Source organism: Bacillus sp. RAR_M1_44 (assembly GCF_020165935.1).
Lineage (GTDB): Bacteria > Bacillota > Bacilli > Bacillales > Bacillaceae > Bacillus > Bacillus altitudinis.
The window spans coordinates 1-57,671 of record NZ_JAIUKX010000001.1; the positions used below are offsets into that span (position 1 = coordinate 1).

A 57,671-nucleotide genomic window follows, 5' to 3' on the forward strand; every position below is an offset into this window, starting at 1 on the left:
GGCAAGTAGTGACCTTTAATGGCAGTACGTATGTAGTAAATACTGCACCACCGACAGGTACACCAGATACTTCCCCAGACTACACATTACTGGCTGCAGCAGGATCAACTGGAGATACCGGACCTACCGGTGCTACTGGTGTAACTGGTGATACCGGGCCTACCGGTGTAGGATTAACAGGAATTGAAGCGTTTGATCCGGTAGTAAGTCCTACTTACCCGGTAGGGCAAGTAGTGACCTTTAATGGCAGTACGTATGTAGTAAATACTGCACCACCGACAGGTACACCAGATACTTCCCCAGACTACACATTACTGGCTGCAGCAGGATCAACTGGAGATACCGGACCTACCGGTGCTACTGGAGTAACTGGTGATACCGGGCCTACTGGTGCTACTGGAGTTACTGGTGCTACTGGGCCTACCGGTGCTACTGGTGTAACTGGAGATACCGGGCCTACCGGTGCTACTGGGCCTACTGGTGCCACTGGAGTAACTGGAGATACTGGGCCTACCGGAGCCACTGGTGTAACTGGTGCTACTGGGCCTACCGGTGCCACCGGAGTTACTGGATCCACTGGAGATACCGGACCTACTGGTCCAACCGGTGATACTGGTGTAACTGGTGATACCGGGCCTACTGGTGCCACTGGAGTTACTGGTGATACTGGTCCAACCGGTGCCACCGGAGTTACTGGAGATACCGGACCTACTGGTCCAACCGGTGATACTGGAGCCACTGGTGCTACTGGAGATACCGGGCCTACTGGTGCCACCGGAGTTACTGGTGATACTGGTGTAACTGGAGATACTGGTCCTACTGGTGCGACTGGAGATACTGGCCCTACGGGTGCCACTGGTGTAACTGGAGATACTGGTCCTACGGGTGATACTGGTGTAACTGGTGATACCGGGCCTACTGGTGATACTGGAGTTACTGGAGATACTGGTCCAACCGGTGATACTGGTGTAACTGGTGATACCGGGCCTACTGGTGCCACCGGAGTTACTGGAGATACCGGGCCTACCGGTGCCACCGGAGTTACTGGTGATACTGGTGTAACTGGAGATACTGGGCCTACCGGTGCTACTGGTCCAACCGGTGATACTGGTGATACCGGACCTACCGGTGCTACTGGAGTAACTGGAGATACTGGCCCTACGGGTGCCACTGGTGTAACTGGTGATACTGGGCCTACTGGTGCCACTGGTGTAACTGGTGATACTGGGCCTACTGGTGCCACTGGTGTAACTGGTGATACCGGACCTACCGGTGCTACTGGTGCAACTGGTAATACCGGACCTACCGGTGCTACTGGAGTAACTGGTGATACTGGAGCTACTGGCCCTACCGGAGATACCGGACCTACTGGTCCAACCGGTGCGACTGGAGTAACTGGAGCTACTGGCCCTACCGGAGCCACTGGTGTAACTGGTGATACTGGGCCTACTGGTGCGACTGGTGTAACTGGTGATACCGGCCCTACTGGTGCCACTGGTGTAACTGGTGATACTGGGCCTACTGGTGCCACTGGTGTAACAGGAGATACCGGACCTACCGGTGCTACTGGTGCAACTGGTAATACCGGACCTACCGGTGATACTGGAGTAACTGGTGATACTGGAGCTACTGGCCCTACCGGAGATACCGGACCTACTGGTCCAACCGGTGCGACTGGAGTAACTGGAGCTACTGGCCCTACCGGAGCCACTGGTGTAACTGGAGATACTGGGCCTACTGGTGCCACTGGTGTAACTGGTGATACCGGACCTACTGGTGCCACTGGTGTAACTGGTGATACCGGACCTACTGGTGCCACTGGTGTAACTGGTGATACCGGGCCTACCGGTGATACTGGTGATACCGGACCTACTGGTGCCACTGGTGTAACTGGAGATACTGGACCTACCGGTGCCACTGGTGTAACTGGAGATACGGGTTCTACCGGTGCCACTGGTGTAACTGGAGATACCGGACCTACCGGTGCCACTGGTGTAACTGGAGATACTGGGCCTACCGGTGCCACTGGTGTAACTGGAGATACTGGGCCTACCGGTGCCACTGGTGTAACTGGTGATACGGGTCCAACCGGTGATACTGGTGTAACTGGAGTTACTGGTGATACGGGGCCTACTGGAGCCACTGGTGCAACCGGAGATACTGGAGTAACTGGAGTAACTGGAGTAACTGGAGATACTGGACCTACTGGTGCGACTGGTGATACTGGCCCTACCGGTGCAACTGGTGTAACTGGTGATACTGGTCCTACCGGTGCAACTGGTGTAACTGGAGATACTGGACCTACCGGTGTAACTGGTGTAACTGGAGATACTGGACCTACCGGTGCTACTGGTGCAACCGGAGATACTGGACCTACCGGTGCGACTGGAGTAACTGGAGATACTGGACCTACCGGTGCTACTGGTGCAACCGGAGATACTGGACCTACCGGTGCGACTGGAGTAACTGGTGATACTGGGCCTACCGGTGCAACTGGAGTAACTGGAGATACTGGACCAACCGGTGCAACTGGTGTAACTGGAATCACTGGTCCAACTGGAGCTACCGGAAGCACCGGTCCAACTGGAGCTACCGGAAGCACCGGTCCAACTGGAGCTACTGGAAGCACCGGTCCAACTGGAGCTACTGGAAGCACCGGTCCAACTGGAGCTACTGGAATCACTGGTGCCACTGGAGCTACTGGAAGCACCGGTCCAACTGGAGCTACTGGAATCACTGGTGCCACTGGAGCTACTGGAATCACTGGTGCCACTGGAGCTAGCGGTCCAACTGATACGGCACTTTATGCTGGAAATACAACAGGTCCTACAATCATTACTATTGCTGGTGGTACGAACATTGCTTTACCAAGTAATCAAAATATTAATGGATTTACGCCGAATGGTTCAAATGATACATTCACAGTCCAGCAAACAGGTAAATACTATATCACATATCAAGTAAATACCACTACTGCACTTTTAGTGAGCACAAGGCTATGGTTGAATGGATCAACTGCTATTCCAGGTTCAATTCAGTCCTCTGCCGTATCCACAACTTTTATGAGCAATACAGTTATTGTCAATTTAACAGCAGGAAATACAATTTCATTACAATTTTTCGGAGCGGTTGTAACAGCCATTCTAATAGGTGGTGGTGCAACCGGTGCATCGCTTACCATCATTAGACTCAGCTAAGTGAGACGAAGATAAAAAAAGAAAGGCTCTGTCAGCCTTTCTTTTTTCTATCTTCAATTACGCTTATACAATGGTCAATATCAGGAGATTGCAAAAGGTGAAAAATAGACTGTATGAAAGAAAACTCTAAATTCCACCATTCTAATAACTGAAGTTTTTCAATGATATCCGAAGAAAACCGATATTTCATGAGCCGCTGCGGGTTCCCTGCGACAATCGCATATGGAGGCACATCTTTTGTAATCAGACTATTTGCTCCAATGACTGCCCCGTTTCCTATCTGTACTCCTGACATGATTGTTGCTCCATATCCAATCCAAACATCGTGCCCTATACACACATCCCCTTTTGATCGTGGATGTCCTTTAATATGGGCAGCATCTGTGAAAATTTGATTGAAGGGATATGTGGTGACCCAATCTGTTCGGTGTTCACCACCAAGAAAAACTTTTACTTCGTTTGCGATGGAACAAAACTTCCCTACATTCAGCGTTGTTCCTTCTCCCCACGTCAAGACTTGAAAATCTGGTCCGGCATAAGTGAAGTCACCGATATCATACGAACTGAGCTCACTTCTTTGATTTAAAAACATAGAAGATCAGACCCCCTACAAAGTAATCGATCTTCGTATGTATATGCCAGATGATAGGCTCACATTATGATTGGACAAGTGCAACGATCTGCTTTTTCTTCCATACCAGTCGATAATAGCCGTATTGGAGCAATAAGTTTACAAAAAAGGCTGCAGGATATCCTATCCATATTCCTTTGATCCCAAGCGATGTATGGTGTGATAGCACATAAGCCACTGGTACTTCAACAAGCCAAATGGAACAAATACTAAAGATGGTCGGCCATAGAACTGTGCCACTTGCTCTCATTGTGGCTGCAACGATTTGTGCTGTTCCAAAAATGAGATAGCTCCATAGGGTGATCACGACCAAACTATATGCAACATCAATTGTTGCAGGATCTGTTAAAAAGATAGATAAAATTTGTGGTGCGAAAATATAGACGAAAATAATAATCAATCCGCCTATCGCAAAGTTTAGCCCCAGCCCAATTTTAATGACATCTTTCAAACGATTCATGTTTCCTGCGCCAATGAATTGTGCGGCGAAGATAGAAACAGCAATACCAAGGCTCACTGCGGGCATCTGTACATAACTTACGACTTGGTTAACAACGCCATAAGCTGCGGTCGCCTGTGATCCATAATCGTTGACAAAAGAAATGACAGCAATTTCTGATAAAGAAATGAGAATCATATTAATACTAGAAGGGATACTTAACTTTAATAGCGTTTTTAATAAATCCCCTTTCATCAATAGATGCTTTCTAACCGACGCATCAATGCGCAGCGGGTGCTTTGTTTTATAAAGGTAGATATGAAGAATGATAAACGTAACGATTGTAGAAATCACAGAAGAATACGCAGCACCATATAAACCAAATGCCGGTAAACCAAGCCAGCCGAATAATAAAATCGGTAGCAGTAAAATATTTGTTCCTGTACTAATCATTAAGAAATAAAATGGAGTTTTTGAATCTCCTGTTCCTCGTAAAAAAGTTGTATAGACAAAATAAAGAAATAAGATGGGCATGGAGATGAATAGGATTCTGGCATATGCCGCACTTTCCTCCACAATATTTGCAGGTGTCCCCATCAGGTGTAAAATATCTGTGGCAAAAAAACCTCCAATGACAGCTAAAGAAAGTCCGATTAAAAAGGTGAACGAAAGCGTTGTACCGATAATTTCCTTTAACCTCTGCTCATTTTTTGCTCCGTATGCTTGTCCAATCAGGATCGAGCTCCCTGATCCAATCCCAATGGAAAAAGAAACAAGTAAAAAGAAAAGTGGAAAGAATGCAGAAATCGCAGCTACTGCATCCTCTCCAATCCATCTACCGACAAGCACAATGGAAACAAGCTGTCCAATTGATTGCAAAATATTGCTTAATAAAAGTGGAATTAGAAAGATCGACATGGTTTTTACTAAAGATTGATTATTATCTAACGTCATGATGGTTCTCCTTCTCTGTCTAAAGATCCTCAGCTAATATGCTGACAATGCGGTCTTCTATCTCTTTTCCTTTTTCGTCATCAACGAGATGATTCAATAAGATGGAAAAAGCAAGTGTTTTTCCACTCTGCGTTTCAATATATCCAGATAGTGTGCTGACCGTTGATAGCGTACCTGTTTTTGCACGCACTTTTTCTAGTGTAGCTGGTTCTTTCAATCTGTTTCTTAATGTACCTCCCACCATACGCTCACTTGCCCCAGCTAACGGAAGTGCATGGACATAGGTGTTAAACCATTTTTCCTTTTGAATGTTTGTCAAAAATAACGTGAATTGGTTTGCAGATACAAGGTTAATGGGTGATATGCCTGATCCGTCTCTCAACACAGTCATAGATGCATCGATGCCATAGGCAGGAAGACGTTCATTCAGCACGTCAAGCCCTTTGTCAAAACTTCCTTTGTTCTTTACCCGCTTCCCAAGTTCTTTTAACAGAATTTCTGCATGTGTATTGTTGCTTAATTTCATCATCGGAACAAGAAGATCGGACAAAGGCATTGATGAATGGGAAGCGATTTTTTTCGCTTTTTTAGGAACTTGTTTTGTTTTGAGTGGTCCTTTCAGCTGAATCCCCTCAGCCTTTAGTGCTCGTTTCATTAAGTCTAAAGCATACGTTGTCGGTTCCCATAATGCGACCCATTGTTTAGACGAGGATGCTTTTAGCGGAATCGTCCCAGTCAGTGTAATTTTGTTTGTACCGTGAGAGCGTTTAAAAGATATTTTCTTCTTTCCGCCTTCTGGCACAGTTTTCACTTGATTGATAACTAGAGCGATGTCAGTCTTCGGGATCATCTCATAGCTGGCCTTCTGCCCTGCTTTCTTTCCCGGCTTAACTTCGAGAATGATCGTTCCTGCATCATAATCCTCATTCGGTGAAGCAGTAAGAGCAGATATTTGAGCGCCGTAATATTGATCTTCATCACTCCACGGCAGATCGATGGAATACCTTGTGTCATCAAACCAAGTATCATCAGCCGCAAGCTGTCCACGAATCGTATGTATTCCGGCCTTTTTGACTTGTTTGGCTAATGCGGCAAAATCGCTTTCTAACAATGTCGGGTCTCCAGTGCCTCGGAGATAAAGATTGCCGTGCAATGTTTTCTTTTGGATTAAACCATCCATCCAAACGTCTGTTGGAAAAGTGTGTGTTTCACCCAGTAGATCGAGTGCGATAGCAGATGTGAGTAGTTTCATATTAGAAGCAGGAGTCAGACGGATGTCCGCTTGATGTTCATAAAGAAGGGAAGTGTCAGAAGTATCGCGTACGCTGATGCCAGCAATCGCGCCCTCTAGATCAGGTGCTGTTCGAATGAATTCGTCTAAGGATTTGATCCAATTTGATTGATCATCATGAGCCGTTAGTTGTTCATCTTTCACTGAAAAAGGGAGAAATAACATCGACAAAATACATAGTTGTAAAAATATGACCTGTGAGAAACGTTTCACGCAATCCCTCCTTTTTAAAAAAGCAGCCAAATTTAGCAGATTATGTTCATTATACACAAAAGAACGTTTGTTCTCAAAGGTTTTTTAAACAGAAAAGTCAGCTTTCTTTGACGAAAACTGACAGGCCTCTTTTACCTTTTTTCAGGATTCCAGCCATCGCTTCCGCTAACCACGGCTTGAACGGTGATTTGACTTGCTTCGTTTTTTGTTAATATCGTTGACCACTTCACCCGGTTTGCCACATGACTCCCTGCGCCCGTTGATCCATATTCTTTATATCTAGCCGTTTTTTCGTTGTCTTTATTATCCCAGTTATGCCATCCCTCAGCTTTAATATGTTCATCCATTTTTGTTTGGAGGAACGTGACAGCCGAATGAGGTCTCCACGGACGGCCTAAGTACACAGATTTAGACGCGGCCGTTCCTTTATTTAATGTGGAATCAATAAAAACGTAGCCATACTTTTGCGCTTCTGTTGTGGATGCCGCTGTAATATACCCATTTCCAAGACTTTTTATTTCAGCTCTTTTAAATACAGCCGTTGCTGAACCAAAGATGAAGTCAACCGTGCCCTCGATATAACAATCTTCATAATATTGTCTCCCTGTGCCAGTGGCATAAAGTGTATCTTGATACCCGAGAACACGTACGTGTTTAAACACAGCCCGGTCCCCGGATACATAAAGGGCAACCGCCTGCCCTGCGTTTCGGCCAGCTGTATTTTGAAACGTGATATTTTCTGCATAAAAATGATTTGCCCGAATCATTGTACTAGAGCTATTGGTTGTGCTCCCGCTGCTTGCATTTGTATCATCATACGTCAGAATCGTCTGATACTGATTTTCTCCAATAAAGGACACATACGGCTTATTTTGCGGAAGAAGAATCTTTTCTTTATACACACCATTTTTAATATATATCGTCGTTTGCTGTTGATTGTTCACTGGTATCGCATCAATGGCAGATTGAACTGTTCGAAATGTCCCATTTCCTTTTTGATCGACAATAAGCACACGGTTTGTTTGATGGTTGTGTCCAGCTGCTTGCGCATAAGCTGAGTCAAAAAGCAGTAAGGCCAATACCATCATCAGCAGTCGTTTTCCGTACTTCACCACACATCTCCCCCTTATATTGTGAACGTTTTCATTGACGTATTCTTTTTGATCCTATTCAGTTATAAAACAAAAAAACACAAAAAAACATCCACTGTGTTAGGTTGTGGATGTTTTTTCATATTTCATCGCATAAATTCCTTCATTTTCAATCCATTCACAAAATAGGACGTCTTTATAGGAGGATATGTGCTGCTTTTTCAATTGCTCTCTCAGCCACGCTTCATCAAATCCAGCTTCCTTTAAATCTTTTTTTAAAATCTCTCCGTCGATAATAAACGTTCTAGGCAATGTGACTTCTTTTCCTTTCACGTTCACATCTTCGGCTGTAGCTGGTGCATATTTCATTTTCGGAAGCACACTCACAGACCCATCCGTTTCCAAAATGGCAAATTCAATTTCATTAAGAGCAAAATGCCCTTTCGCCCGAATCAGTGTCTGCAGCTGATTTAAATCGAGCATATTTTTCTTTAATCGATTGTAGTGAATCTTTCCTTTATCAATCACAAGAGTCGGTCTTCCTTCTAAAAAGGCGCGAATGGATTTGAATTTTTGTGAAAGCCATTCAACTGTGTAGATTAAAACGCCCCAGACTGCAACTGCAAAAAGGATATGTAGCACGCTGACTTCTGGATCAAAAATGGCGTTACCGACCATCTCCCCTAAAATCAGTGCAGAAATAAAATCAAACGGCGTGATTTGTGCAAATTGTGTTTTCCCTAATAGCTTTGTAATGGAAAATAAAGCAAAAAATCCGATAAAGAGTTCAATCAAAATATTAAAAAATGGCACACATATACCTTCCTTTCTCACTGCATGTACTTACAGCATGTACAGGAAAGGAAGGTTCTAAACCATTTATGAAGGCAGTAAAATAAAGACGTCGTCTCCCTCAACCAATGCTTCATATGTTTTCACGCATCCATGATCTGGTTCTTGAACATTTCCTGATGAAAGATTGATTTTCCAATCATGCATTGGACAGAAGACATGATCTCCGCTCACCATTCCTTCAGCTAGTACACCGCCTTTATGAGGACAGCGATTTTCAATGGCTTTGAACTGCTTGTTAGAGGTTTGAAAAACAGCTAATTCAAGTGGACCGGCTGCGACTGTTTTCCCTAGCTGCAACGGGAAATCTGATATTGTACCAATATGAACTTTTACAATTGAAACTGTCATCTGATCTCATCCCTTCAATTGATTTAGACGGAAGCAGTTGCCTTTTGAAATAATTGTCTTGTTTCTGTTTCGTTCTCTCGAATCTCTTGCCACGGCTCTTCATAAGTTGAAAGTGCGATGTCCATTCTTTCGATGAGTGCTGCACGTTTCTTGTCATCTAGCAGGACCGTTTGGATATGATTCAATCCAAGCCGTTCAACCCAAGCGGATGTTCTCTCTAAATAATTTGCGGTTTCTCTGTAATATTGAAGGTAGGCTGCGGCCATTTGTTCTACTTCTTCTGCTGTACTTACTTTCATTAATAAGTCTCCAGCTCGTAAATGTGTCCCTCCATTCCCGCCAGCATACAATTCAAATCCCCCATCGATACCTACGATGCCAAGATCTTTAATCCCAGATTCAGCACAGTTTCTTGGACAGGCTGATACGGCCATTTTGACTTTGTGCGGTGTGGCAAGTCCTTCAAATTTCTTTTCAAGTGCGATCCCAAGAGAAATGGAATCCTGCGTTCCGAATCTGCAAAATTGTTCTCCAACACAAGTTTTGACGGTTCTTAATGATTTTCCGTAAGCATAACCAGACGGCATATCTAAATCAGCCCATACTTTTGGTAAATCTTCTTTTTTGACACCTAAAAGGTCGATTCGCTGACCTCCAGTCATTTTTACTAGCGGGATCTCATATTTATCTACGACATCAGCTATTTTTCTCAAGTCGTTTGCATTTGTAACACCCCCGTACATACGTGGAACGACCGAATAGGTACCATCGTTTTGGATGTTGGCATGCATTCGTTCATTCACAAATCGCGAGCTTTTTTCATCTTTGTAGTCAAGCGGATACATCATCCCTAAATAGTAATTCAGTGCAGGCCGGCACTTTGAACAGCCTTCTTCTGTTTCCCAGTCAAGTACACTCATCACTTCTTTGACATGCTGCAAGCCTTTCTCTTTGATTTCATGTATGACTTCATCTCTTGATAAGGTGGTGCAGGCGCAGATGGTTTCTTTTTGCGCAGTGCGGTTTGCATCATCGCCTAAAGTGTGCCATAAAATCTCTTCCACAACAGGTTGGCAGCCTCCGCATGACCGAGAAGCACTTGTACATTGCTTGACCTCTTGTATAGTCGTTAGGCCTTCTTTTTGAATAGCTGCCACTATTTGACCTTTTGAGACACCATTACAGCCACAAACGATATGGTCGTTTGCCATTTGTTCAATCGTGTTTTCTTGCGCCAGCTCATTTGATGTTAAGACAGATACTTTTTCCATATCTGACATATCAACACCTTCTCTAATGTACGAGAATAAACGTGGTCCATCGCTTGTTTCTCCAAACATGACGGCGCCGACTAATCGGTTTTGCTGGAAGACTAGTTTTTGATAAATACCTTGCTGTTCATCAAAAATTTTAATCGCTTTTTTCTCATCGTTTTCGATAAAATCTCCAGCTGAAAATACATCAACCCCTGATACTTTTAGCTGTGTCGATAGTACAGATCCTTCATAAGGCGTCGGGGCCATATCACAAACATGCTTCGCAAGCACGTTTGCTTGATCGTATAATGGCGCAACAAGACCGTACGTTTGTCCTCTATGTTCAACACATTCTCCGACTGCGTAAATCCGCGGGACACTTGTTTCCATGAAATCATTGACGATAATCCCCCGGTTCACTTCAATGCCGCTCGTTTCGGCAAGCTTGTGATTCGGTTTAATTCCTGCTGCCATGACCACCATATCTGTCTCTAATGTAGAACCATCTGAAAATGTTAGCCCTTCTACCCTTGTATCTCCTAAAATCTCATTTGTCTGTTTTCCTAATAGAAAGCTCATGCCTTGTTTTTCTAAAGCTGCTTGCAGAAGCTGACCTGCCACCGGATCGAGCTGCCGGTCCATTAGATGAGAGCCAAGATGAATGACGGTCACTTCCATTCCTAAGTTTAGTAGACCACGCGCGGCTTCAAGTCCAAGGAGCCCGCCTCCAATGACGGCTGCTTTTTTGTACATCATAGATGCTTTGACCATTTCCTCTGTGTCTTGTAATGTACGAAAAGCTGTTACCCCTTTTTTATCGCTCCCTGGAATGGGCGGGATGAACGGGAGGGACCCTGTCGCTAAAATTAAACGGTCATAATGCACGGTCCGTCCTTGATCACTCATAACGGTTTGATTGTCTGGATCGATCTTCACAATGGTCTCATTTGTAAACAGCTGAATATGATGTTCTTTGTACCAATTCCAATCGTTTAACGTAATATCCTCTGTCTTTGTATCCCCTTGGAGAACTTTCGATAAAAGAATCCGATTATAGTTAGGATACGGCTCAGTTCCAAATACAGTCATGTCGAATCGTTCATTGTCTGTTTTTAAAATGTTTTCGAGCGTTCGGATACCAGCCATACCATTCCCTACTAATACGAGTTTTTCTTTCATGAAAAACACCCCTCATGTGATCGTTTTTTAGAAAGTACCATAATCTAAACAAAGATGGAAAATACATGTTAAAATTTCTCACATAGTTTTCAATTCTCGTAGGCTGACAGCTGTACAGGACAATATTTAAAACCTGGCATTTTACTGTGTGGATCTAACTGTTTACCAATTAATAGGTTAATTGATTGATGTTTATTCCAGTGAAACGGAACAAACACAGTATCTTTTCGGATGCTATCTGTTATGTGGCACCTCATGATGACACTACCTCGTTTTGACTGGATGGTGACGAGCTCCCCGTGCTGAAGTCCATAAGCTTCGGCTGTGTCAGGATGAAGCCCTACATAAGCTTCAAACTGCCGGGCAACAAGAGAGGTGCTTTTTCTTGTTTGAACGCCCGTTTGGTAATGAGCCATCACCCTGCCGGTCGTTAAATAGAGTGGATATTCTGGACTGACTGGTTCTTTTGCACCCTGTTGTCCATGTGCAACGACTGCAAATTTTGCTAATTTATCAGGATGTGAGAATTGATGCTCAAATAGTCTTTCTGTTCCTCGGTCTTCCAAATGAGAGCAGGGCCATAATATGCCTTGCGTCTTCCTTAACCTGTCATAGGTCATACCGGAATAATCGGCTTTGGCTCCTTTCGTTGCTGTTCTCAATTCCTCAAAGATGTCTTCTGCAGATGAAAAAGAAAAAGAGCCGCCTTTGCCTAATACTGCTGCTATTTCACAAATGATTTGCCAATCGTGCTTTCTTTGGTGTTTGAGTGGATAGGTTGCTTCTCTCAGCGTAACGCGTCCTTCTATGTTCGTCATGGTCCCTTCGTCCTCTAAATATGACGAAGCTGGTAAAATAACATCTGCGAGTGCAGCCGTCTCAGAGATAAATAAATCAATTGCGACAAAAAAGGACAGCTGCTCGATGGCTTTTTTGATAAAGCTTGCATGCGGACCTGATTGAACAGGATTAGAACACATTAAAAAGAGCGCTTTTATCTCTCCTTTCTGCATTTTTTCAAACATTTCAAAAGCAGATACACCTTTTCCAGGCAGTTCTTTTTCATCGATCTTCCATATTTCGGCCATTTCTTTTCTATGTACTGGGTTTGTGATATCACGGTAACCAGGAAGCTGATCTGCTTTTTGTCCATGCTCTCTTGCACCCTGTCCATTTCCTTGCCCAGTAATGGCACCATATCCACACCCAATCCGGCCAATTTTCCCAGTAACAAGCAGAATATTCAGGAAATTACGAACGGATGCTGTCCCGTCTATTTGCTGCTCAATGCCTCTTGCAGTCAGAATCATTCCTGTTTTTTCGCGGGCGAATTTTCTCGCTATTTTTTGAATGACTTTCATCGATACACCGGTTTGCTGCGTAATGTCTTGCAGGGACATGTGTGAAATATGCTGTTTCATTTCTTGAAAACCTGATGTTCGTTTTTTAATAAATTCTTCGTCTAGTAACTGTTCATGAAGCATGACGTGTAAGATTCCATTTGCGAGTGCAGCATCTGACCCAGGCCTTAAGCTGACATGTAAGTCAGCTAGTTTGGCTGTTGCTGTTTTTCGCGGATCGATCACGATGAGAAATGCCCCGTTCTTTTTAGCTTCTTCCAAATACGGTATGAGGGTCGGCTGACATTCCGCTATATTGGTTCCAACCAATAGTAAAACCCGGGCATGCTTGATGTCACGAAGCGGAAAGGTTAGACCCCGATCAAGTCCAAATGTTTGGTTAGCTGCTGTTGCTGCTGAAGACATACACAGTCTTCCATTGTAATCAATGTATTTCGTTTTAAGGGCGACCCTTGCAAATTTTCCGAGTAAATAAGCTTCTTCATTTGTAATCGATGCACTACCATACACACTGATAGCATCGTTCCCATGTTCCGTCTGAAGGGTTTGAGTGCGTGCTTTGATTTCGTCAAGTGCCTCTTGCCAAGTCACTTTGACAAATTGACCGTTTCTTTTGATGAGGGGGTGATTCAATCGTTCCTTGTGCAGTGCGTGCTGGTGGGCATGCTGCCCTTTCATACAGATCCTGCCGAACGTGGTTGGATTATGAATACCTATCGTCTGGTAGCGTGTTCGCCCTTCTGCGTGCTGCTCGACTAATTGCATTTTGCACTGCATACTGCAAAACGGACATTGAGATGGGAACACCCTTTTTCGCTCTTGCTGCTCTGATGTTTGCTGCACATATTGTAAAAAAGATTGATTCATACATTCACACCCTTTTGTCTACTTTGCTCAAATTGCTCGCAGAGCTCTTCTCTCATTTCCTCATCGAGCAATTTTTCTCGGATGGAAATGATGCCGTTTTTTTGGATCCAGTCTCCAATAGATTCTTGAAAATATGCACGTTTTCTATAGTCTTCAAGCAGTGCTTTTAAAAAAGGAATCAGCTCATCCGTTCGGCTCACAGAATAAAAAAGCTGACCTGCCTTAGGTTGACGTATGCTGCCTCCTATATAAATGTCCCATTCATCCAGCTGCTTCTTGATGCAGATGTCATAGATGGGGCTGAAATGACATACGCAGGAAGGACCAGCGATATGAATCGATGTGACTGCAGGTAAAAGCGTGTTTTCTAGTTGTCTTTCGATCTCCATGACAAGTGTTGTGACAGATGGATCGTGACGACAATCACATGATAGAACATGAGAAAGTCTCTTGCTTTCTTGTGGCATGATGTGTCCATGTTCTTTTACAATATGGTCGGCCTCTTGTGAAATACCGATCAGCCGAATTCGTTTATTCTCCGTTAGTTCTACGTGCTGAATTTGCTTTTGCTCTAATAATCCGGTTATCATCTGTAAAAATGTCAGATCAAGACGGCCACCATATAACTGAGGCATTAGTATGTGCTCATGATCTGATGGGCTGTCTTTTACGAAAAGATCTTGAAACTGCTCAAGATAGTATGGAATGGCTGCTCGGCACTTGTCACAGCCGTTATCTGTCATCCAATCAAATTGTCTTCTTACTTGCTCTTCATTCAGCGGCTGCTGCTTTTTTACATACGAAAAAATGGTCTCTTCCTCTACATTTGTGCACGAGCAAAACGTGTCCAGTGCTTCCGTTAGCTGATTTGATGAGACATGGCAGCAGGCACGAACAAGCTCTTGACAGCCTCCGCAGCCCGTTGCGGCCCCTGTCTGTTTTTTTATCTCTTCTAAATTTGTCAGCTGATGGACCGATATGCTTTTGAATATCGCTCCCTTCGTCACCGTGTGGCATTGGCAGATGAGATCCTCTGTTTTTAATGAATCTAAAGGGGATATCTGCTCTTCATTCAGTGATTTCATGACTACGCTTTTATCACGCCCCACTTTTACATCCTGCAAAAGCTGCTCAGCTCTCTCAAGTTGACCAACTAATACAACGCCTGTGAGCACATCATGTTCAAACACTAGTTTTTTATATACTTCTTGTTCTTCATCTAAGTAAGTCACCACTGAAGCGGAGGGGTATCGGTTTACAATACTGCCAGCAGAATAAATAGATATGTCATTTGCTTTCAATTTTGTTGAATAAATGGCAGGAGGTAAATTCGTGACCAGTTCATCTAATAAATGATTCGCAAGCACGTTTGCTTGTTCATAAATAGGCTGCACAAGACCGTGCACCATTCCCTTATGCTCTGCACATTCTCCAATAGCATAAATATTCTCAACGTTTGTCTGCATGACATCATTTACAACAATGGCTTTTCTTGTATGAATGCCGTGCTGTTTTGCAAGCTCTATATTCGGACGGACCCCTGTTGTGAAAACCACGAGATCAGCATCCACGATGTCTCCACTTTTTAACAGAACGCCTTCTACTCTCTCGTTTCCTAAACATGCAATCGTATGAGCATTTGTTTTTACCTGAATCCCCTTGCGACTTAATTGTTGAGACAAAAGCCCTGCAGCGGTTTCATCTAATTGGCGTTGCATAAGCCAATCCGTGTGATGAATCAAGGTTGTCTTCAGTCCAGCGATCTGTAAACCAGCGGCCACTTCCACACCAAGTACACCACCTCCAATGACTGCTGCACGCTCATAGCGTAAAGAATCAGCGTAAATGGCCTCATAATCGTCAATCGTACGAAAAGCATAGACCCCTTTTTTGGATACGCCTTGTATAGGTAGAAAATGAGGCGATGAGCCTGTGGCGATAACCAGTTTGTCATACGGGATATTCCGGCGTGCTTCTGTCATGAGCAATTGACGCTTTGTATCGATGTGGACAACTGCTTCGCCTGTTTGGATGGTGATGTCATGTTTGGTGTACCATTCTTTTGGCTTTAGTTCAATTTGAGACAATGATTCACTTTTTTGTAAAACCGATGAAAGTTTTATTCGGTTGTAGGCCGGGTGCTTCTCTTTTCCAATGATCGTGATGGAATAGCGTTCTGGCTGATTCTTTACGATATGCTCGATACATTTCATACTCGCCATGCCGTTTCCGATAAACACGAGTTTACGTTTTGCCATGTGAGATCAACCTTTCTAGCTTTTTGCGCCAAAGCAATGTTTGCCTAGATTATGGCACACATTTGTAAAAAAGTGTTTATCCATGTCATTTTTTCTAACACAATACTTCCATTCCTTCTATCAACTCGCTATCTTTAAGTCAGAAAATTCAAAATAAAGGAGTGGTTTTGTGAAACTCTCAGAATTGACTTCTAGTGGTCATCCTAAGACATTGTTTGGTTCATTTTTATATTTTGACGTGAGTTTCATGATTTGGGTTTTGCTGGGGGCACTCGGTGCTTTTATTGCACAAGATTTTGCCTTATCGACAATAGAAAAAGGCATGATTGTAGCCATTCCGATTTTATCCGGATCTTTTTTTCGAATTGTGCTAGGCCTATTAACAGACCGAATGGGACCTAAAAAAACAGCGATGATGGGCATGATTTTGACCACCATTCCGCTTATATGGGGGTTTTTCGGTGGTACAACCCTTTCAGAGCTAGTACTGATCGGGATTTTATTAGGGGTTGCAGGTGCGAGTTTTGCGGTCGCTTTACCGATGGCAAGCCGCTGGTACCCTCCTCATTTACAAGGGGTAGCGATGGGAATTGCCGGCGCCGGAAACAGCGGAACACTGATCTCGACACTCTTTGGACCAAGGCTTGCGGAGATGTATGGCTGGCATACAGTGATGGGGCTCGCTCTTATTCCTTTAAGTTTCGTCTTTTTGTTTTTTATTTTCACAGCAAAAGATGCACCAAACCAGCCCGCCCCTCAGCCGCTTCGGTCCTATTTTTCAGTCTTTCAAGTGAAAACAACGTGGTTTTTCTGCCTGCTTTATGCGATTACATTCGGTGGTTTTGTCGGCCTTTCAAGTTTCTTGAGTATTTTCTTTGTGGACCAATATGCGATTTCAAAAATTCATGCCGGTGATTTTGTGACGCTTTGCGTGGCGGCAGGCAGCTTCTTTCGGCCAGTTGGCGGTTTGATTGCCGATAAAATTGGCGGGATGAAAGTACTGCTCGGTTTATTTGCTTTGATTGGTATCTGTTTAGGGGCAGTGAGTAGTCTACCTGCTTTACCAGTGGTCATTGCGCTTTTATTTGTCGGAATGATGTGTCTTGGTATGGGGAATGGGGCGGTGTTCCAGCTTGTGCCGCAAGTGTTTCATAAGGAAATTGGGATTGTGACTGGAATTGTAGGGGCTGCAGGAGGCATTGGGGGATTCTTTTTACCAAACGTTCTTGGCAGTTTAAAAGAAATGACGGGCTCCTATACGTTTGGCTTTTTGACCATTTCTCTTTTTGTTCTTGCTGTCTTCCTCTGTTTGGTTGTCTCCCAGTTCAAACGTAAAAAAGTCATTATCCAGCCAACCATGTCTGAATCATAAAAAGCCATGACCACTCTTTGGTCATGGCTTTTCTCTATATATGGTAAACACCCTTTGTTTGACCTATTTTGGCAGAACCGAACTCCCCATTAAATAACGGTCTACCTCATGCGCCACTTGTCTGCCTTCGTTAATTGCCCAGACAATCAAGCTTTGACCGCGTCTTGCATCTCCCGCTGCAAATACGCCTTCTACATTCGTCGTATATTCCCCATATTTTGCGTCAATCCGATTGTTTTTGCTGTCCACGCCAAAGTGTTTCACTAGCGGCTGTTCAGTTCCCTCAAAACCAATCGCAATAAAGACTAGCTGAGCTGGCCATACCTTCTCTGTTCCTGGAATCTCATGAAATTCAAACTTCCCTTGCTCGTTTTTCACCTTTTCCATTTGAATGGTATGAAGCTCTTTTAACTTCCCATTTTTATCAGCCACAATCTTTGTGGTTTGAATCGAATATTGCCGCGGATCTTCTCCAAATTTTGCTTGTGCTTCTTCGTAAGCATAATCTAGAGAGAAGACATAAGGCTGTTCTGGCCACATGTTATCCCCTACACGTGTATCTGGAAGCTTTGGATGCTTTCCGAATTGAACAACACTTTTTGCTTTTTGGCGAAGTGCAGTTGCGACGCAGTCAGCGCCTGTATCTCCTCCGCCAATCACAATGACGTCTTTCCCTTTTGCGTCAATAAAGTTTTTATCTTTGAATCCTGAATCAAGCATGCTTTTTGTTGCGAGTGTTAAATAATCCATTGCCAGGTGAATCCCTTTTGCTTCCCTGCCTTCAATTAACAGGTCACGCTGCTTTTGTGCACCTGTACAAAGGATGACCGCATCAAATTGCTCTTTCAGTTCATCAGCCGTGATATCCACACCAATTTCTGTATTGGTCACAAAGTCAATGCCTTCTTGTCTTAGCAGTTTAACTCTGCGCTCAACGACTTCTTTGTCGAGCTTCATATTCGGAATACCATAAGTGAGCAGTCCACCAAGACGATCAGATCGTTCAAACACGGTTACAGCGTGCCCTGCTTGGTTTAGTTGGTCTGCACTTGCCAGTCCTGCTGGTCCTGATCCGACAATGGCAACCTTTTTCCCTGTACGGCTTGAAGGAATTCTTGGTGTAATCCAGCCATTTTCAAAACCTTTATCAATGATCGTCCGTTCGATATTTTTAATCGATACTGCTGGATCATTGATCGCGACGGTACATGAGCCTTCACAAGGTGCTGGACATACTCTTCCAGTAAATTCAGGGAAATTGTTCGTTTTTTGTAGTCTTTCAAGCGCTTCTTTCCATCTGCCCCGGTAGACAAGGTCATTCCATTCTGGAATTAAATTGTAGATCGGGCAGCCAGAAACGCCGCCCCTGATCTCCATCCCAATTTGACAAAACGGTGTTCCGCAATCCATACATCTAGCACCCTGCTGTTTCAATACCTCATCTGTATAAGGAGCTGAATATTCTTTCCAGTCATTTTGACGAGTGAGAGGGTCACGTTCATTTGGCTTTTCTCTTTTATAATCCATAAAACCTGTTGCTTTGCCCATTGTCCTCTCCCCTTTCTTAATGAGCGACGGCTGCTTTTTGCCCGTTTGCCGTTTCTTTATTTTTCGGTTTTGTGTTTGCTTCAAATGCGAACATAACAGCTTCCTCGTGGCTGAGGCCTGCTTGTTTTTGTTCCTCAATGCTTTGAAGCATCATTTTGTAATTTCTCGGAATGATCTTAATGAATTGATTCTTTTCTTGTGCCCAGTTCTCTAGAAGCGCTGCTGCTTTTGAGCTGTTTGTATAATCAAGGTGTTCCTGAATCATTTGCTTCACTTCTTGTTCTTCTTCGTGAACTGTGAGTTTTTCAAACATGATCATTTCCATGTTGCACATTCTTTTGAACTGTTTTGCATCAGATGTATGCACGTAAGCGATACCGCCAGACATCCCTGCACCAAAATTTTTCCCGACGTCACCTAAAATGACAACACGTCCGCCAGTCATGTATTCACAGCCGTGATCACCGATTCCTTCAACGACCACATTGACACCTGAATTACGCACGGCAAATCGTTCACCTGCACGGCCGTTAATATACGCTTTTCCGCTTGTCGCGCCGTAAAATGCAACGTTACCGACAATCACGTTCTCATGTCCATTTTGTACAAAGTGATCAGATGTTTTGACAGCAATTTTGCCTCCAGAGAGTCCTTTGCCGATATAGTCATTTGAGTCACCTGTTAAATATAAGGACATCCCCTTTGGAACAAATGCGCCGAAGCTTTGTCCAGCTGAACCAGTGAACCGAAGTGTGATCGTATCCTCTGGCAGACCTTCTTCTCCGTAGCGCTTAGACACTTCACTGCCCGTAATCGTTCCAGCTACACGGTGAATGTTGCGAATGTTTAGTGACAGATCAACCGGTGTTTGATGATGGAGCGCTTCCTGTACGTAAGGGAGAATCTCATTCATATCCAGTGATTCATCAATTTTATGATTTTGTGGCGTTCTGAATGTGCGTGCTCCCTCTGGCTGATAAAGCAGGGTTTCAAGGTTCAGCTGTCCTGCTTTCCAGTGTGCTTTTGCTCTTTCACTTACTGATAAAACATCCGTACGCCCAATCAATTCATCCATTGATGTAAAGCCAAGTTCAGCTAAAATTTCTCTTACTTCCTCTGCAATAAACATCATGAAGTTGACAATGTGATCAGGGTCACCCATGAATTTTTTGCGAAGTTCCGGGTTTTGAGTAGCGACACCGACTGGGCAAGTATCTAAATGACATGCTCTCATCATGACACATCCTAATACGACAAGTGGAGCTGTCGCAAAGCCGTATTCTTCTGCTCCTAAAATCGCAGCCATGACAACGTCGCGTCCTGTCATTAATTTGCCATCCGTTTCAAGAACGACTCGCTCTCGAAGGCCGTTTAAGACAAGGGTTTGATGCGCTTCTGCCAATCCAAGCTCCCAAGGAAGTCCTGTATGTTTAATACTTGTTTTCGGAGAAGCCCCAGTACCGCCATCATATCCACTAATTACGATGACATCAGCTGTGCCTTTTGCAACACCTGCTGCAATCGTTCCAACGCCAGCTTTAGAAACTAGCTTGACGCTGATGCGTGCGTCACGGTTTGCGTTTTTCAAATCATGGATCAATTGAGCCAAATCCTCGATCGAATAAATATCATGGTGAGGCGGTGGTGAGATTAGGCCAACACCTGGCGTAGAACCACGTACGTCTGCGACCCAAGGATATACTTTATTCCCTGGCAGCTGTCCGCCTTCTCCAGGCTTTGCACCTTGCGCCATTTTAATTTGCAGTTCATCTGCATTGACTAAATAATGACTTTTCACACCAAAGCGGCCAGAAGCAATCTGTTTAATCGCACTTCTGCGATCATCCCCGTGCTCATCTACTGTAAAGCGTGCAGGATCTTCCCCGCCTTCTCCGCTGTTGCTTTTGCCGCCAATTCGGTTCATCGCAATCGCTAGTGCTTCATGCGCTTCTTTACTTAATGAACCAAATGACATCGCACCTGTCTTAAAGCGGCGCACAATGGATTCTGCAGATTCAACTTCTTCCAGACGAACTGGCTTTTGTTTTGAATGAAAAGCAAATAGATTTCTAAGGAAACCAATTCGTTCTTCATCCGCTGCCTTCGTATATTGTTTAAATAAATCATAATCTTCGTTGCGGCATGCCCACTGAAGGGTATGAATGGTTTTTGGGTTAAAGGCATGATGCTCTCCATTTTTTCTCCACTGGAATTCACTGCCTGATTCTAGCGTTTGATCAGTTGATGCCTGATACCCAGCCTCATGACGAAGTTTTGCTTCACTTGCAATGGTGTCAAGATCAATACCGCCTAGCTGAGAAGCTGTTCCTGTGAAATACGCCTGGATGACATCTTCACTAATGCCGACTGCTTCAAAAATTTGTGCGCCTCGATAGCTTTGGACAGTGGAAATTCCCACTTTAGACATTACTTTAACTACGCCCTCAGTCACACTTTTCCCAAACTTTGTGACAGCTTCATCAAAGCTAATCGCAATCGCTTCTTCAGCAATAAGCTGTTTGTATGTTTCGTAAACGAGGTACGGATGGATCGCATCTGCGCCGTAGCCAATCAGTGCGGCAAAATGATGAACCTCTCTTACTTCTCCGGATTCGACGATTAAGCTCACCTTTGTTCGTAAGCCTTGACGCACAAGATGCTGATGAAGTGCACTCAATGCAAGAAGTGGTGGAATCGGCACTTTTTCTTCCGTCATGTCACGATCGGAAAGAATTAGTAAAGATACCCCTTCACGAATGGCTTTTTCTGCCTCTTCAAACATCGCATCAAGACCGCGTTTTAGGTCATCAGTGAAAAGTGTATGAATCGTTTTGCTTTTAAAGGCGTTATGAACAATCGTTTTCAAGCCGTTGAACTGCCCGCTTGTTAAAACTGGTGTATAAAGTTTAATTCTTCGGCATGAATATTCATTTGGATGTAAAATATCTCCCTCAGCACCTAACCAAGTCATGGTCGATGTGACAAGCTGCTCACGAATGGCATCAATTGGCGGGTTCGTCACTTGAGCAAACAGCTGTTTGAAATAAGAAAACAGCGACTGCGCACGATCTGATAACACAGCAAGCGGTGTATCACTTCCCATCGAGCCTATTGGGTCCTTGCCTTCTTCTAGTAAAGGAATTAAATACTTTTGAATGTCTTCGTACGTATAATGGAAAGCACGCTGACGCGTTAACAAATCACTCATTATACTAGAATTTTCTGAATTTTCTTCCGAGCGATTGACGTGAACCATTTCTTCATCGAGCCATTTTTGATAAGGAAGTTCATTCGCAATCGAAGATTTCACTTCTTCATCAGAAATAATGCGTCCTTCTTCTAAATCGATTAACAGCATTTTACCTGGTTCAAGACGGTCTTTATACTTCACATCTTCTTCATTCGTGTCGATGACGCCAACTTCAGATGAGAAAATGATATGATCGTCATTTGTCACGTAGTATCTCGCGGGTCTTAATCCGTTACGATCTAAGATGGCGCCGATTTGTTTACCATCCGTAAACGAAATCGCTGTTGGGCCATCCCATGGCTCCATTAACGAACTATGGTATTCATAAAATGCCCGTTTCTCTTTTGACATGTGCGTATTCTCCGTCCACGGCTCAGGAATCAGCATCATCGCTGTATGAGCAGGAGTACGCCCTGCAAGCACGAAAAATTCAAAGGCATTGTCTAAAATGGATGAATCACTTCCGTCTGCATTCAGCACTGGCAAAATCTTGTCTAGATCTTCTCCGAAGGCTTCAGACACGAATTGTTGTTCTCTTGCTCTCATCCAATTGATGTTTCCTCTTAATGTGTTAATTTCTCCGTTATGAATTAAGTAACGGTTTGGATGCGCTCGTTCCCATGTCGGGAATGTATTTGTACTAAATCTTGAATGAACGAGTGAAAATGCAGAAACAAATGTTTCATCCTGTAGATCAAGATAAAAAGCATCAACTTGATCTGATGTTAAAAGCCCCTTATATACGATGGTTTGACTCGACAGGCTGACAAAGTAAAATTGTTTTTCCTCTGCTGTTCCCCAGTTTTCAGCCTGCTTGCGGATGACGTATAATTTTCGTTCAAATGACAAACGGTCTGTAATGTTGTCGTTTGCTCCGATGAACACTTGCCGGACAACCGGACAGCTCTTCGCTGCAACCGTTCCAATTTTCCCAGCATCAACAGGAACCGTTCTCCAGCCAATTAATGTTTGCCCTTCTTGTTTAATGAAGCCGTTGATCTTTTGTTCGATCGCTTGACGCGTTTTGGCATCATCATCTTTTGAAAAGAACACCATTCCTACCCCGTAACGGCCCTTTTCAGGAAGTGCAAGGTCTTGACAGTTCTTTCTAAAAAAAGCGTCTGGCAGTTGTACCATTAAACCGGCACCATCACCTGTATACGGATCACTGCCTTGCCCGCCGCGGTGATCAAGCTGGCACAGCATTTGCAATCCCTTTTTGACGATGCTATGTGTCGCCTCCCCTTTTAAATGGGCGTACAGTCCGATTCCACATGCATCATGTTCAAATTCAGGACGGTAGAGACCTTGTGGTTGTGGTAGTTGATTATAAGTCATCGTTTCTCTCCCCCGTTTAAAAGATCCGTTTTTTCACAGTAATAAAATCTCACAAACTCTGTAACTTATTTTAAGTTTTCAAATTAATATAAACAATATATAATTTAGATCAAAACAATCTCTTTTTGAGATAGATGGGTGTGAAGTGCAAAAATGGAGCTTCGTCAATTACGTTATTTTGTAGAAGTTGCTGACCGTGAACACGTGTCAGAAGCGGCTGAAAACTTACACGTTGCCCAATCTGCCATCAGCCGGCAGATTGCCAATTTAGAAGAAGAACTTGGAGTGGCTTTATTCGAACGAGAAGGACGAAATATCAAATTAACGAAAATCGGCAGACAATTTTTGGACCATGTCAGAACCGCCCTAAAAGCGATAGATTACGCCAAAGAACAAATTGATGAATACTTAGACCCTCACAAAGGGACAGTGAACATTGGATTTCCTACAAGTCTAGCAAGCCAAGTGCTCCCTTCTGTCATTTCCGCATTTAAGCTGGAATATCCAGAGGTCGATTTTTTACTTCGGCAAGGTTCCTATAAGTTTCTGATTGAAGCTGTCAAAAATCGAGACATTGATCTTGCCTTTTTAGGACCCGTCCCGACAAACGATCCTCAAATAGAAGGAAATATCTTGTTTTCCGAAAGCATTTATGCCCTTTTACCGGTTAGCCACCCCTTTAGCGGACAAAGGAGCATTCATTTAAGTGATTTAAGAAAGGATCATTTCGTGTTATTTCCTGAAGGGTATGTGCTGAGACAAATTGCGGTTGATGCTTGCAAGCAGGCAGGCTATGAGCCTACCATTTCATCTGAAGGAGAAGATTTGGATGCCATAAAAGGTCTCGTATCGGCAGGAATGGGTGTTACCTTATTACCCGAAAGTGCCTTTTATGAAACAACACCGCGATTTACAGTGAAAATTCCCATTGATTTCCCTCAAGTGAGAAGAACGGTCGGAATTATTGCTTCTAAATCGAGAGAGATGTCTCCTTCTGCCCATGATTTTTATATGTTTGTAAAGGACTTCTTTTCAAAAATTGAACAATATAAATAATTCATTAAAACAAGACATTTCATTTGTAGAAATAATCCCTCTTTGTATATGATGAGTTACAGAACAACAGACTATATGGAAGAAAGGTAATCGTATGAAATCAATTTTATCGTTTTTAAAGCCCTATCGGCTATCCGTTGTGTCCATTGTGATTCTCACCTTTTTAAGCAGTATGCTCCAGCTGTATTTACCGACGCTTACGGCAGATATCGTTGATGTCGGGATCGTCCAAGGAGATGTCGCTTATATATGGAAGGTTGGGGGCTGGATGGTGGCTTGTTCTTTACTTGCCATCTTGCTCACGATTTGGAAGTCCTACTTGTCATCTAAGACAGCTCTAGGCTTCGGGCGTGATATGAGAAGACAGCTGTTTGTGCATGTCGAACAATTCTCATTAGAAGAATTTCAAAAAATCGGGACATCTTCCTTTATTACAAGATCCACAAATGATGTGAAACAAGTTCAAGATGTCACGATCATGATCTTACAAATGATGACACGGGCGCCTCTAATGCTCGTTGGTGGAATTATTTTGGCTGTATCTAGAGATGCTGTGTTATCTCTCATCTTTTTAGCAGCTCTTCCCCTTCTTGGCGGGTTCATTTATTTGGTATCAAGAAAAGCGATCCCCCTCTTTGGCCAGCTTCAGAAAAAAACGGACCGGCTGAACTTGATTATGAGAGAGTCGCTTTCAGGCATTCGGGTCATTCGTGCGTTTAACCGAGTAGATGACGAAAAGGAACGTTTTCAAGAAGCCAATACATCGTATAAGGATACTGGTCTTAAGGTCAATCGATTAATGGCGTACTTGTTCCCTTTTATGCTCATTATCATGAACTTCACGAATATCGGCATTGTCTGGATTGGCGCTAATCGGATTGATGCCGGACAGATGGAAGTCGGGAATCTGATCGCCTTCATTCAATATGCGATGATGATTTTAATGGCACTCATTATGCTTTCTATGAGTTTTATTATGGTGCCTAGAGCTCAGGCATCAGCTAAACGGATGAATGAAGTGTTAAATCTAGAACCAAAAATTAAAGACAAAAAAGAAGCTGTCACTAAACTTGATCAGCCAGCCCAGTCCATTCGCTTTGAGGATGTGTCATTTTATTATTCAAATGCTGAAAAACCAGCCGTTCAAGACATGACGTTTGAAGCCAAAAAGGGTGAAACGACGGCGATCATTGGCAGTACAGGTTCCGGGAAAACGACCCTTCTTCAGCTGATGACACGTTTTTATGAAGCAACAGAAGGAAAAATTATATTAGATGGTGTCGATATTAGAGAATTGCCTCAAGAGAAACTGAGAAGTCAGATGGGTTATGTTTCTCAAAAAGCCATTTTATTTAGCGGAACCATTGCTGATAATGTGCGCTTTGGCAAACGAGATGCTACAGATGACGAGATTTGGCAGGCACTGCGGACAGCACAGGCCGAAGAATTTGTTTTGCAAAAAGATGGCGGAATTCACGCAGAGATAGACCAAGGGGGTTCGAATCTCTCTGGCGGTCAAAAACAACGTCTTTCGATTGCAAGAGCACTCGTAAGAAAACCTGCATTCTACCTGTTTGACGATAGCTTCTCTGCCCTTGATTACAAAACGGATGCAAAACTTCGGTCAGCGCTAGAAGCTGAAAAAGAGCATGCTGCTTTGATTATTGTGGCTCAAAGAATCAGCACAGTGAAGCATAGCGATAAAATCATTGTGTTAGATGATGGAAAAATAGCAGGTATCGGTACACATGAACAGTTACTGAAAGATAACCTTGTCTATCAAGAGATCGTCGCATCACAGGAAGGTCAGGAGGTGGAGCAAGGATGAGTAAAAAAATGTCTTCTGGAATGGGACATAAAGGCGGTCACCCAAGGGGCCCAGTACAAAAACCGAAGGAATTTAAAAAAACACTTCTTCGTTTAACGGGCTATTTAAAACCGAGGAAATTTCAGCTGATCGTTGTCCTGATTGCAGCGATCGGTTCAACCGTTTTTAATGTCATCAGTCCAAAATTACTTGGGGATGCCACCTCTTCCCTATTTGAAAGTTTTACACAAGGAACTGGTGTTCAATTTGATGTCATTTCACGCATTTTATTGTTGCTTGTTCTATTATATGTCGTGGCATCTCTCTTCTCATTCGTGCAGCAATATGTAATGGCGGGTGTCTCGCAGCAGACCATTGCTGAATTAAGGCAGGAAGCAAATGACAAGCTCACACGTCTCCCCCTTCGTTATTTTGATAAAACAACACACGGAGACACGCTGAGCCGGGTGATGAACGACATTGATAATATTAATACTTCTTTACAGCAGGCACTCACGCAAGTGATCACATCTGTTATTACAGTCATTGGAATTGTCGTCATGATGCTTTTCATCAGTCCGCTGCTGACGCTGCTTGTTTGTTTGACGCTGCCTCTTAGTTTGTTTGCGATTCGAGGCATTACATCATTTTCGCAAAAGCATTTTAAAGCACAGCAAAAAGAACTAGGGATGATCAATGGACATATTAATGAAATGTTCACAGGACATCAGACGGTTCGTGCGTATGGCTATGAAAAGAAAGCCATTGATACATTTGATCAATTAAACGAACAACTATATGAATCTTCAAGAAAAGCACAATTTATCTCCGGCTTAATGATGCCGATGATGACCTTTATTGGGAATCTTGGCTATGTGGCGGTAAGTGTTGCTGGCGGAATTCTTGTCATTAATGGGAATATTCGTGTTGGGGATGTGCAAGCATTTATCCAATACACACAGCAAATGTCGCAGCCGCTTGTGCAAGCATCCAGTGTTGCAAACTTAGTTCAATCTGCTATCGCTTCTGCTGAACGGGTGTTTGAAATTCTGGATGAGGAAGAAGAACATGCGGAAGAAGATGCAGCGATTGATCTTAAATCCCTTTCCGGAGATGTGGCCTTTGAGCACGTGCACTTCGGTTATGAGAAAGATCAACCCATTATTAAAGATTTGAATTTACATGTCCGAGAAGGACAAACGGTTGCCATTGTTGGGCCAACAGGCGCTGGAAAAACAACGATTATTAATCTGTTAATGCGCTTTTACGAGCTAGATCAAGGCTCCATTCGCATTGGCGGCGTAAAAACCACCGACCTCAGCCGAGAGCAAGTGCGTGACTTATTTGCGATGGTTCTTCAGGATACATGGCTCTTTGAAGGCACAATTTATGACAACATCGCATATGGCAGACCGAATGTTTCAAAAGAGGATGTGTTGAAGGCCGCTAAACATGCCTATGCAGATGATTTCATCCGCACCCTTCCAGATGGATATGACACACTCTTAACAGAAGATGCCGGCAACCTCTCGCAAGGTCAGCGTCAACTGTTAACCATCGCCCGTGCCATCTTATCTGATCCGAAGATATTAATCTTAGATGAAGCAACAAGCAGTGTCGATACACGGACAGAGATGCATATTCAAAAAGCGATGAATGAATTAATGAACGGCAGAACAAGCTTCGTCATTGCACATCGACTTTCAACGATTAAAGATGCCGATCTCATTTTAGTCATGAAAGATGGCACGATTATTGAAAAAGGAACTCATCGTGAGCTTTTGAAAGAAAAAGGTTTTTATGCAGACCTCTATATGAGTCAATTTGCCGAGAACCAAGTCGGTTAAACAGCACCAAAAAGGATAGACAGCATGTAAAAATGCCTGTCTATCCTTTTTGTGATACCTTAAGCTTCCCGTTTTCTGACTTTCACACTGAGTTTTGTCATGTAATCCGCTTCATTTTTAGACATCAGAGAATGAAGTAAATACTCCTCAAAGACATCTCCATCCAGTATCATATCCTCTGCTTCGATTTGATCTAATAAACGTGAATAGGCAGTCTCCATCTCTTCATATGTTCCTTGTTGATACATGACTGCATATAGACCCGCTGGCTTTTTGACTGCATCTGGCCCTTCCATTCGGCAAAACAGCCTATCAGACTGATGATAATGACGCTGCAAAAACTGCTCCTTGTTTAAAACAGAACCATTTGCCGCAGCACCTTTAATCCCAATTCCTTTCAGAAATTCTCCTACAATTCGAGAAATTTCTTCTACAGGTGTGTTTGAATCAATCGGGTTTGATGTACTGAGGACGATCGGTTCCTCTGGCAGTTCTTGAAACAAGACCTCCCCTGTTTTCACTGATGATAATTCATTCGTTGTCTCGATCACACGAAAAAGAAAAGATTGAATATCCTGTAGTTTTTGGATCTCCTCTCCGACCTTTTCTGCTTGCTCAATCGCCAGGCTTTGCAATTTATCTTGAGAAGGCTCAGTAAAGTATTGTTTTAATTGCTTGATCGGAAATTGAACAGCACGAAGGGATTGAATGGCCATGAAATGGTCAAATTGTTCAAATGTATAATAACGGTATCCATTTTCCTGAACACCTGCCGGCTTAAACAAATCGATTTTATCATAATAGAGCAGTGTATCTTTTTTCACTTCAAATAATGCCGCAAATTCTCCAGTTAAAAATGTTTTTTGACCATCGCTCATCATTTTTAGGGCTCCTTTCTTGACTATGGAGTTACTCCATCCTTTATGATAACATGCATAAACACCACGTATGTGGAGAAAGGATTTACACATGAACAAAATCGCACAAGATCAAGTCACATTATCACTTGCAAATCAAGAAGACTTCCCTTTGATGAAAAAGGAACTGCAAGATGCTTTCACTGCTGGCATCATTGATGCATTTGGGGATGCAGAAGGTGGACCAATTCCTCCTGATGAGTCGATTGATGAATCTTTTTATTCGACAGAGAACCTTGTCTATCATATTTTACTAAATGGACAAAAGGCAGGAGGGGTTGTTTTAAAAATCAACCATCACACACACCGCAATTCGGTGGACCTATTATATATCTCTTCATCATCTCATAGCCGCGGCATTGGTCAGGCAGCATGGAAAGCCATTGAGGCGCAATATCCAGAAACGAAGGTGTGGGAAGTTGTCACTCCTTATTTTGAAAAGCGCAACATTCATTTTTATGTGAACAAATGCGGGTTTCAGATTGTTGAGTTTTATCACTTACACCATCCAGATCCGAGCTTCCCTCATGAGAAGGATCAAGAAAATGACCCTTTAGCGCCTGAGGCATTTGAATTTTTCAAATTTGAGAAAGTCATGAAAAAAGATTGTTCAAGTTCATAAAAAAACTCCCTCTTATGGGGAGTTTCAGATTGTTGACAAAGGGCTAAAATGGACTTTATTTTAGCCCTTTGTCTTCTTTTTCAAGAGTTGTCAGTGCTTCAGCATCGTTTCCATGTCGTTCCCTTTTTTCTCTCTTTTTTTATCATACACTAAAGAACACTACCCCAAGGAGAAAGGTAGTGTTCGTTACATTCATTTTAGCTTCTAATCTGACCATCACCAGACAGAAGCAGCTTTGTCGTTGTCAGTGCAGGAAGTCCCATTGGCCCTCTTGCGTGCAGTTTTTGAGTAGAAATGCCAATTTCAGCGCCATATCCTAGTGCACCGCCATCTGTAAAACGTGTAGATGCGTTATGGTAAACAGCGGCCGCATCGACTTCGTTTAGAAAGATTTGTGCGTTTTTTTCATCCTCTGTTACGATGGCTTCTGAATGTTTGGTCCCGTACTGATCAATGTGGTGAATGGCGTCCTCAATTGAGTCAACCACTTTCACCGCAAGATCCAGACTTAAATACTCATCTGTCCAATCTACTTCCTCCGCAGGAACCGCTTCGGAAAAGAAAGGTTGAGCGTCTTGATCTCCATGCACAGTGACTTGGTGCTGAAGCAGTGCTTCATTCAATGCTGCACCATTTTCTTTCAGCCAATCGCGATGAACGATCAGAGTCTCAAGCGCATTACAAACGGCCGGGCGATTTGTTTTCGCATTGATAACAATCTGAATGGCTTTTTCCACATTCGCTGTTTGATCAACAAAAACATGGCAGTTCCCTGTCCCTGTTTCAAGAACTGGAATGGTCGATTCTTCTACAACGGTTTTGATTAAAGAAGCCCCGCCTCTCGGAATTAAAACATCTATCCATTCTTTTAGATGAAACATCGCTTGAACCGATGAACGGTCTGTTTGTTCAATAAACTGTACCGCATCACGAGGAATCTTTGTTTGATCCAATGCCTCATGAATGACGCGGACGATGGCTTTGTTGGAAGAAATAGCGGAGGAACCGCCTTTTAAAATCACTGAGTTGCCTGCCTTAAGGGCAAGCCCTGCTGCATCGACAGTGACATTCGGTCTCGCTTCATAGATCATCCCGATCACGCCGAGCGGTACTCTTCGGCTTTTCACATGTAAGCCGTTTTCAAGAGTCCATTCATCCAATATTTCTCCAACAGGATCTGTTAATCTCGTCACAAGCCGCAAACTTTCCGCAAACTCATGAATTCTCTCTTCATTTAACATTAATCGATCCATTAATGCTTCAGAGAAGCCCTTTTCTTTTCCTGCCTCTAAATCCTTTTGATTTTCCTGTAAAATAAAATCACTTTGCTGTTCGAGCGTTTCTGCTATTTTCAGCAGTGCCTCATTTTTTTCCTCTGTTTGAAGTAAGCCTAGTTTTTTTGATACGTGCTTTGCTTTTTTCGCTTTTTCTTTGACCGATGTGACAACTTCAGCTGTCAGTGTCATGAAATTCCTCCCTTATGATTAGCAAACTGGTATTGATAAATCTAAATGACAAACAAACGCTTCAAGATCTACGACATGCACCACTTCATCCTGTAGCAAGTCACCGTTGAGTGCGAGTTCGTCGGACGCATAATTGACAATGCCAAGCCCTATTTCTCTTTCATCTTGATCTAAAATACGGACTACATCGCCTTTTTTAAACGAACCATTTACATCGACTATGCCGTCAGAATCCAGACTTTTCTCACGATGCATGAGAAGCTCCTGTGTTTTCTCTTGAACAACGATTTCGCCTTTTGGGCCAGAATGAAAAGCAATCCACTGTTTTTTATAATTCAGCGGCGCTAAATTTTCGTCAGCTGTAAAATAAGTGCCGTCCTCTGTCCCATTAATGGCTTTGTCTAAAATGTGAGGCGTATCGGCTTTTCCCAAAAAGCCATTGATGCCTGCGGCCATTGAAATTTTAAAGGCATCGAGTTTTGATTTCATTCCGCCTGTGCCAACGCTGCTTCCCGCATCTCCAGCGGCTGCTTCGATGTCTTCTGTGATTTCTGTGACTTCTAGAATTCTCTTCGCATTCGGGTTTGTATGAGGGTTATCTTCATACAAGCCATCAATATCAGATAAAATAGCGAGGAAATCCGCATCAATCAGTCCAGCTACTTTTGCAGACAATGTATCATTATCTCCAAACTTCAACCGATTGATCGTCACTGTATCATTTTCATTAATAATCGGGATGATCCCTCGATCTAATAACACATTCATTGTATTTCGCACATTTTGATAGCGCGTTTCATCTGAAAAATCGCTTCTTGTAATTAATAGCTGTGAAGCAATATAACCGTGCGATAAAAATAAAGTAGAATATGACTCCATTAAAAGCCCTTGCCCTATTGAGGCAGACGCCTGTTTTTCTGGCAGTGTTTTCGGTCTATCAATAAATCCTAATTTTCGGTAACCAGCTGCAACCGCACCAGATGAGACCAAAATGACTTCGTGTCCTTCATCTTTGAGTTTTACAATTTGATTGACGAGGTTTTCTAGTTTTTTTAAACTAATCTCACCTTGAAAGCTAGTAAGAGAGCTGCTTCCGATTTTCACAACAATTCGTTTTCTCTCTTTATCTGCGTACACCTTATCACTCCTGTATTGAGGCTCTATTTATATCGTTACTTTTTGTTTTTGCTGTTCACTTATTTCTTTTGATCGATTGGCGGCATGTTTGACGGCCTGCTTGATGGCTTCTCCTCCGCCAAAATCATCTAATGCATCTAGTCCTGCAGCCGTTGTTCCATTAGGTGACGTAATTTTTTCTCTGAGGACAGAAGGGTTTTCAGCTGTTTCTTGCAGCATCTTCGCTGCACCGAGAAGTGTCTGTGTACCGATTTGACGGGACATTTCTTTTGATAAGCCAGCTTCTTCTCCAGCCTCTTCGATTCTTTCCATTAAGAAATAAAAATAAGCTGGACCGCTTCCGGCAATTCCTGTGAAAATATCCATTTGCTCTTCCTGAATGGTATATACTTCTCCCATTTCAGATAAAAGAGCCCGACTCATGCTTACATGTTCATTTTTCACATCACGTCCAGCAGATAAAGCGGTCGCCGACGCCCCAATCGTACTTGACGTATTTGGCATTACTCGCATAACAGGCTGCCCTTCATGCAGCATGTCTTCAATATACGATGATTTCACACCTGCAAGCACAGACAGGATGAGCTGATCTTTCTGAATATGAGGTTTTAATGATTCAAGTGCTGTTTCAGCATCCTTTGGCTTCATTGCCAGGATCAACATATCCATCTCTTCAAAAGGAAATGAATCCATTGTGGCTGTTTGGATTCCGTAGCGTTTCGTTAGTTCGTTTAATCGCTGCTTATTTTGCTTGTTTGTTGCGTAAATGTGGCTGAGCGGCATCTGACCTGATCGCACAATACCTGCAATCATTCCTTCCGCCATAGAACCTGCTCCAATGAAAGCAACTTTCTTTTGATCAATGATATTGATCCTCTCCCTTGTTCGCTTTTTGTTCGTGTTTTTCGCACGTTAGTTATCGTAACATGATGAGAAATCGTGTCAAGAAAGAGCCAGCGCTTTTCAAAAGTCCCGAATACCAGCTGAACAGCTTGCGGTATATATGTTAGCCGTGTTTTTTCAAATCATCAATTTAGATCAAAAGAACTATACAGATTTGAATCATAGTACCCTTTCGTTCGACTGAATTCACCATTTTATTTTTGGTTTCGGTGACTTCAATTCTAGTTTTTAGAAAGCGCTATCATTTTTGATGACTTTCTATTTTCCTATAGGACGAATGTGTTTGAATCTTTCGATTAGACTATTGACATATTTTAGAAAACATGTCCGTTGAAATGCGTTTTTCGTGGTGATACCGTGAAAGGGAATCAAGAGAAAAAGGAGCGTTCATAATGAAAGTAAAAGAAAATTACGTCAATGTCATCCCAATGAAAGAAATCCGATCTACTGATGACCTTCTTTTCCCATTCCCTATCTACAATGAATTACGATCGCAGGGTGATATTCGATACGATGAAACGAGAAAGTGCTGGGATCTCTTTCGATATGCTGATATTCAGTCCGTTCTGAAGCAGCCAAAAGTATTTTCATCACAGCGAGGAAGAAGTACATCTAAAACGAGTATTTTAACAATGGACCCTCCAAAACATACCAAAATGAGAGCACTCGTCAATAAAGCCTTCACGCCAAAAGCGATCAAACAAATAGAAGAAAAGATCAAAGACTTGACCCATGATCTATTACATCAAGTAAAGGATCAACGGACCTTCGATATTGTCCAAGATCTTGCCGCTCCCCTACCTGTCATGATCATCGCCGAGCTTCTCGGGGCAGAAGTGAAAGACAGAGAGCTGATCAAAAAACATTCAGATGCTCTAGTTGCAGGAGCCAAAGATGATTCAAAAGAAGCTGTTCAAGCCGTTGTCGACATGCAAAAACAAGCAGAAAAAGAGCTGTCAGCGTACTTTGCTCATTTGATCCAAAAACGAAAAGAAACGCCAGCCGATGATTTAATCTCCCTTCTCATCCAAGCGGAAATTGACGGTGAGCGTTTATCAGAAAATGAACTACTTGGCTTTTGTATACTCTTACTCGTTGCTGGTAATGAAACAACAACGAATTTAATCACAAATGCCGTACGACTTTTAACAGAACAGCCGCATATCGCCGAATCAGTGCGGCAAGACCTGTCTCTCATTCCTCAATTGACGGAGGAAACGCTGCGCTATTATCCGCCTGTTCAAGCGATTGGGCGAGTTGCAGCAGAGGATGTTCAGATTGCCGGTTCTCACATTGAAAAAGGAGACTATCTCATCAGCTGGGTGGCATCTGCGAATCGTGATGAACGAAAATTTGAAGATCCAGATACGTTTCGTCTTGACAGAAAATCAAATCCACATTTGAGCTTTGGCTTCGGCATCCATTTTTGTCTTGGTGCCCCTCTCGCCCGGCTTGAGGCTCATCTAGCACTTGAGATTTTACTCCGTACGTTTCGAGAAATCACCTGTGCGGCAGATCAGCTGAAACCAATTCAAAGCACGTTTGTGTTTGGGGTCAAAGAATTCCCTGTGCAGGTCACCCGTTTTTAAAGTCCCTTTCATTAGGGGCTTTTTTTCATATGCTTATCCTTACCTTCCTCGTCTGAACATGCTAAAATAAAGTCCATATGTACAGTGATCACGGAATTCGGAAAGGAAGCTAAACGTATGACCGATTACACAGCAATGAAAGACGGAATATTCAAATCAGTTTGTTCGTTAGATTGCCCTGACCAGTGCGGTCTTTTAATCCATAAAGAGAACGGAAAGATCGTTAAAGTTCAAGGAGACCCAGATCATCCAGTCACTCAAGGAAACATTTGCAATAAAGTGCGGAATGTCACAGCTCGTTTATATGATGAAAAACGTCTGACAACGCCATTAAAACGTGTAGGTCAAAAAGGTGACCGGCAGTTTGCACCAATTACGTGGGAAGAAGCGATTGAAACCATTCGTCAAAAATGGACAAAGCTGATCGAAGAAAAAGGACCAGAAAGCATTTTGCCTTACAGCTTCTATGGGAATATGGGGAATCTTAATGCAGAAGGAATGGACCGCCGCTTTTTCTATCGACTTGGCTCAAGTCAGCTAGACCGAACCATTTGTCAGTCAGCCGGAACAACAGGCTATAAATATACAATGGGCGCAAGCATCGGGACAGACCCAGAAGAGACCATTCACACGAAACTATTTATCTTTTGGGGCATCAATGCGGTTTCAACCAATATGCATCAAATCACGTTGGCACAAAAAGCTCGAAAGCAAGGGGCTAAAATTGTCGTCATTGATGTGCACAAAAACCAAACGGGCCGGATGGCAGATTGGTTCATTCCGCTTCGCCCTGGCACTGACAGTGCGCTAGCTCTTGGGATCATGCATGTCCTTTTTAAAGAAGACCGCACAGATGCGTCATTTTTAGAGACTTACACGGTCGGTCACAATGAACTTCGCGAGCATGTGAAGCAGTATGATCCAGAAACGGTTGAACAAATCACGGGTGTCCCGAAAGAAGACATCATCACACTTGCGAGAATGTACGCAGAGACATCGCCATCTCTCATTCGTATTGGCAATGGGCTACAGCATCACGATAATGGCGGCATGAGTATTCGAACCATCTCCTGCCTCCCTGCCCTCACCGGTCAATGGCTGCATAAAGGCGGCGGTGCGATGAAATCGAACTCTTCTTTTCTTAGTTATAATGAAATCGCTCTTCAGCGACCGGAATTATTAAAGGAACGCGAACCTAGAACATTTAATATGAATCAGCTGGGCAGCGTGCTAACGAACGCAGAACCTTCTATTGATTCTCTTTTTGTCTACTCTTGCAACCCGGCTGTTGTGACACCTGAAGCAAATAAAGTAAGAGACGGTTTGATGCGGGAAGACTTATTTACGGTTGTCCATGACTTGTTCATGACAGAGACAGCTACTTATGCGGATATTGTTCTGCCAGCGACATCTGCCTTTGAAAACGAGGATTTTTATACTTCTTACTGGCATCATTACATTCAAATTCAAGAACCTGTTATAGAACGTTATGGAGAAAGCAAATCAAACACTGAAGTGTTTCGTCTTTTGGCTCATGCGATGGGCTTTGAAGATGAAGCCTTTAAAGACACAGATGCGGAACTAATGGAACAAGCTCTTCATCATCCTGAAAATCCGCATTATGAAAACATTTCATATCAAGCGTTAAAAGAGAAAAAGTGGATCAAAGCAAAACGAGGGCCTTTCGAAGATTTAAAGCTCCCTACCCCAAGCGGGAAAATTGAGCTTTACTCTGAACAAATGAAAAAAGATGGATATCCAGCCCTTCCAACCTATGTACCTTTATTCAAGGAAAGTGATTATCCACTAACGTTTATACCGGGACCAAACCATAATTTTCTTAATTCCACCTTCTCTCTTCATGAGAAGCATCAAAAGCTAGAGAAATTTCCGAAGCTTCATATGAATGAACAAGATGCAAAAGAAAGACAGATTGAAGATGGGGACATGGTTCGTGTGCTGAATGATCGAGGAGAATGCGAGCTGATCGTGTCAGTCGGACAAAATGTGTTATCTGGTGTTGTTGTCAGCCAGGGATTATGGGCAGACCAAAAAGGCAAAAAACATTTGGTGAATGGCCTCACACCTGATCGTTTGGCAGATATGGGCGGTGGTGCGACGTTCTTTTCCGGCAGAGTCGAAGTTGAAAAATTATGATAGAAAGAGCCAGGAGTTTTGCTCCCGGCTCTTTTCTTTGACTTTTTTAGTTGCCAATAAACAGCTGATTGGTCATCACATTTGCACTTCCGCTGCTTTGGTAGCCTTCTACAGTAAATGCCGTTTCATACATTTTCCCCATTGGCATCCCTAAGCTTTCCCATTTTCTAAAATGCGCACTGACGGAGACCGTTCCGCTTGTACGTTTCGTTTGACGTACACTCCAATATTGCTTGAAGGTTGCGATCCCGATAATGGAAGGCTGATTGACACGGGTTGTTTCATAAATGTCATATGTGCCTCCATCAGCATAAAATGATCCTTTATACGCTCCTGTTGGACGATATGTGCCCCATGAATCAACAATGTAGTATTCTGCTAATGGAGATTGTGTCCAGCCATAGACACATAGATATGAATTCCCGCCTGGGTTAAAACTTGCGTTGTAATTGATGGAGATGTTGCCAAGTTGATGGTGAGTTCTAGTGGAATCAAACTTTTTCCCTTTTCTAAATAAAGCATTTCCGATATTGTTCCAGCCTGCACTAAATGCCCCGCCGTTATTGAGTGTCATCGAGGTGTTTCCATAATCCTTCCATAATTCATAATCGTACCCGCTATGGTTACCCATTTCATTATTCGTAATGGTTCTCGCATGGGCTGGTACAACCGTCAGTATAAGCGTCAGTCCAATACACATCACAAACAACAGTCTTAATTTTCTCAAATTCATCGTCCATTCCTCTCCTTTTTCATCCTTTTGATTCTGTCATCTCTAAGATGAAATGAATTCATCACCTCCTTTCATGCCCCACTCACTACTAGATTATCGATACTGTGCTAGACCCGCATGAATGTCTCTTGTGTGTGTATAAATGCTTTGATACAAACGAAAGAGATGATCATATACATCGACATGCTGTTGATTTGGTGTCAATACGGCCGCTTGATGGATAAACTGATCCGCGCACGCCTCAAGTGACTCGTACCAGCCGCATCCAACTGCTGCAAGCATCGCTGCACCTAATGCGGGCCCTTGCTCATTTTCAAGCTGTATCACCTCAGCTTGAAAAATGTCTGCCTGCATTTGAAGCCATGTATGACTTCTCGCACCTCCACCAATAGACACGATGGAATCAATGCTTTTTCCCGCCTGCTTGAATAAAGCGATCGATTCATTTAATGAAAAAGTGATTCCTTCAAGCACAGCTCTAACCATATGCGCTTTTTTATGCCGGCTGTCTAATCCAATGAAGCTTCCACGAATGACTGAATCTGCATGAGGCGTTCTTTCCCCAACTAAATATGGCGTAAATAGCAATCCATTTGCGCCAGGCGCTATATCTTTTGCTCCGGCTAAAAGGTCTTTAAACGAATCATTTGGAGCAAGTAAAGATTTAATCCAATCGAGGCTATAACCTGCTGATAAAGTGACTCCCATTGTATAAAAAGCGTCTTTTTTTGCATGATGGAACAAATGCAAGTTTCCATTCAGCTCTCTGTTATGATTTTCTTCATAGGAAAGAATGACACCTGATGTGCCAATGCTGCATAATGTGTGACCTGATGATAAAATGCCGGCACCAATGGCACCGCAAGCATTATCCGCTCCACCCGCAAAAACCTTCACCTCTTCTGCCATCCTGGTTTCCTTTGCGATCTGCGGCAAGAGTGTTCCAACCTCCGCCTCCGATGAAACGAGCGGCGGGCAAATACGAATCGGAATATTAAAGGTTTGACAAATCTCCTCACTCCATGTTTGTTCTCCCATATCCAACAGTAACGTACCAGCCGCATCAGAATAGTCCATATGAATAGCACCGGTTAATCGATATCTGACATAATCTTTTGGAAGTAAAAACAAATGGATTCGTTGATCAATTTCTGGTTCATGTTCCTTTACCCATAACAACTTTGGCAGTGTAAATCCTTCTAATGCCTGATTTTTTGTGATCGCTTGCAGCCTGCCTCCTAGCTTTTCTGTCATGCGCACGCATTGCGGTGTTGTTCTTGTGTCATTCCACAAGATGGCAGGCCTGAGCACTTGAAGGGATTCATCCAATAAAACAAGGCCGTGCATTTGTCCAGAAAAACTGATGCCTTCTACTTGCCTTGACTGAACAGGCTTTCTCTCCATCAGTTCTGTCATTGCGGCCATCGTCTGCTCTACCCAGTCTTCAGGATTTTGCTCACAATAACCTGGTTTGCTTTGAATGAGGCGGTAAGATTTAGTTGTCTCGCAGCATACCCTCCCGCTCTCATCTACTAATATCGCTTTGACTCCGCTCGTTCCAAGATCAATTCCCATCACATACTTCATGTGTTCACTCCTTCAAAACATCAGCCCGCTCCATTAATCTTCTAACAAATATTGATTTAATCTGGCTTTCAGCTGTTCCTCTCTGCCAGATTCGTTTTTGATGAGCGGATGTTTCAGTGCATATTCTTCTAATGTATGAAAGTTTGCCTTTCCTTCTGAAATCTCCCGTCCAATTCCTTCAGAAAAACTACGGTACCGGTGCTTGATCACATCTTCAAACACACGGTCTTCTATGAGTCTATGAGCCACCCGCAGCCCTTTTGCGAATGCATCCATCCCCGCAATATGGGCATACAGAAGATCTTCCAGTTCAAAGGAGGCTCTTCTGACTTTTGCATCAAAATTGAGACCGCCTGTTCCAAGTCCGCCATTTTGCAAAATTTCATACATGGCGAGTGTTGTGGCATATAAATCCGTTGGGAATTCATCTGTGTCCCAGCCTAGAAGGGAGTTTCCTTGGTTGGCATCAACGGAACCGAGCAGTCCATGAATTCTTGCTACACGCAGCTCATGCTCAAACGTATGACCCGCTAATGTCGCATGATTGGCCTCGATATTTAATTTAAAGTGTGTATCCAATCCATATTGTTTTAAAAAGGCGATTGATGTCGCTGCATCCGTATCATATTGATGAGTTGTCGGTTCCTTCGGCTTTGGCTCAATTAAAAATTGACCTGTAAATCCAATTTCTTTTGCATAATCGACCGCCATATGCAAAAAGGTCGCCAAATGGTCAAGCTCTCTTTTCATATCTGTATTCAGTAGTGTGTCGTAACCTTCTCGTCCTCCCCAGAAAACATAATTTTCTGCGCCGAGTTCCTTTGCTGTTTCGATGCCCTTTTTCACTTGTGCAGCTGCATAGGCAAATACATCGGCATGACAGGATGTCGCTGCACCGTGAACAAATCTTGGATGCTTAAACATATTAGCCGTGTTCCATAGAAGCCGAACCCCGCTTTGCTGCATGTAATCTTTCATTCTTTCTATGATGATGTCTAACTGCTGATTGGTCTCTTGAAGCGTGTCGCCCTCTGGTGCAATATCACGGTCATGGAATGAAAAATACGGAACATCCAATAGATCAAAGAGCTGAAAAGCCACTTCCAATCTAGCTTTCGCCAAATCCATTCCGCTATAAGAATCCCAGGCCCTTTTCATCGTGCCAGTTCCAAACATGTCTGTTCCATCAGCAGTCAGTGTATGCCAATAAGCGACGGAGAATCGCAGGTGATCTTTCATTGATTTTCCGCCAATCATTTCGCTCGGATCATAATATTTAAATGCGAATGGGTTCTTTGAATGTTTTCCTTCATATTGAATGTTGCCAATCCCCTGTAAACGACTTAACGAAGTCATATTTGATTTGACCATAAGTGATTCCCCCTATATATTCACTTAGTAAGTTGATTCAACAAACAAATGAACAAGTTGACCAACTAATCTCTTTGAATTTTCTATATTTTTTAGTTTTTTAGAAATATTTTCGTTATAATAAAGTGAAAAGCATGTTTTATAGAGAATAAACACGACAAAAAATGGCTTTTCTTCACTTAATCTAAAGACGAAACAAATGGAGTGGATACAATGGATATTGCGGATCAGAACTTTGTGAAAAAAATAAATCAAAAGCTATTGCTAAACGAAATTCTGCACCATGCACCAATTTCCAGAGCAAAATTATCTGAACGCACTGGGTTAAATAAATCGACCGTTTCTTCTCAAGTGAGTACATTAATGAAAGAACATCTTGTTTATGAAATCGGTCAAGGCGAATCTAGCGGCGGAAGAAGACCCGTGCTTCTCATGTTTAATAAACGTGCAGGTTACTCTATCGGCATTGATGTCGGTGTTGATTATGTCAACGGCATTTTAACAGACCTTGAAGGGTCGATGATTCATAATGAGCAGCTCAAGCTCCCATCCAGCACACCTGATGTGACCGTCCGTATTTTAATTGAATTGATTCAGCAGTTACGTTCACACATTCCTTCTTCTCCATACGGGCTGATTGGTATAGGGATTTGTATACCTGGTCTGGTCGATGCAGATGAACAAATTGTGTTTACGCCTCATTCAAAATGGAAAAATGTCGATCTAAAAACAAGTCTCCAAGACACATTCCAAGTACCGGTTTTTATCGAGAATGAAGCAAATGCCGGTGCGTACGGTGAAAAAATCTTTGGTGCTGCTAAACATTATGACCATCTGATCTATGCAAGTATCGGCACTGGTATTGGAATAGGCATCATTATCAATCATCATTTATATAGAGGCACGAACGGTTTTTCTGGTGAAATGGGACATATGACGATCGACTTTAATGGACCGACATGTAGCTGCGGAAATCGTGGTTGCTGGGAACTGTATGCATCTGAAAAGGCACTGTTCCAATCGCTCCAAACAGATGGTCAGCCATTCACCTATCAAGATATTGAGCGACTGGCGAAGTTAAATGATATGAAGACACTCAATGCCTTGCGTAACTTTGGCTTTTACATTGGGGTAGGTCTCACAAACGTTCTGCATACCTTCAACCCACAAGCCGTTATTTTACGAAACAAGGTCATTGAATCTGAGCAGACCGTTCTAAGTGTTATTCAAGATGAAGTATCCTCTAGAATGGATGCACAATTCAGCTCACGGGTGGAGCTGCTTCCTTCATCATTAGGACAAAACGCACCAGCCTTAGGGATGACATCTCTTGTCACTGAAGCTTTTTTGCGTGATGTCACGCCTTCACCATAATGGAATACATGTTAAAGAGAGACAGCCTTTAGAGTGTTGTCTTTTTTTATTCAGTTGTTTCTTCGTATCGAAAATACTTAAAATCGGCAGGCAGATGTTCACCGCTTGTGTCTTGGCACTGCATTCCAACAAAAGCCCCTGTAAAGAACCCCCCTCCTCGAATAAAATCATCTGATAAATGAGTCGATTCAAGCGGTACATCTATTTTTTCCCACTCTTGTTGATCAAAAGAATAAGAATACGTGTACGTCTCTCTCTGAACGGTCACTTTTAAATACACATACGGAATCTCGTCTGGGATGATGATTTTTTTGATCAGCGGCTGAGAAAAGGTCAGATTTTCACACACAGATAATTCAAGGATACGGCCAAGCGCCTCGTCATAAGTCACCTGAAGTGCAGTCCAATTTTCCGTATTATAATAATTCACAAGACCTGCCGCTTGCTGAAAGTTTTTCGGAAAGAAGGAAACCGCTGTCTCTGCTTCAAAATAAAAGCTTTGCCAGCGCCTCGCAACAAATGCTTGGGTAAATTTAGACGTTAAAGATTCCTGCCCATACAGCCTTAAATGATGAGGATTTTCCGTCACTGAACCAATCTGATCCGTAAATGGGATTCTTAATGTTTGAAAATGTCTATTTAACGATGAATCTTTAAATTCATCGACTATGTGATAGGTTGGAGAGAACTCTTTTACGCTCATCGCAGGCGCTTCAACCTCTAGAAGCCCCTCTTTTCCGCCTACCACATACGGCCAGCCATCTTTCCATTCAAGCTTTTGTATGGCTGTCTCTCTTCCTAAAGGGCACCAGCCTCTTTGCTGAAAAATGGATTCCTTCCTTGAATGAATTGGGCGGCCAGTCAGATGAGCCAAATACCATTCATTTGTATGCGTTTGTACAATGGAAGCATGCCCGCATTTTTGTAGTGGATGGCTAGGCGCGTGAAAAGCCGTTAAAATTGGGTTGTCAGGATGAACCTCATACGGCCCATCAATACGCGAGGAACGAGCGATTGTGGCTGCATGTTCGTAACGTGTGCCCCCTTCAGCTGTTAATAAATAATAGACATCATTGATGTAATAAAGATGTGGGGCTTCTGTCAGTTTGATTGGCGTGCCTTTAAAAATGACCTTCCGCTCACCAACTAGTTTTTTTTCAGATACACTATATTCCTGCAAGGCTATACCTGCAAAGGAGTGATGTTTTTCTCGATGGTCCCACAGCATATTCAACACGTATTTCTTTCCGCTTGGATCATGGAACAAGGAAGGATCAAACCCAGAACTATTGAGTCGAACCGGATCGCTCCACTCGCCATCTACTGCATCAGCTGTGACCAAATAATTATGACCATCCTTAAACGGACCATCTACTACTTTAATATCAGAATAGATGAGCCAAAACTGACCATCCGCATAACTTAAACACGGCGCCCAAACCCCGCCGGAATCTGGATTTCCTTTCATATCGAGTTGAGAAATTTTTTGCAAGGGACGCGCGGCGAGCCGCCAGTGGACGAGATCCTTCGAGTGATAAATTTGCACCCCCGGGAACCATTCAAATGTAGAAACCGCCATGTAATAGTCCTCTCCCGCACGGCAAATACTTGGGTCAGGGTTAAACCCTTTGAGCACTGGATTGGTAATGTTCATTGAACTTCCTCCTCTTTCAGAGAGCTACATTTTAAAGTCGTCCATATGATCGATATACACCTTATCTCTATTCTCAAGCTCTCGTATGACTTTTTTATGTTTTTCTTCATCTAGGTTATAAAAATTAATATCAACCATCGCTAAAATGAGTAAGCATACAGGAATCACCGTTGTCGTGATTAAAATGCCCAGTAAAGCTTCTGGTGTTTGCACTTGATTTGCAATATAACCAAATCGGTCAAGGACAAGCCCTGGAACGATGCCGCCTAAGGCCATCCCAAATTTAAAGAAGAAGCCAATCACTGCGTAAATCAGTCCACCCATTCTTTTCCCTGTTTTATATTCGCCATATTCAACGGTTTCAGGAATGAGTGCCCACATGTAAGCACCTGCTGTAATACTCCCTGCAGCCGCAACGAGCCTGAAAATAAGTATTAAAGTGATTTGACTCGGCGGGATCACAAGTAAGGCAAGAAGGCCTACAATATTCAGCAATAATGAATAATTCAGCAGCTTTTTCTTTCCTAACAACTTGTGTAGCTTAGGAATAAACGGCAACACCATTAAAGCTGGCAGACTGCCAATCAGGCCGTACCACTTCACTAAATCTTCTCTGCCGAGGTTATACGTCACATAATAGATCCCGACTGAGTTGCTGATCGAGTTCACACCAAAGATAATGATAAAAAATATGCTTAACACAACAAGCGGACGATTCACTCGTAACTGGACAAAGAGATCACTGAACTTGATCTTTTCCTCTGGCTTTTGAAGCGTGACGCGCTCATTCGTACTTTTAAAACAGAAAATCAGTAATCCGCCCCCAAGTACGCCGAGAAATGCCATCGTGATCTGCCAGCCAAGTGCTGTATTTCCTGTTGTATCACTCAAAAACGTCGCAAGAAACGGAACAAAAAAAGCAACCACTAAACCACCGAGATTTGCAAAAAGCATACGAACAGACGTAATACTGACGACCTCTTGGTTATTTCTTGTCATTGCGGAAGTTAAAGCACCATAAGGAACATTGATGAACGTGTATGTAAGCGATAAACCAACATACGTGATGTACGCATAAATGAGTTTTCCCATTTCGGAAAAATCCGGTGTCGTAAAACAAAGAATGGCAAGAACGGCAAAAGGTAACGCACCAAATAACAAATAAGGTCTAAACCGGCCAAAACGGCTGTTCGTTCGGTCAACCATCGCCCCAATAAACGGATCTGCAAGCGCATCAATGGCCCGAACCACCAAAAACATCGTCCCTGCTGCTGCTGCTGATAATCCATACACATCCGTATAAAAAAATAATAGATACGTAGAGACAGTTGCATAAATTAAATTACATGCGAAATCTCCTGAAGCATACCCCACTTTTTCAGACATACGAATCTTCTTTAAATTCTCACTCACCATGAGTTTTCTCCCTTCTTCACTTAGCCTCTTCTAGCGGACAGATGGTGCAGGGCAGCAGCAATCAATAGGTCGAAAAATAAAGCGCTTTCAATTTGTTGTAAAAATGAAGCTGAACATCTCTTTCTTTCAGCTTAGCCCACACAGCAGCAAATCATTCGCTTTAAACAATAGATCAATAGATGATCGCTATCTTAGTTTATCGATTAAACAAACTAAGATGAATTCATTTTATAAAATATGATCTGACTTTTCAATATTTTTCGAAAAAATAATCCAAATAATTGATTTCTTGTCATTTTTTCTAAGATATGAGGAGATGAACCTTCTTTTTATCTTCCAAAAACAAAGAGAACTCAAATAATGGTTGCATTCATACCAATCCCATGCTATATTAATCAAGCGATGAGCTGAATTGTGTAAGTCGGGTAACACGTCTCTTTGAGACATACACGAATGTGGCGTGTGGTTATTCCGCCTCAATACGCAAAAGACATCTTCTGATGAAGATGTCTTTTTTCTTACCCTATTTTGGTGCCATTTTCAACCGGCTCATCGGTGGCAAGCAGGACAACGTCTTCTTTTGACGGCATGCCTCCTAAGACAAGCACCTCTGATTTAAACCCGGCAATTCTTCTTGGCGGGAAATTGACCACTGCAATAATTTGTTTCCCAGTGAGATTCTCAGCCTGATAACGTTTTGTCAGCTGTGCACTAGATTGTTTTATGCCAATCTCATCCCCAAAGTCAATCTTCAGCTTGAAAGCAGGCACTCTCGCTTCTGCAAAGAACTCTGCTTCTACTATCGTCCCAACACGAATGTCTAATGCTAAAAACTGTTCAATATCTGCCATTAGAATCTCTCTCCCTTTCAATCTTTCATAAAAGATGACCACTTGTCTTCCACTAATTTCTTAATTGTAGCACACCCTACTCTTCTAAAAGAAAGGGTTAAAAAGACTATTCATTGAAAATCCTTTTTAGTTTACATAATCATTTTATAGTAGTCTATTAAATATTTGCATCATGAAAATGAATTCGGTAAAATGGCAAATAATCCTACTGCTTCCTCCCAAATATATCAGGGAGGGTTAACACTTGTTTACATTATCAGATATGTGGACGTTTTGCTGGTCGTTTTTCGTCATTCTTCCTATCGTTGCCATCTTGCATCAGCTGGGCCATATTGTAGTCGCATGGCTGTTTGGAGCAAAGGTTTCGTTTGCACTTGGCCGAGGCAAAAAAGTATTGAAAATAGGCGTCGTTGAAATTAGAAGAATCTATTTTCTAGATGCATTTTGCCACTATGAAGAAATGAGGAGAAATAACCGTTTCTCACACATACTTGTCTACTTAGGCGGATCATTATGCAACCTGCTCAGTGTTCTCATATTGAATACAATGATCGCCAATGATTTCCTGCCAGAACATCAATTTTTCTATCAATTTGCTTACTTCTCAGTCTACTATGTATTTTTTGCTTTACTGCCAGTACAGTATGCAGATCATCATCCGAGTGATGGGCAAGCGATTGTGAACATCATTCGTCACGGTGAACCATGCGACATCATTGACTAAGATGAGGGGCTTTCACTGGCGATTTGATACTGAATCGTTAAAAAAGGAATACCGAATAACTTCATTTGATGAATTGCTGTGAGACTTTTTTCCGTCTCTGCTTTCATATGAAAGCTTTCTTCCATTGGCAGTTTCATGGTGATGAAAGACGTATGCAAATACAATCCTTCATCGCCCGTACTGCCTTTTGGACTTTTACTTTTTAATAGAAAATCTTCCTTTTCATTCAAAGGTTTTAAAATTGCCGTAAGCTGTGAAAAAGGAAGCGGCAAAGCAATATTCATATAGACTGTCTCTTCATCATGGTGCTGAGCATAGAGCGCATAAAAGACTTGCTCGCCTTTCTCATTGCGCCTGACCCACACACGTACATTCTCCCTTTCTTCAAGAGGATGTTGAAATCTTGAAAGACTCCCCGACATTTCATATGGCATTCGTGATGACCCTAAATAGAGCTGTCCTAGTTGTCTAAAAACAGGTTGAAGCAAAAAGACAAACGGCCTTACCCACCAATGAAAACAGACGGCTGCTTTTAACGTAAAGGACATCGGGTCTTCATAAAATCTGCGAATAACAGGTGACACACTCTCTGCTGAAAATGCCTTTCCATTTAATTGGTCAAGAGAATCGACTAAACCAATCTTCTCATCATGCTGCATGTCGTCATGTTGAAAAGACATGATCTGAAAACGACCGTGAACTCTCGATACCGGAAAATCCTTCTGTTTCAATCGATCAGCTGGTCTTTCAATCAACCATCCAATGAGGCCTGGTAAAATAACCAAACTTGCATTGATACTGCCATGAAACCAAATCATTTGATCCATGCTGATGTAGGTAACATGTAAAAGCATTCCGGCAGAATAAAGGAATGATAGGACGATCGTTCCCATTAACATGATGCTAGAAAACACAACAAACCCTTTTGCGACAGTTGAACGAAAAGAAGTTGTCATACATAAAATTCCATACAAATAAAGTGCGATCACATAAAGAACGACGCTGAACGTATCAAACAGGCGAGAATAGCTGATTCCAACAGCAATCATCACTGGCGACAGTAAAATAACCCAGCCACCCACTTTGTATAGCGTCGTCTCTTTTTTCCGCTGCCTCCCCAATAATCCATAAAAGATAGGGATAAAAAAAGCCGAATAATGAAAATGAATAGCGGTCAAAAGTACAATCATCGGTGAAAATGTCATCACTTGTATATCTGCTATGTACAGCCAGAACCAAAGTCCACCTAGAGCGATATACATACATGCGCCATCGATCATCAGCTCATGAAGCGGATGGGCTCCTCTTTTCAGCAAACGGGTGAAACCAAATAAAGCCAGAATCATTGTAAAGAAAAGCCATCCCAATGCAAGCCAAAGAGAATGATAAATGAATGCGCCTGTTGCACATAGAGCTGCTACTGGAAAGGCTTTCATTATGAAGCCGATCAGCCCCTTCTGCTGCCGTTTCTTCTCTTCCTGATAAAAAAAGTGTAAGAAAGCGGGAAGAAAAAATAAAATCACAATCAAAACAAAAAATTCTGGTATGGGAGCTGTCGTCAAACGTGTAAGGAGAAAGCAAGCCATCAACACGATGCTACACATCAAATGCCATTTATTCATGAGATGACACCCTTTCCGTAAACCGGCCCTTATACGTAAAAAGAGTGCCAAAAAGGCGATTTTTCACTTGAACATCAATCGTATACTCACCTGCACGCTCATCGTACCCTTCTGTTACATCAGATTCACCATAAAGCCAAGAAGGGAGCGGCCACTCCCGCCCAAACAGCAAAAACTTTTGCTTACCTGATTGAATGTGCAAGAATCCTTTTTCCGTGACTGTAAAATGAAGCTCTGACACAAGAAGCCTAGGTTTTCCAAAGTAGTCTAGTACTTGATGGCTCTTCTGATCAATGATCATATCTGCATCAAAATGTCTTTCCTTGTCAGGAAAATAGAACGTTCGAAACCAGTGCATCCCTTCTTCTCCCTTACTTGTCGTAAAAGGCTTGTTCACAATTTGGAAGGGAATATTTCGCCCTCTTTCAGGAAAAAAACAGCGAAACAATGGACCGACTTTGAATAACAATCGGATGAGCTTTGTCCCGCCTCCTATTTCCTCCATGATGCCTTCGGCCGTAAACGCGCGGTTATAACGTTCTTTTAATGTTGGATGCAGCTTATCGTAGTCCTTTACTTGATGATGATGAACGACCATGTCTACCTCCCCTTTTTCGTTTGATCGAAAACACATCTACACAATCTTTTAAATTAATCATTCCTGCAACGGATAAAATGAAAAATGCACTCAGCACCAGCGGCTCGTGCAGAGTCGTTTCTGGCGATAAAATCCCTATACCAAGCATCAGTAGCAGAAAAATGCTTTGAAGGATAAATATATATTTTTTTGGCAGTTTAGGCATGAGCCATGATACACCTAATAGCGCATAAAACAATCGAAATCCGGTGCTATGATCAAAAGCAGAAGGTGAAAAAGGAATGATCGCTTGACATAACCAGACGATGGCAAACAACAAACAAATGCCATAATGGGCAAGTGTTCTTTCAAGAAGCAAACGGGGATGCGTTCCCTTTTCAAGCCACGTCTTTAATGCGCCAAAGCTAAAGGCAGTCATAAACCCCATCATTGGCCGAAAAAAGAACCGGTCTGCCCATTTCCACCCTTTTCCTTCCTTTGTTTCATAATCAAATTGCGTTTGAAACACAATGTGATCATTCGTTTTCATGTATTTCCAATACCCTCCGCCTTCTTTGATGAAAGACAAAGGGTGTGATGATTTAAATTGAAGTGAGGATGCTCTTTCATGACGCTCATCCTTCACGCTCGTTCGATACGCTCCTGTCCCAGTTACACTAATGCCAAATCCAAGGTGTTTCTCATACAAAAAGGATTGGGGCTGTTCATCACTAGGTCCATTTAATGAAATTGTCGAAAATCGCAAATCCCATTGTTCATGAAGCTTTGGATTTTGCGTATACTCCCATACTTTTTCAATAGGTGCTTGAATGGTTGTTTCCACATAAACAGGCTTTCTTTTCATCTGCCTCTACTCCTCTATGTGAATTATTTCACATAATAAGCATACCATGTTTCACAAAACTGTCAAATCTTTATTGGTTTTTTGCCCAAAAAATGTTTTGATTTGTTTACATCTCCTTCATCATATCGGTTCGATACATAAAAAAGACCTGTCAATGAGACAGATCTTCTTGCTCTTTGATGCCTGCAATATAAAGACGGACCGCATAGCTCACACTATCTTCAAGCTGTTCTTTCCGTTGAAATCCTTTTTTGTTTGAAATATCTCCAAAGCCGTGCAGTAAGCTTCTGAGACCTCTGACGACATGTGTCATGTCCTCTTCTTTTACACCAAAACGAGACATGATGGATTGGACAAAATCAGCAAGATTCTCTGCAGCCACACTGACTTCTTTTTCATTCATATGTGAAAAAGCAGCCTCATAAAGACCGGGATGCTGACGAACAAATTGAACATATTGTCTTGCAAATGCTAAAACAGCGTCTTCTTTTTCCAGCCCCGCTGTTACTTGTTTGCCGGCCTCACAAAGCATTGTCAGCCCCTTAACAGCAAGAGCTGCCTGTATTTCATGAAGACCGGATATATGGTTGTAAAGAGATGGTGGTCTGATGTTAAGCCGTTTGGACAATGTAGCAATAGTCAAAGCGGAAAAGCCCTCTTCATCGACAAATTCGATGGCAGATTCAACAATTTTTTCTTGTGTGATACCCATTCTTGGAGACATGGCTTACTGTCCTCCCTTTTGTAGCTGATGCTTCCTTTTTTCGATAGCGGCTCTGAGCTTTGCCTCAGGCTCTATGATGAGATCACCGTGTCCTGCTGCGAGACAAGACAAGGGAAATGCCAGTAATTTTTCAGCGCTTTTTAGTGCTGTTTCTGCATCCCAAGTGGCAAAAGCCGGGAATGGGAAAGTGAAGCGAAACTCACCCGTTACAAATAAACCGCCTTTTGTCACAACTGCATCACCCGCAATGACAATCCCTGACTTTTCATCGTATAAAGAGATGCTTCCTGGTGTATGTCCTGGTGTGGCAATGACTTTAAGTGACCCAATCTCGTCCCCTTCTTCAACAAGTACGTCTGGTTTTGTGTGAATGTCTTTTGAAAAACTGCCTTTGACTTTTTTCTTCGGCTCACCAGGAAGTAAAGAGAAATCGCCAGCAAACAGGCGAGCATCTCGTTTCGATAAATAAACAACTGCCTCTGGAAAAGCCTTTTTCACTTCATCTAGTGCGCCAATATGATCCATATGACTATGAGTCAGAATAATTTTGTTAATGGGTTTGTTTAATTGATGTGCAAATTCAATTATCGAGCTTGCTGCCATTTTCAAAGCTGCATCAATTAAGATGAGTTCATTCTCTTCCTCAAATACATAACAATTTACCGGAAAAATACGCGGCATGAGTGTAAGCTGGTGCAAACGGTCAAATGTTGTCACTCTCATCTTGTTTTCCCCCTAAAACTAATGTCGTTAGTTTTATATTAACTAATAGTATTAGTTTTAGCAACTATTTTTTCATCGACTGCAATATAAATATCAATTTGCGCTTCTTTTGGATCAATCGATCGTTCGTCGTACCATTCAAAATCGCCAGTATATGTTCGCAAATAACGCTGATCCCAACTCCAAATCTGCTGCCATGTTTCAAACACAACCTCTTCAATCGGGCCCTTTCTCGTTTGAAATCTTGCGTAGGTGGAGCCTGGAATCTCTTTTGCATCTTGTGCTAGCTGCTGGTCAACCAATTGCCCCGCTGTGAACAAATAAGCGCCATTTTCATCCTTTTCATAATCTGAATACAGCCCTATGACTGGCGCATGGCCCCCGTCGAGCTGCTGCGTGAAAAATTGCTGCCAAAGCGGTGCAATCTTCCGCTCGTTTGTTTGCTCCATTTCATTTGTTGTTCGAACAGATAATCCCTTGATCCATTGTTTCTGTAAAATCACGATATCGTACATACATTCTCATCTCCTTTTTTCCATCATATAAAAAGAAACCTGACAACATTATGTCAAGTTCCTTTTGGTTTTTGAAATTGTTTCAACTTGAGATCAAACGCTTCCCGAACGGATGGCGGAGAGACAATGTCAACATCTGGCCCTAAATAAAAAAGAAAGCTATATAACCAATCATCCTGAGGCAATGTGATTGTGGCAAGATAGGTACCATCTGCACATACGATGAATTCATTTTCATCTATCCATTCCTTCACTTTACCAACAGAATCTTCAGTCAACCTGAGCGTTAGTGTACTGACGGAAGGTTCTTCATGCCAAGAATCATTCCAAGGCTTGTCTTCATTTTTTATTCGTTTAGGAAGAAAAGATACTGAATGCGTGATAAGGTCTGACATTCTTTTGAGTTTAAACAGGCGAAACGCTTTTTTCACGCAGCAATACGCATACAAATACCAGTGTCTTCCTTTTAAGACAAGTGTATAAGGCTCTACTTTTCTAGGAAGTGTTTCGCCTTTTGCATTGCGATAGGTGAACTGGATATATTGATGCGCTGAGGCAGCGGTATGAATGAGCTGGAGCTTCTTTTCTAAGTAGCTGTCTTTCCCCCAAGAGCTTAAATCAATAAAGACAAGTTGCTGTTTCTCATTTTGAGGCGGGATCAGGGATTTCATTTTCTTTAGTACATGTTCACTTTCTTTAAAGGTGTATGCACTCGTAATGCTTTCAAGAGCTGTTAAAATCAGTTCAATATCATCATCGGTGAATAATTTTTTCTCTAGACGATAGTCGTCAACGAGTGAAATTCCACCCCCTGCGCCTTGTTTTGTGACAACTGGAATCCCCGCTTGATTAATCGTATCAATGTCACGGTATATGGTTCTTACGCTCACTTCATGTAGTTCAGCGAGGTCTTTCGCCTGTACTTGCCGTTTGCTAATCAGTATCATCACAATGGACAAAATGCGATCGATTTTCATGACTTTTCCTCTTTTTCATAAATACAGGTTTTGATTTGATAAAAAAAGAAAGAATGGTAATGATAAGTAACAGCCAGCATTCGTTTACATCCCTGCCTGTGCAGGAGGAGGTTGCATCATGACACATCACGTATGGCAGTTGTTCATGATCGGGATCGTCATGCTCGTCTGGATCATCATTCGAATGAATCGAATGAGACGCTATCAGCTTGTGCGCCCGGTAAATCTTTTCATGAGAATGTATGTATTTAGTCTCACTGCCCTTATTCTCTTATCAGAAGGATGGCAAAATCACAGTATTTTTATCTATGCCGTCATTGGCATGATCTTCGGGAGCAGTCTCGCCGTTCACGCCTATCAGACGATTCAGATGAAATTAGAAAATGGCCGGCTGTATATGAAAACAAGTAAATGGATTGAAAGCTTTATTTTATGTTTGTTTTTATCTAGGCTAGCATTTAAATCGGTCAATCTGACAACACATGCGATCACCAAAATGGATATCGTTGAATTGTATCAGCATATTGTCAGCGATGATGCGCTGACAATACTCAGCTTTTTCCTTCTAGCGGCTTACTATATTGTGTTTTCTTATCAAATGATGAAAGCAAATAAACGATCAACCCATGTACATCATGCATAAAAAACCTTCCTATATAAAAGTAGGAAGGTTTTTTCTCAATCATGCTGTGCATGGTGTATCATTTGTTCAAGCACTTCCATCACATGCTGATCTTCAGGACTGTAAAAAATCGAGGTCCCTGCTCGTCTAGATTTCACGAGACGAAGATTTTTTAAAAAGCGCAGCTGATGAGATACGGTTGATTGCATAAGGTTTAGTGTTTCTGCTATATCATTTACTGAATGTTCACCTTGAGACAGCAAATGCAGAATACGAATACGCGTCGGATCAGATAAGGCTTTAAATGTTTGGGAGACAAGAAATAGACTTTCTTCGTCCAGCTCCATCCGTTCCTGTTCTTGATTTGTATTCAGTTCTTCCTTCATTTCGCTTCACCTTTCTTGTCAGTCAACTCACGACTTATTCTATGTATCATCATATACCAAAACGTGTAGCATGCAAAGCTTCCACACCTTTTGAAAAAAGATTTATTCAAATAGCATTGACACGTGGTAGCATTCTTTTTAAAATGAGCATTATTTATACATTTTTTTAGAGGAGCTGATAGGCAAATTGACTGAAGAGCCAAGACTAAAACGCAGCCTGACTGTTTTTCCGCTTGTTGTGATCGGGCTTGCTTATATGGACCCACTTGTCGTATTTGATTCATACGGCATTGTTGCTCAGCTGACGAAAGGACACGTTGCTGCAGCTTATATCTTTACTTTACTGGCATTACTATTGACAGCGCTTAGCTATGGGAATATGGTGAAGGCTTTTCCAAAAGCAGGATCTGCATATACATACGCGCAAAAAAGTATTCATCCTCACGTTGGCTTTCTTGTAGGCTGGACACTATTGCTAGACTATTTATTTTTGCCTATGGTGAATTTTGCAATCGGAAGTGCTTATTTAACCGCAGCCTTTCCTAATGTACCTCATTACATTTGGATCATCATACTTGCTATCGCCATAACGACTGTCAATGTAATCGGTATACGTCTTACAGCCAACATTACAGCGCTATTTGTGACCTTTCAGGTGATTGTCGCTGTGACATTTGTTGGGTTTATTGTTTATGGGCTCACGCAGCATGCAGGCACGGGAGAGATACTGTCAACCCGTCCGTTTTATTCAGCGAGCTTAGATCCCGCCCTTATTTTTTCCGGCGCGACGATTTTATGTTTTTCTTTTCTAGGATTTGATGCGATTTCGACCATGTCTGAGGAAACAATTAAACCAAAAAGAACGATTCCTCTCGCCATATTTTTAACGGTCGCCATTGGAGGTGTGCTGTTTACCCTCACCTCTTATTTTTTACAGCAGGTGTTTCCAAATTTTCAACAGTTCAAGCATCCAGATGCCGCATCACTTGAAATTGCGGAATTTGTAGGCGGCGCGTTTCTCCACTCATTCTTTTTAGCCGGCACCATGGTCGCTGTCATCTCTTCCTCCCTATCATCACATGCGAGTGCCGCAAGACTCTTGTATGCGATGGGAAGAGATCAATCATTACCAAAGCGTTTCTTCGGTTATATTCACCCAACATTGAAAACGCCTGTATTTAATATTTTATTAATTGGTGTTTTCTCGTTAACCGCAGTTATTGGTGAGCTTGAGGTCATTTACTCGTTTATCAGCTTCGGGGCATTAATTGGATTTACGTTTGTTAACTTGTCTGTTTTCGCCTACTATTTCATCAAACAAAAACAAAGAGGTGTATTAAACACACTGAGGTATGCCATCATCCCTCTTTGCGGAACGGCTTTTTGTATTTGGCTCTTAACAAGCATCAGTACAAATGCATTAATCATCGGCATGGTGTGGCTCATGATCGGTTTTGTTTATTTCTGCTATAGACTGAAAACAAGAACAGAATTTACGTTTGGTTATGATTGAATATAAGGTTTTCACTTGGTATCCTGTGCAGGATATGGCATAATATAAAGGCTGTACTTCCCTTTTAAAAGCGGGGCAAAACAGGGGTGAACTGACCTTGAAAAAGAAAAAAACAGGATGTTTTGCCATTTCAGGCTGTTTCACGATTTTTCTGTTTGTTTGCGTATTAGCGGCCATTGTCATTTCCTTTAATCAAAAGGAGTTAAAAAAGCTGCCGATTGATACGGAATCAATTGTTTTGTCGAGATTGGATGATTACAAACCGCTTGTAGAAACAGAGTTAAGAGATCAAGATTTAGATCAATATACCGCGTTAATTCTCGGTATGATGTATCAAGAATCAAAAGGCAGAGGCGGAGATCCAATGCAGTCCTCTGAATCTCTTGGTTTGAAACGAAATGAAATCAATGACCCTCAGAAAAGCATTAAACAAGGAGTCCATCATTTTTCGACTATGTACAAGCATGGGAAGAAAAAAGGCGTTGATTTGGAAACCATTATTCAAAGCTATAACATGGGAATCGGCTATATTGATTTTGTTGCAAAAAACGGGGGAAAACATTCCGAAAAATTGGCAAAGCAATACTCCAAAAAGCAAGTGAAGCGAAACCCTGAAGTCTATACATGCGGGGGCGACAAAGATAACTTTCGCTATCCGTATTGCTACGGTGATTTCACTTATGCTGAAAAAGTAAAAGAAAAAACGAAAACAGTTGAAGAAAAGATGAAATTGGCTTCATCATCCACACCATCATCGTAAAAAAAGCACTTCCTAAACGGAAGTGCTTTTCATTTTATGAATGCTCTTTCCCGATTTCCGGCAGGATCGTTTTGGCTAAATGCTGATCCATTTCTTCATATTCATCATAATGAATCGTTTCATATAGTTCTTTTCTCGTTTGCATGTCCTCCAGCATTCCCTGCTGCGTCCCTTTTTCCTTAATCTCTGTAAATAAACGCTCATACGCTTTTGCAGCAACTCTCAGGGATGATACAGGATAAATCACCATTTGAAAGCCAAACATAGAAAATTCGTCTGTATGATAATAAGGTGTTTTTCCAAACTCCGTCATGTTTGCAAGGAGCGGCCCTTTTATATTGTTTGAAGCATACGTGAAATCTTCTGCTGTAATCAGCGCCTCAGGAAAAATGGCATCTGCTCCTGCTTCTAGATAGAGATTAGCCCGGTGAATGACATCCTCCATCCCGTTTACTGACTTCGCATCCGTTCTTGCGATGACGAGAAGTGTAGGTGCCGCTTGTTTGATCGCTTTGATTTTCGCCATCATTTCTTCTACAGAAACAAGTAATTTTCCGTTTAAATGTCCGCATTTCTTCGGCATTTGCTGATCTTCAATTTGAACAGCCGCTACCTTGCTCTCAACCATCTCTTTTGCTGCTCTGGCTGCATTTAATACACCGCCATAGCCAGTATCCATATCAACTAAAAGAGGCAGCTGAGAAGCTCGAATGATTTCCTTTGCCTTTTCCGCCATTTCAGTGGAATGAATCATACCAAGGTCAGGAAGCCCTTTGCTTGCGCAAAAAGCGGCACCCGATAAATAAAGCCCTTGAAATCCCATTTTCCTCGCATAGAGCGCAGACATTCCATCGTGAACGCCTGGAATTTGAAATAAAGCGGATTTGTGCATTTGCTCTTTAAAAGCTGCGGCTAAGTCAGCTTGATTTACTTCATCATTCACGATCCACACACTAGCCCCCCCTTATATGACAAATAAATCCATAAATGCTGGTACTGTCGTTGTTTTTAATTGATTTGGATTTTGACAAAGTGAAACAATTTGATCGACTTGTTTTTGTGGAAATCTCGTTTTCAAATGATATGCCCATTTCTTTTCAAGCAGCGGGATCCCTTCCTGCCTTCTTCTGCGATGACCCAGCGGATATTCAATTTCGATTCGATCTGTCATCGTTCCGTCTTTAAAGAAGATTTGAACACAGTTTGCAATTGATCTCTTTTTCGGATCTAAATAGTCTTCTGTATACTGTTTATCTTCTTTGACGATCATTTGATCACGCAAACGGTCAATGAGCGGATTCTGCGCCGTTTCTTCTTCATAATGATCAGCGGTCAGCTCACCATAGATTAACCCAATGGCTGTAATATACTGCAAGCAATGGTCACGGTCTGCCGGGTTGTAAAGCGGTCCTTTTTTATCAATAATTCGAATGGCTGATTCATGTGTCGTAATCTCTATCCTGTCAATCTCATCTAAACGGTCTTTTACCGCGTCATGTAGAATGACAGCGGCCTCAGCGGCAGTTTGCGCATGAAATTCTGCTGGATAGGCAATTTTAAAGAGTACATTTTCGATCACATATGACCCGAGCGGCTGGGCAAGTGTGAGTGGTTTTCCTTTCATTAACACATCTTCAAATCCCCACTTTTCTGCACTGAGGGGCGTTTGATAGCCCATTTCTCCTTTCAATGTCATCATCGCCAGTCTCACCGCACGGCTTGTAGCAT

At 42.4% G+C, this 57,671-nt stretch carries 44 protein-coding genes (1 of these 44 running past the window's edge); 13 read left to right on the forward strand and 31 right to left on the reverse strand.

What is annotated here, in order from left to right; translation table 11 throughout:
* Positions 1 to 8 precede the first annotated feature (8 nt).
* On the forward strand, positions 9 to 3,197 hold the full coding sequence (locus tag LCD34_RS00005; protein WP_318010724.1) for a BclA C-terminal domain-containing protein: 3,189 nt from the start codon (positions 9 to 11) through the stop codon (positions 3,195 to 3,197).
* Between the two features lie 31 nt (positions 3,198 to 3,228).
* Here the strand turns inward: LCD34_RS00005 and LCD34_RS00010 are convergent, their stop codons facing one another.
* The 9 genes from LCD34_RS00010 to nirB (LCD34_RS00050) form a co-directional block, all read right to left on the reverse strand.
* A complete protein-coding gene (locus LCD34_RS00010; protein WP_008346603.1) occupies positions 3,229 to 3,789 on the reverse strand; it encodes a CatB-related O-acetyltransferase in 561 nt (186 codons plus the stop codon).
* 64 nt (positions 3,790 to 3,853) lie between these two features.
* A complete protein-coding gene (locus LCD34_RS00015) occupies positions 3,854 to 5,221 on the reverse strand; it encodes an MATE family efflux transporter (protein WP_017358860.1) in 1,368 nt (455 codons plus the stop codon).
* Between the two features lie 19 nt (positions 5,222 to 5,240).
* Entirely contained in the window at positions 5,241 to 6,725 is a 1,485-nt protein-coding gene (dacB, locus tag LCD34_RS00020; protein ID WP_144626213.1) for a D-alanyl-D-alanine carboxypeptidase/D-alanyl-D-alanine-endopeptidase, read from the reverse strand.
* Between the two features lie 131 nt (positions 6,726 to 6,856).
* The gene (locus LCD34_RS00025) at positions 6,857 to 7,837 is read right to left on the reverse strand and encodes a pectinesterase family protein (RefSeq protein WP_144626358.1); all 981 of its coding nucleotides are present in this window, start codon (positions 7,835 to 7,837) and stop codon (positions 6,857 to 6,859) included.
* A gap of 99 nt (positions 7,838 to 7,936) precedes the next feature.
* Positions 7,937 to 8,629: a DUF421 domain-containing protein gene (locus LCD34_RS00030; protein ID WP_008346595.1), complete on the reverse strand. Its 693-nt coding sequence runs from the start codon at positions 8,627 to 8,629 to the stop codon at positions 7,937 to 7,939.
* A 66-nt stretch (positions 8,630 to 8,695) separates the two neighbouring features.
* Entirely contained in the window at positions 8,696 to 9,019 is a 324-nt protein-coding gene (gene nirD / locus LCD34_RS00035) for a nitrite reductase small subunit NirD (RefSeq protein ID WP_008346593.1), read from the reverse strand.
* 23 nt (positions 9,020 to 9,042) lie between these two features.
* The gene (nirB, locus tag LCD34_RS00040; RefSeq protein WP_079919252.1) at positions 9,043 to 11,454 is read right to left on the reverse strand and encodes a nitrite reductase large subunit NirB; all 2,412 of its coding nucleotides are present in this window, start codon (positions 11,452 to 11,454) and stop codon (positions 9,043 to 9,045) included.
* An 89-nt stretch (positions 11,455 to 11,543) separates the two neighbouring features.
* Positions 11,544 to 13,682 carry an assimilatory nitrate reductase catalytic subunit NasC gene (nasC, locus tag LCD34_RS00045; protein ID WP_008346590.1) on the reverse strand — a complete coding sequence of 713 codons (2,139 nt, stop codon included), beginning with the start codon at positions 13,680 to 13,682 and terminating at the stop codon, positions 11,544 to 11,546.
* A complete protein-coding gene (gene nirB, locus LCD34_RS00050) occupies positions 13,679 to 15,940 on the reverse strand; it encodes a nitrite reductase large subunit NirB (protein ID WP_224558370.1) in 2,262 nt (753 codons plus the stop codon). The genes nasC and nirB (LCD34_RS00050) overlap by 4 nt, the downstream gene beginning before the upstream one ends.
* A gap of 169 nt (positions 15,941 to 16,109) precedes the next feature.
* Here nirB (LCD34_RS00050) and LCD34_RS00055 point away from each other — a divergent pair, with 169 nt between their 5' ends.
* A complete protein-coding gene (locus LCD34_RS00055; protein WP_008346586.1) occupies positions 16,110 to 17,312 on the forward strand; it encodes a nitrate/nitrite transporter in 1,203 nt (400 codons plus the stop codon).
* 63 nt (positions 17,313 to 17,375) lie between these two features.
* Here the strand turns inward: LCD34_RS00055 and gltD are convergent, their stop codons facing one another.
* Both gltD and gltB read right to left on the reverse strand, forming a co-directional pair.
* Positions 17,376 to 18,860, reverse strand: coding sequence for a glutamate synthase small subunit (gene gltD, locus LCD34_RS00060; RefSeq protein ID WP_008346585.1), 1,485 nt, complete (start codon positions 18,858 to 18,860; stop codon positions 17,376 to 17,378).
* Between the two features lie 16 nt (positions 18,861 to 18,876).
* Positions 18,877 to 23,448: a glutamate synthase large subunit gene (gene gltB, locus LCD34_RS00065; protein ID WP_224558371.1), complete on the reverse strand. Its 4,572-nt coding sequence runs from the start codon at positions 23,446 to 23,448 to the stop codon at positions 18,877 to 18,879.
* A 153-nt stretch (positions 23,449 to 23,601) separates the two neighbouring features.
* On the opposite strand from gltB, the gene LCD34_RS00070 reads away from it, so the two are divergent.
* The 3 genes from LCD34_RS00070 (at position 23,602) to LCD34_RS00080 (ending at position 28,158) form a co-directional block, all read left to right on the forward strand.
* On the forward strand, positions 23,602 to 24,504 hold the full coding sequence (locus tag LCD34_RS00070; RefSeq protein ID WP_008346581.1) for a LysR family transcriptional regulator: 903 nt from the start codon (positions 23,602 to 23,604) through the stop codon (positions 24,502 to 24,504).
* Between the two features lie 94 nt (positions 24,505 to 24,598).
* The gene (locus LCD34_RS00075; RefSeq protein ID WP_224558372.1) at positions 24,599 to 26,332 is read left to right on the forward strand and encodes an ABC transporter ATP-binding protein; all 1,734 of its coding nucleotides are present in this window, start codon (positions 24,599 to 24,601) and stop codon (positions 26,330 to 26,332) included.
* On the forward strand, positions 26,329 to 28,158 hold the full coding sequence (locus LCD34_RS00080) for an ABC transporter ATP-binding protein (protein ID WP_224558373.1): 1,830 nt from the start codon (positions 26,329 to 26,331) through the stop codon (positions 28,156 to 28,158). The genes LCD34_RS00075 and LCD34_RS00080 overlap by 4 nt, the downstream gene beginning before the upstream one ends.
* 59 nt (positions 28,159 to 28,217) lie before the next feature.
* On the opposite strand, the gene LCD34_RS00085 is transcribed toward LCD34_RS00080, so the two are convergent.
* Positions 28,218 to 29,039 (reverse strand): MerR family transcriptional regulator, encoded by an 822-nt coding sequence (locus LCD34_RS00085; protein WP_224558374.1) that lies wholly within the window; start codon positions 29,037 to 29,039, stop codon positions 28,218 to 28,220.
* 88 nt (positions 29,040 to 29,127) lie between these two features.
* On the opposite strand from LCD34_RS00085, the gene LCD34_RS00090 reads away from it, so the two are divergent.
* Positions 29,128 to 29,697, forward strand: coding sequence for a GNAT family N-acetyltransferase (locus LCD34_RS00090; RefSeq protein ID WP_224558375.1), 570 nt, complete (start codon positions 29,128 to 29,130; stop codon positions 29,695 to 29,697).
* A gap of 197 nt (positions 29,698 to 29,894) precedes the next feature.
* On the opposite strand, the gene LCD34_RS00095 is transcribed toward LCD34_RS00090, so the two are convergent.
* The 3 genes from LCD34_RS00095 to proC are packed head-to-tail and all read right to left on the reverse strand — an operon-like array spanning position 29,895 to position 33,125.
* Positions 29,895 to 31,163: a glutamate-5-semialdehyde dehydrogenase gene (locus LCD34_RS00095; RefSeq protein ID WP_212337993.1), complete on the reverse strand. Its 1,269-nt coding sequence runs from the start codon at positions 31,161 to 31,163 to the stop codon at positions 29,895 to 29,897.
* 18 nt (positions 31,164 to 31,181) lie between these two features.
* Positions 31,182 to 32,300, reverse strand: coding sequence for a glutamate 5-kinase (proB, locus tag LCD34_RS00100; RefSeq protein ID WP_046343748.1), 1,119 nt, complete (start codon positions 32,298 to 32,300; stop codon positions 31,182 to 31,184).
* 27 nt (positions 32,301 to 32,327) lie between these two features.
* Positions 32,328 to 33,125: a pyrroline-5-carboxylate reductase gene (gene proC / locus LCD34_RS00105; protein ID WP_007500664.1), complete on the reverse strand. Its 798-nt coding sequence runs from the start codon at positions 33,123 to 33,125 to the stop codon at positions 32,328 to 32,330.
* 470 nt (positions 33,126 to 33,595) lie between these two features.
* On the opposite strand from proC, the gene LCD34_RS00110 reads away from it, so the two are divergent.
* Together LCD34_RS00110 and LCD34_RS00115 are read left to right on the forward strand one after the other, a co-directional pair.
* Complete coding sequence (locus LCD34_RS00110; protein WP_113747274.1) at positions 33,596 to 34,792, forward strand: cytochrome P450; 1,197 nt, start codon at positions 33,596 to 33,598, stop codon at positions 34,790 to 34,792.
* A gap of 117 nt (positions 34,793 to 34,909) precedes the next feature.
* Positions 34,910 to 36,949 carry a molybdopterin oxidoreductase family protein gene (locus tag LCD34_RS00115; RefSeq protein ID WP_046343752.1) on the forward strand — a complete coding sequence of 680 codons (2,040 nt, stop codon included), beginning with the start codon at positions 34,910 to 34,912 and terminating at the stop codon, positions 36,947 to 36,949.
* 46 nt (positions 36,950 to 36,995) lie between these two features.
* Here the strand turns inward: LCD34_RS00115 and LCD34_RS00120 are convergent, their stop codons facing one another.
* The 3 genes from LCD34_RS00120 to xylA all read right to left on the reverse strand — a co-directional run bounded on the left by LCD34_RS00120 (position 36,996) and on the right by xylA (position 40,640).
* Positions 36,996 to 37,682, reverse strand: a complete 687-nt coding sequence (locus tag LCD34_RS00120; RefSeq protein ID WP_113747273.1) for a glycoside hydrolase family 11 protein — start codon at positions 37,680 to 37,682, stop codon at positions 36,996 to 36,998.
* Positions 37,683 to 37,775: 93 nt separating this feature from the next.
* Complete coding sequence (xylB, locus tag LCD34_RS00125; protein WP_224558376.1) at positions 37,776 to 39,269, reverse strand: xylulokinase; 1,494 nt, start codon at positions 39,267 to 39,269, stop codon at positions 37,776 to 37,778.
* Between the two features lie 33 nt (positions 39,270 to 39,302).
* Positions 39,303 to 40,640, reverse strand: a complete 1,338-nt coding sequence (gene xylA / locus LCD34_RS00130; RefSeq protein WP_224558377.1) for a xylose isomerase — start codon at positions 40,638 to 40,640, stop codon at positions 39,303 to 39,305.
* 213 nt (positions 40,641 to 40,853) lie between these two features.
* On the opposite strand from xylA, the gene LCD34_RS00135 reads away from it, so the two are divergent.
* Entirely contained in the window at positions 40,854 to 42,014 is a 1,161-nt protein-coding gene (locus LCD34_RS00135; protein WP_224558378.1) for an ROK family transcriptional regulator, read from the forward strand.
* Positions 42,015 to 42,060: 46 nt separating this feature from the next.
* Here LCD34_RS00135 and LCD34_RS00140 read toward each other — a convergent pair whose 3' ends face one another.
* The 3 genes from LCD34_RS00140 to csaA all read right to left on the reverse strand — a co-directional run bounded on the left by LCD34_RS00140 (position 42,061) and on the right by csaA (position 45,935).
* Positions 42,061 to 43,668, reverse strand: coding sequence for a glycoside hydrolase family 43 protein (locus LCD34_RS00140; RefSeq protein ID WP_224558379.1), 1,608 nt, complete (start codon positions 43,666 to 43,668; stop codon positions 42,061 to 42,063).
* A 24-nt stretch (positions 43,669 to 43,692) separates the two neighbouring features.
* Complete coding sequence (locus LCD34_RS00145; RefSeq protein WP_007500679.1) at positions 43,693 to 45,084, reverse strand: MFS transporter; 1,392 nt, start codon at positions 45,082 to 45,084, stop codon at positions 43,693 to 43,695.
* A 518-nt stretch (positions 45,085 to 45,602) separates the two neighbouring features.
* Positions 45,603 to 45,935 carry a chaperone CsaA gene (gene csaA / locus LCD34_RS00150; protein WP_017367427.1) on the reverse strand — a complete coding sequence of 111 codons (333 nt, stop codon included), beginning with the start codon at positions 45,933 to 45,935 and terminating at the stop codon, positions 45,603 to 45,605.
* A 244-nt stretch (positions 45,936 to 46,179) separates the two neighbouring features.
* On the opposite strand from csaA, the gene LCD34_RS00155 reads away from it, so the two are divergent.
* Entirely contained in the window at positions 46,180 to 46,659 is a 480-nt protein-coding gene (locus LCD34_RS00155; protein WP_007500681.1) for a hypothetical protein, read from the forward strand.
* Here the strand turns inward: LCD34_RS00155 and LCD34_RS00160 are convergent.
* The 7 genes from LCD34_RS00160 to LCD34_RS00190 form a co-directional block, all read right to left on the reverse strand.
* Positions 46,656 to 48,281, reverse strand: a complete 1,626-nt coding sequence (locus LCD34_RS00160) for a YndJ family protein (protein WP_224558380.1) — start codon at positions 48,279 to 48,281, stop codon at positions 46,656 to 46,658. The genes LCD34_RS00155 and LCD34_RS00160 overlap by 4 nt on opposite strands.
* Positions 48,274 to 48,879, reverse strand: coding sequence for a DUF4166 domain-containing protein (locus LCD34_RS00165; protein ID WP_224558381.1), 606 nt, complete (start codon positions 48,877 to 48,879; stop codon positions 48,274 to 48,276). Before LCD34_RS00165 ends, LCD34_RS00160 begins: the two co-directional genes overlap by 8 nt.
* Positions 48,842 to 49,723, reverse strand: a complete 882-nt coding sequence (locus tag LCD34_RS00170) for a hypothetical protein (protein WP_007500684.1) — start codon at positions 49,721 to 49,723, stop codon at positions 48,842 to 48,844. The genes LCD34_RS00165 and LCD34_RS00170 overlap by 38 nt, the downstream gene beginning before the upstream one ends.
* Positions 49,724 to 49,874: 151 nt before the next feature.
* Complete coding sequence (locus tag LCD34_RS00175) at positions 49,875 to 50,447, reverse strand: TetR/AcrR family transcriptional regulator (protein ID WP_008346533.1); 573 nt, start codon at positions 50,445 to 50,447, stop codon at positions 49,875 to 49,877.
* Positions 50,448 to 50,450: 3 nt separating this feature from the next.
* The gene (locus tag LCD34_RS00180; RefSeq protein WP_008346532.1) at positions 50,451 to 51,170 is read right to left on the reverse strand and encodes an MBL fold metallo-hydrolase; all 720 of its coding nucleotides are present in this window, start codon (positions 51,168 to 51,170) and stop codon (positions 50,451 to 50,453) included.
* Between the two features lie 38 nt (positions 51,171 to 51,208).
* Positions 51,209 to 51,685, reverse strand: coding sequence for a GyrI-like domain-containing protein (locus tag LCD34_RS00185; RefSeq protein ID WP_224558382.1), 477 nt, complete (start codon positions 51,683 to 51,685; stop codon positions 51,209 to 51,211).
* A 53-nt stretch (positions 51,686 to 51,738) separates the two neighbouring features.
* The gene (locus LCD34_RS00190) at positions 51,739 to 52,662 is read right to left on the reverse strand and encodes a helix-turn-helix transcriptional regulator (RefSeq protein ID WP_224558383.1); all 924 of its coding nucleotides are present in this window, start codon (positions 52,660 to 52,662) and stop codon (positions 51,739 to 51,741) included.
* A 118-nt stretch (positions 52,663 to 52,780) separates the two neighbouring features.
* On the opposite strand from LCD34_RS00190, the gene LCD34_RS00195 reads away from it, so the two are divergent.
* Positions 52,781 to 53,305, forward strand: a complete 525-nt coding sequence (locus LCD34_RS00195) for a hypothetical protein (protein ID WP_019743306.1) — start codon at positions 52,781 to 52,783, stop codon at positions 53,303 to 53,305.
* 35 nt (positions 53,306 to 53,340) lie between these two features.
* On the opposite strand, the gene czrA is transcribed toward LCD34_RS00195, so the two are convergent.
* Positions 53,341 to 53,670, reverse strand: coding sequence for a Zn(II)-responsive metalloregulatory transcriptional repressor CzrA (czrA, locus tag LCD34_RS00200; RefSeq protein WP_007500691.1), 330 nt, complete (start codon positions 53,668 to 53,670; stop codon positions 53,341 to 53,343).
* A gap of 187 nt (positions 53,671 to 53,857) precedes the next feature.
* Here czrA and LCD34_RS00205 point away from each other — a divergent pair, with 187 nt between their 5' ends.
* Together LCD34_RS00205 and LCD34_RS00210 are read left to right on the forward strand one after the other, a co-directional pair.
* Positions 53,858 to 55,183 (forward strand): APC family permease, encoded by a 1,326-nt coding sequence (locus tag LCD34_RS00205; RefSeq protein ID WP_224558384.1) that lies wholly within the window; start codon positions 53,858 to 53,860, stop codon positions 55,181 to 55,183.
* A 97-nt stretch (positions 55,184 to 55,280) separates the two neighbouring features.
* Positions 55,281 to 55,943 (forward strand): lysozyme family protein, encoded by a 663-nt coding sequence (locus tag LCD34_RS00210; RefSeq protein ID WP_017359484.1) that lies wholly within the window; start codon positions 55,281 to 55,283, stop codon positions 55,941 to 55,943.
* Positions 55,944 to 55,977: 34 nt separating this feature from the next.
* On the opposite strand, the gene prpB is transcribed toward LCD34_RS00210, so the two are convergent.
* Both prpB and LCD34_RS00220 read right to left on the reverse strand, forming a co-directional pair.
* A complete protein-coding gene (gene prpB / locus LCD34_RS00215) occupies positions 55,978 to 56,895 on the reverse strand; it encodes a methylisocitrate lyase (RefSeq protein ID WP_224558385.1) in 918 nt (305 codons plus the stop codon).
* 12 nt (positions 56,896 to 56,907) lie between these two features.
* Positions 56,908 to 57,671, reverse strand: partial view of a bifunctional 2-methylcitrate dehydratase/aconitate hydratase gene (locus LCD34_RS00220; protein WP_224558386.1) — the 3' portion only. The gene runs 673 nt beyond the window's last position; the window shows 764 of its 1,437 coding nt (coding positions 674–1,437); the start codon falls outside the window, past its right edge; it ends in the stop codon at positions 56,908 to 56,910.

Excerpts from the sequence above, each read along its gene's own strand:
- LCD34_RS00010 (WP_008346603.1), bottom strand. The coding sequence starts at position 3,789 with ATGTTTTTAAATCAAAGAAGTGAGCTCAGTTCGTATGATATCGGTGAC.
- LCD34_RS00015 (WP_017358860.1), bottom strand. The coding sequence starts at position 5,221 with ATGACGTTAGATAATAATCAATCTTTAGTAAAAACCATGTCGATCTTT.
- nirD (WP_008346593.1), bottom strand. The coding sequence starts at position 9,019 with ATGACAGTTTCAATTGTAAAAGTTCATATTGGTACAATATCAGATTTC.
- nirB (WP_079919252.1), bottom strand. The coding sequence starts at position 11,454 with ATGAAAGAAAAACTCGTATTAGTAGGGAATGGTATGGCTGGTATCCGA.
- nasC (WP_008346590.1), bottom strand. The coding sequence starts at position 13,682 with ATGAATCAATCTTTTTTACAATATGTGCAGCAAACATCAGAGCAGCAA.
- nirB (WP_224558370.1), bottom strand. The coding sequence starts at position 15,940 with ATGGCAAAACGTAAACTCGTGTTTATCGGAAACGGCATGGCGAGTATG.
- gltD (WP_008346585.1), bottom strand. The coding sequence starts at position 18,860 with ATGGGCAAAGCAACAGGTTTTATGGATTATAAAAGAGAAAAGCCAAAT.
- gltB (WP_224558371.1), bottom strand. The coding sequence starts at position 23,448 with ATGACTTATAATCAACTACCACAACCACAAGGTCTCTACCGTCCTGAA.
- LCD34_RS00070 (WP_008346581.1), top strand. The coding sequence starts at position 23,602 with ATGGAGCTTCGTCAATTACGTTATTTTGTAGAAGTTGCTGACCGTGAA.
- LCD34_RS00075 (WP_224558372.1), top strand. The coding sequence starts at position 24,599 with ATGAAATCAATTTTATCGTTTTTAAAGCCCTATCGGCTATCCGTTGTG.
- LCD34_RS00080 (WP_224558373.1), top strand. The coding sequence starts at position 26,329 with ATGAGTAAAAAAATGTCTTCTGGAATGGGACATAAAGGCGGTCACCCA.
- LCD34_RS00085 (WP_224558374.1), bottom strand. The coding sequence starts at position 29,039 with ATGATGAGCGATGGTCAAAAAACATTTTTAACTGGAGAATTTGCGGCA.
- LCD34_RS00090 (WP_224558375.1), top strand. The coding sequence starts at position 29,128 with ATGAACAAAATCGCACAAGATCAAGTCACATTATCACTTGCAAATCAA.
- LCD34_RS00095 (WP_212337993.1), bottom strand. The coding sequence starts at position 31,163 with ATGACACTGACAGCTGAAGTTGTCACATCGGTCAAAGAAAAAGCGAAA.
- proC (WP_007500664.1), bottom strand. The coding sequence starts at position 33,125 with ATGGCGGAAGGAATGATTGCAGGTATTGTGCGATCAGGTCAGATGCCG.
- LCD34_RS00110 (WP_113747274.1), top strand. The coding sequence starts at position 33,596 with ATGAAAGTAAAAGAAAATTACGTCAATGTCATCCCAATGAAAGAAATC.
- LCD34_RS00115 (WP_046343752.1), top strand. The coding sequence starts at position 34,910 with ATGACCGATTACACAGCAATGAAAGACGGAATATTCAAATCAGTTTGT.
- LCD34_RS00120 (WP_113747273.1), bottom strand. The coding sequence starts at position 37,682 with ATGAATTTGAGAAAATTAAGACTGTTGTTTGTGATGTGTATTGGACTG.
- xylB (WP_224558376.1), bottom strand. The coding sequence starts at position 39,269 with ATGAAGTATGTGATGGGAATTGATCTTGGAACGAGCGGAGTCAAAGCG.
- xylA (WP_224558377.1), bottom strand. The coding sequence starts at position 40,640 with ATGGTCAAATCAAATATGACTTCGTTAAGTCGTTTACAGGGGATTGGC.
- LCD34_RS00135 (WP_224558378.1), top strand. The coding sequence starts at position 40,854 with ATGGATATTGCGGATCAGAACTTTGTGAAAAAAATAAATCAAAAGCTA.
- LCD34_RS00140 (WP_224558379.1), bottom strand. The coding sequence starts at position 43,668 with ATGAACATTACCAATCCAGTGCTCAAAGGGTTTAACCCTGACCCAAGT.
- LCD34_RS00145 (WP_007500679.1), bottom strand. The coding sequence starts at position 45,084 with ATGGTGAGTGAGAATTTAAAGAAGATTCGTATGTCTGAAAAAGTGGGG.
- csaA (WP_017367427.1), bottom strand. The coding sequence starts at position 45,935 with ATGGCAGATATTGAACAGTTTTTAGCATTAGACATTCGTGTTGGGACG.
- LCD34_RS00160 (WP_224558380.1), bottom strand. The coding sequence starts at position 48,281 with ATGAATAAATGGCATTTGATGTGTAGCATCGTGTTGATGGCTTGCTTT.
- LCD34_RS00165 (WP_224558381.1), bottom strand. The coding sequence starts at position 48,879 with ATGGTCGTTCATCATCATCAAGTAAAGGACTACGATAAGCTGCATCCA.
- LCD34_RS00170 (WP_007500684.1), bottom strand. The coding sequence starts at position 49,723 with ATGAAAAGAAAGCCTGTTTATGTGGAAACAACCATTCAAGCACCTATT.
- LCD34_RS00175 (WP_008346533.1), bottom strand. The coding sequence starts at position 50,447 with ATGTCTCCAAGAATGGGTATCACACAAGAAAAAATTGTTGAATCTGCC.
- LCD34_RS00180 (WP_008346532.1), bottom strand. The coding sequence starts at position 51,170 with ATGAGAGTGACAACATTTGACCGTTTGCACCAGCTTACACTCATGCCG.
- LCD34_RS00185 (WP_224558382.1), bottom strand. The coding sequence starts at position 51,685 with ATGTACGATATCGTGATTTTACAGAAACAATGGATCAAGGGATTATCT.
- LCD34_RS00190 (WP_224558383.1), bottom strand. The coding sequence starts at position 52,662 with ATGAAAATCGATCGCATTTTGTCCATTGTGATGATACTGATTAGCAAA.
- LCD34_RS00195 (WP_019743306.1), top strand. The coding sequence starts at position 52,781 with ATGACACATCACGTATGGCAGTTGTTCATGATCGGGATCGTCATGCTC.
- czrA (WP_007500691.1), bottom strand. The coding sequence starts at position 53,670 with ATGAAGGAAGAACTGAATACAAATCAAGAACAGGAACGGATGGAGCTG.